This is a genomic window from Streptomyces sp. NPDC028419 (genome assembly GCF_055565515.1).
The window spans coordinates 1-57,015 of sequence record NZ_JBVHUE010000044.1 but is presented as its reverse complement, the minus strand read 5'-3'; the positions used below and the strand labels follow the sequence as shown (position 1 = coordinate 57,015).

Here is a 57,015-nt window from a genome sequence, read left to right as displayed (position 1 = left end):
GGGGAGACGAGAAAGAGGAAGAAAAGGAGGGAGGAAAAGACAAAAAAGGGAGAGAAAAACAAAGAGGCAGAACAACTAGGCAGGGGGGGGGGGGGGGGGGGGGGGGGCCGCCCCCCCCCCCCCCCCCCCCTTCCGTCTACCCGTGCGCACCCCGGCCCTGCCGGGACGGGCCGGGGCCCGCGGCGCCACTCCAACTTCAGCCCCGCCGGCGTTCGAGGCGCCGCCGGAGGCCACGCCTGCCGTCGGACGCCACCCGCCCCCGGCCACCACCTGCTCCGGAGGCGACGGCGGCTCGGGGAGGGCCCGCGCGTGCGCATCCCGCGCGCGCCCGGCCGTCCGGCCCGTAGAGGCGGTGGCCCGGTGTCAGCGGCGGGCCTGGAGGAGTTCCTCCAGCTGCTCCTCGCGGGCCTGGGCGGCGACGAAGAGGAGCTCGTCGCCGGATTCCAGGGTCTCCTCCGGGTGCGGGGTCAGCACCCGGTTGCCGCGGATGATGGTGACCAGCGAGGTGTCCTCGGGCCAGCTGATCTCGCCGATCTGGGTCCCGGCGAACGGGGACTCCGGCGGCAGGGTCAGCTCGACGAGGTTGGCGTCGCCGTGGCTGAAGCGCAGCAGCCGGACCAGGTCGCCGACGCTCACCGCCTCTTCGACCAGGGCCGACATGAGGCGCGGGGTGGAGACGGCGACGTCCACGCCCCAGGCCTCGTTGAAGAGCCACTCGTTCTTCGGGTTGTTGACGCGGGCCACCACGCGCGGCACCCCGTACTCGGTCTTCGCGAGCAGCGAGACGACGAGGTTCACCTTGTCGTCACCGGTGGCCGCGATGACCACGTTGCAGCGCTGGAGCGCGGCCTCGTCCAGCGAGGTGATCTCGCAGGCGTCGGCCAGCAGCCACTCGGCCTGCGGCACCCGCTCCACCGAGATGGCGGTCGGCGCCTTGTCGACGAGGAGGACCTCGTGCCCGTTCTCCAGCAGTTCGCCCGCGATGGAGCGGCCCACGGCGCCTGCGCCGGCGATCGCGACCCTCATGCGTGTGCCTCCTCGGGGCCCTCGGCGAAGGCCGCCTCGACCTTCTCGATCTCGTCCGTGCGCATCATCACGTGGACGAGGTCGCCTTCCTGGAGCACGGTCTGGGAAGTCGGCAGCATCGCCTCGCCCAGTCGGGTGAGGAACGCGACGCGCACGCCGGTCTCCTCCTGCAGGTTGCTCACCTTGTGGCCGATCCAGGCCGCGGAGGTGTGCACCTCGGCGAGCTGGACCCCGCCGCTCGGGTCGCGCCACAGCGGCTCGGCCCCGGACGGGAGCAGCCGGCGCAGCATCTGGTCGGCGGTCCACCGCACGGTCGCGACGGTGGGGATGCCGAGGCGCTGGTAGACCTCGGCGCGCTTGGGGTCGTAGATGCGGGCGGCGACGTTCTCGATGCCGAACATCTCCCGGGCCACCCGGGCGGCGATGATGTTGGAATTATCACCACTGCTGACCGCGGCGAACGCCCCCGCCTCCTCGATGCCGGCCTCGCGCAGGGTGTCCTGGTCGAAGCCGACGCCCGTGACGCGGCGGCCGCCGAAGGACGCCCCCAGCCGGCGGAACGCGGTGGGGTCCTGGTCGATCACGGCGACCGTGTGCCCCTGCTGCTCCAAGGTCTGCGCGAGGGCGGAGCCCACCCTTCCGCAGCCCATAATGACGATGTGCACGGCCGTCCTTCCGGCTGTCGGCGGCTGGCGGCCTGCCGTGGATCGCCTTTCGGGTTTCCGTCGGGTTTCCGTCGGGGGTTCCATCGGAGTTCCGTCCGGGTTCCTTCGGGGTTCCACGGGGGCCAGCCTTGTTACCTGCTCAGGCTTAACAGGGTCTCAGACCGTGGCCCAAGCTACACACGGGCGGTCACCAGTGTGACCCCAGTGTCGTCTGTTGGGGTCCCGTGGTCTGCAAATACGCCGACGTGGGGGTGGTGGTTGGCCAGCGGAATTTCCCAACGCTTACGATCCTCTGCGTGTCCAAACTGACCGACGTGCCCAAACGGATCCTGATCGGCCGGGCGCTACGCAGCGACCGCCTCGGAGAAACGCTCCTCCCCAAGCGGATCGCCCTACCCGTCTTCGCCTCCGACCCGCTCTCCTCAGTGGCATATGCCCCTGGCGAGGTACTGCTGGTCCTGTCGATCGCGGGCGTGTCGGCGTACCACTTCAGCCCGTGGATCGCGGTGGCGGTGGTCGTGCTGATGTTCACCGTCGTCGCCTCCTACCGGCAGAACGTCCACGCCTACCCGAGCGGTGGCGGCGACTACGAGGTCGCCAACACCAACCTCGGCCCCAAAGCGGGCCTCACCGTGGCCAGTGCCCTGCTGGTCGACTACGTCCTGACCGTCGCCGTCTCCATCTCCTCCGGCGTCGAGAACCTCGGCTCCGCCGTCGATTTCGTCATCGAGCACAAAGTGCTCTCCGCGATGATCATGATTCTGCTGCTCACGCTGATGAATCTGCGCGGAGTGAAGGAATCCGGGAATCTCTTCGCGATCCCGACCTATGTCTTCGTCGGCGCGGTATTCGTGATGATCGCCTGGGGCGCCTGGCGCGGCCTCGTCATGGGCGACACGATGGAGGCCCCGACGGCCCATCTGGAGATCAAGGCCGAGCACCAGGGTCTGGCGGGCTTCGCGCTCGTGTTCCTGCTGCTACGGGCCTTCTCGTCCGGCTGCGCCGCGCTCACGGGCGTCGAGGCGATCAGCAACGGCGTCCCCGCCTTCCGCAAGCCCAAGAGCAAGAACGCGGCGACCACCCTCGCCCTCATGGGCGGCCTGGCCGTGACCATGTTCTGCGGCATCATCGGCCTGGCCATGGCCACCGACGTGAAGATGGCCGAGACGCCGGCCAGCGACCTGCTCGACAAGGGCGTCCCGGTCGGCTCCGGATTCGTCCAGCACCCGGTGATCTCCCAGGTCGCCGAGGCCGTCTTCGGCAACGGCAGCTTCCTGTTCATCGTGCTCGCCGCGGCCACGGCGCTCGTCCTCTTCCTGGCCGCCAACACCGCGTACAACGGCTTCCCGCTGCTCGGCTCGATCCTCGCCCAGGACCGGTACCTGCCGCGTCAGCTGCACACCCGCGGTGACCGGCTCGCCTTCTCGAACGGCATCGTGCTGCTCGCCGGCGCCGCGATGCTGCTGGTGTGGGTCTACGACGCCGACTCGACGAAGCTCATCCAGCTCTACATCGTCGGCGTGTTCGTCTCCTTCACGCTGAGCCAGATCGGCATGGTCCGGCACTGGAACCGCCACCTGCGGACCGAGAAGGACACGGCGGCCCGCCGCCGGATGCACCGCTCCCGGGCGATCAACACCTTCGGCGCGATCTTCACCGGGCTGGTGCTGGTCGTCGTGCTCGCCACCAAGTTCACGCACGGAGCCTGGGTCGCCCTGCTCGGCATGGTGATCTTCTACGGCACGATGACCGCGATCCGCAAGCACTACGACCGGGTCTCCGCGGAGATCGCGGCGGCCGACGGTCCCTCCGAGGACAGCGTGCGGCCCTCCCGGGTCCACTCGATCGTCCTGGTCTCCAAGGTCCACAAGCCCACGCTGCGGGCCCTGGCCTTCGCCAAGCTGACCCGCTCGGACACCCTGGAGGCGCTCAGCATCAGCGTCGACCCGGTGGAGACGAAGGCGCTGCGCCAGGAGTGGGAGCGGCGCGGGATCAACGTTCCGCTCAAGATCCTCGACTCGCCGTACCGGGAGATCACCCGGCCGGTGGTGGAGTACGTGAAGGGGCTGCGCAGCGAGAACCCGCGCGACGCCGTCAGCGTCTACATCCCGGAGTACGTCGTCGGACGCTGGTACGAGCACCTGCTGCACAACCAGAGCGCGCTGCGGCTCAAGGGCCGACTGCTCTTCACCCCCGGCGTGATGGTCACCTCGGTGCCCTATCAGCTGGAGTCCTCCGAGCTGGCGAAGAAGCGGGCCAAGCGGCGGCAGGACTGGAACGCCCCGGGTGCGGTGCGCCGCGGACCCGTGGACACGCCGCGCCCGCCCCGGCCGCCGAAGTCGAAGGACAAGGACGCGGCGGCGAAGTAGGCCGTGAAGCAGAAGTGGGCCGTGAAGTAGACGCCGCCCCGTGGTGGTGAACGGCCGGACGAGATCCACGTAAACTGGTGGGTCGGTCGTCCGGCCGTTCCCGTGCGCCCCGCGATCCCCGCACCGCCCTGCACCGCCCGTGCAGATTTTCGCCCTTGAACCTTGGAGTTCCCCCACCATGACCGAGCAGCACGAGACGAAGAAGTCACTGGTCGGGGAAGAGTACGAGGTCGAGGTCGGCGCCGTTGCCCACGGCGGCCACTGCATCGCCCGCACCGCCGAGGGCCGGGTCCTGTTCGTCCGGCACACCCTGCCCGGCGAGAAGATCATCGCGAAGGTCACCGAGGGCGACGAGGACTCCCGCTTCCTGCGCGCCGACGCGGTGACCGTGCTCGAAGCCTCCAAGGACCGCATCGAGGCCCCGTGCCCCTACGCCGGCCCGGGCAAGTGCGGCGGCTGCGACTGGCAGCACGCCAAGCCCGGCGCCCAGCGCCGCCTCAAGGGCGAGGTGGTGGCCGAGCAGCTCCAGCGCCTCGCCGGGCTCACCCCCGAAGAGGCCGGCTGGGACGGCACGGTCCTGCCCGCCGAGGGCGACAAGCTGCCCGCCGGACAGGTCCCCGCCTGGCGCACCCGGGTGCAGTTCGCGATCGACGAGGACGGCCACGCGGGCCTGCGCAAGCACCGCTCGCACGACATCCAGCCCGTCGACCAGTGCCTGATCGCCTCCCCGGGCGTCACCGAGCTGGGCATCGAGAAGCGCGAGTGGCCCCAGCTGGCCGCCGTCGAGGCCATCGCGGCCTCCGGCTCCGGCGACCGCCAGGTCGTCCTCACCCCGCAGCCCGGCGGCCGCCTGCCGCTGGTCGAGCTGGACAAGCCCGTCTCGGTCCTGCGGGTCGAGGAGAAGGACGGCGGCGTCCACCGCGTCCACGGCCGCGCCTTCGTGCGCGAGCGCTCCGACGGCCGCACCTACCGCGTCGGCATGGGCGGCTTCTGGCAGATCCACCCGCAGGCCGCCGACACCCTGGTCAAGGCCGTCATGCAGGGCCTGATGCCGCGCAAGGGCGAGATGGCCCTCGACCTCTACTGCGGCGTCGGCATCTTCGCGGGCGCCCTGGCCGAGCGGCTCGGCGACACGGGCGCGGTGCTCGGCATCGAGTCGACGAAGCGCGCGGTCGAGGACGCCCGGCACAACCTCCAGGACATGGAGCGGGTCCGCATCGAGCACGGCAAGGTCGAGCAGGTCCTGCCGCGCACCAAGATCAGCGAGTGCGACCTGATCGTCCTGGACCCGCCCCGCGCGGGCGCCGGCAAGCAGACCGTCCGCCACCTGGCCGGCCTCTCCCCGCGCCGCATCGCCTACGTCGCCTGCGACCCGGCAGCCCTGGCCCGAGACCTGGCGTACTTCAAGGACAACGGCTACAAGGTCCGCACGATGCGCGTCTTCGACCTCTTCCCGATGACCCACCACGTGGAGTGCGTGGCGATCCTGGAGCCGGTGGCGAAGGGCGCCTGACCTGGGGGTTTTGCCCGTGCGCATGATGTGCTGTATGGGCGTTACGGACGATATCTTGACGCTGAAATGACGCTCGTGACGCTCATTTGACGCTCGTTCTGATGGAAAGCCAGTTGGTACTTCCTGCGGTGACGGTGGGCCGGGGTCCTCCTGCGGGAGGTGAGGGCACGAACGGTCCGCAGCTCCTATCCGGACACTGTCCAGTACGCGCTCAGGAGTAGTTGCTTGCCCAGAGGCGCTTCGGTGCCATGCCGGCGCATCTTCATCTCGCTGTAGTGGAAGTCCGCCGAGCCTGGTTCGTTTGGCCATGTTCCAACGCTTAGAGAAGTTCGGGTCTGGCAGCACGCGCAGGCTCCGGGGCCGATCGGCAAGAGCACGTCGAGGAGGTCCCAAAGCTGGACCATGGGACGGCGGCTGCCGTGTCTGGCAAAGTGGCGTCACTGCTAGACGATTCTCGTGAGGAACCTTGTGAGCACGCTCGGTAGCTTCATCTGGTCAATCGCTGACCAGCTTCGGGGCCCATATCGCCCCAACCAGTACGGGACGGTGATTCTCCCGTTCACGATCTTGAGACGGCTCGACTGCATCCTCGAGCCGGACCGCGCGGCGGTACGGGGGCTGGCTGCGAGATACGAGAACCCGAACCGGCTCAAGGTCGAGGTCAAGAAGGTCACGGGGCGGACGTTCTACAACACCTCCAACTACGAGTTCGCGAACCTACTGGCCGATGCGGACGGGCTGGCGGACAACCTCGCCGACTACATCGACCGGTTCTCCGCCGATGTGGACGTATTCGAGTACTTCGACTTCAAGAAGGAGATCCTGGCCCTGGAGAAGGCCGGGCTCCTGCGCGAGATTGTCAAGTCCTTCAGTGCTGTCGACCTGCATCCCGGTGTGGTGTCGAACTCCGACATGGGGGATGCGTTCGAGTACGTCATCCGCAAGTTCAACGAGGCCGCGAATGAGACCTCCGGAGACCACTACACGCCGCGTGATGCGATCCGGCTGCTGGTCGACCTGCTCTTCGCGGAGAAGGACGTCGACCTCACCGAGGGCGGCATCATCCGGTCGCTGTACGACCCCACCGCTGGCACCGGTGGCATGCTCTCGCTGGCAGAGGAACACTTGCTCGCCGAGAACCCCGAAGCGAAGCTGAGCCTGTACGGCCAGGAGTACAACCCGCAGTCGTACGCCATCTGTAAGTCCGACCTGCTCGCCAAGGGCCACGACGCGACCAACATCGCCTTCGGCAACACGCTCACCGACGATGCCTTCAAGGGCCGCCAGTTCGACTATTGCATGTCCAACCCCCCCTACGGGGTGGACTGGAAGCAGTACGCCAAGGCAGTCAAGGAGGAGCGCGACTCCGCCGGCCCCTACGGCCGCTTCGCCCCGGGACTCCCCGCGACCTCGGACGGCCAGATGCTCTTCCTGCTCCACTTGGCCCATAAGATGCGCGCACCCGAGGACGGCGGCGGCCGCGTCGGCATCGTCATGAACGGCTCGCCGCTGTTCAACGGTGCCGCCGATTCGGGCCCCTCCAACATCCGCAGGTGGCTGCTGGAGAACGACCTGGTCGAGGCGATCGTCGCGCTGCCGACCAACATGTTCTTCAACACCGGCATCGCCACCTACATCTGGATCCTCGACAACGCCAAGCACCCCGACCGCGAGGGCAAGGTCCAACTCATCGACGGCACGTCGTTCTGGACCAAGATGCGCAAGAACCTCGGGTCCAAGGGACGGGAGATCAGCGACGCTGACCGCGCCAAGGTCGTGCGGCTGTACGCCGACTTCAAGGACGCCGAACCCGAACTCTCCAAGGCGCTGCGCAACGACGAGTTCGGCTACTGGACCATCACACTCGAGCGTCCTCTTCTCGATGAGGACGGTAACCCTGTCGTCGACCGCAAGGGCAACCCGAAGCCTGACTCGAAGAAGCGTGACACCGAAAATGTGCCCTTCACCTACGGCAGCTCGACCGCCGGCCCGGCAGGGGAGCGCGAAGTCATCCAGGCGTACTTCGACGCGGAGGTGAAGCCGCACGTTCCTGACGCCTGGATCGACTGGGCGAAGACCAAGATCGGCTACGAGATCCCCTTCCCCCGCCATTTTTACAAGTACGTTCCGCCCCGCCCGCTAGCGGAGATCGACGCCGACCTGGAGAAGCAGGTCGCCAAGATCCTCGAGATGCTGCGAGAGGTGGAAGGATGACTCCCTTGCGCGCTGAACATTTGACGAGGATCGGATGGCTTCAAGGGCTTTCGATTCCGTCCGATTGGACCGAGTCGAAGGTCAAGTACGTTGCTCCGGGAATGCAGGCGGGAGAAGCAATCACGGCCGAATCCATCGAACCGACGGGGACTTACCCCGTGTACGGGGGCAACGGTCTCCGGGGCTACACGGAACAGAGGACCCACCACGGGACTCGCATCCTGATCGGGAGGCAGGGCGCGCTGTGCGGCAACGTGCACCTCGTGTCGGGAGAATTCTGGGCATCCGAGCATGCGATTGTTGCGCGTCCCGGCGACACCGTCGATGCACGATGGCTTGCCTATGTCCTTGAGGTCATGAACCTCGGGCAGTACTCCCAGACCGCTGCACAGCCCGGTATTGGCACCGGCCAGATCAATGCGCTATCCGTCCCGGTGCCACCTGCCCAAGAGCAGCGTGCCATCGCCGACTACCTCGACCGCGAGACGGCCTGCATCGACACGCTCATCGAGGAGCAGCAACACTTGGTTCAGATGCTGCATCTGCGCCGGCGTGCGGTTGTCGACGCGGTTCTCTCGCAGGGCCTGGAATCGGAGGCCGTGCTCTCCAAAACCGGCAGCCCGTGGCTCCCGGAGCTCCCCGATGGCTGGGAGGCAGTTCGCGCAAAGCGAGTGCTGTCGTTCGGCCCTGCGAACGGCGTGTCTCCTGCGGCTGGCGACACTGATGACCTGAAGTCGCTGTCCCTCGGAGCGATCAGGGATGGTCGGGTCATCATGGGCCCCGCGGTGACAAAGTTCGTCGACCGGTCCAGCGTCGCGAGCACGGAAGCGCTCAGGCTTCATCCTGGCGACATCTTGCTTGTTCGGGGCAACGGGAACGTGGACCTCGTGGCGCGCGCGGGCCTCGTCGGTCCTGAGTTCGCCGCCGAGGAATACATCTATCCTGACTTGCTCATCCGAATCCGCGTGAACTCGTCCATGCTCCCCGAGTTCTTCGTGTGGGCATGCAACGCGAGCCCCACGCGCGCGCAGGTGCGGGCCCAGGCTCGAACAGCAGTCGGCACCTTCAAGGTGGCGGGTGGAGACGTCCGCTCGCTGTTCCTACCCTTGCCCCCGTTGGACGAGCAGCGAGCCATCGTGGCGTACCTCGATAAGCAGACGTCGAAGATCCACACGCTCATCGCAGAGACGGAGCGATTCATCGAGCTCGCTCGGGAGCGCCGGTCGGCGTTGATCACGGCGGCGGTGACGGGGCAGATCGACGTACGAGAGGTGGCGTGATGGCCGACCACAACGAGGTGGTCTTCGAGACGGAGATCTGCGAGTACCTGCGGGATCACGGATGGCTGTACTCGAAGAATGACCGTGACGGTGGGGAGTACGACCGGGAGCGGGCCCTGTTCCCGGCGGATCTGTTCGCGTGGCTGGAGGCGACGCAGGGGCCAACGTACGAGAAGGCGTTGAAGGCGGCCGGGTCGCAGGCGAAGTTTCTCGACGTGCTAACAGCAGCGCTCGACCGACCGCTGGAACATGGCGGTGGGACGTTGAACATCCTGCGTAACGGCGTGCAGTACATCGGCGGTGGTCGGTTGAAGATGGCACAGTTTCGTCCGGAGACGTCGCTCAACGAGACCACCACGGCGCACTACGAGGCGATGCGGGTGCGAGCGGTGCGGCAGGTGCACTTCTCGACCGCCAACCAGCGCAATATCGATCTGGTGTTCTTCATCAATGGGCTCCCAGTGGCTACGGTGGAGCTGAAGACTGACTTCACCCAGTCGCTGGACGCGGCGGTCAACCAGTACAAGCAGGATCGCAATCCGTTGACGAACGGGCGGCCGGAGCCGTTGCTGTCGTTCGGTCACCGGGCTCTGGTGCACTTCGCGGTCTCGAACGGCCTGGCGGCGATGACCACGAGGCTGGAGGGGGATAAGACCCACTTCTTGCCGTTCAACGTCGGCTTCGACAGCGGTGCCGGCAACCCGCCCGGCGCGGACGGACGGTCGGCGACGGCGTACCTGTGGGAGCGGGTGTGGGAGAAGCATGCTTGGCTGAACATCATCGGGCGGTTGATGATCGTGCAGATCAAGGAAGATTGGGACGTCGCTACCGGCACCTCGGTGCGGCGAACGAGCATGCTCTTCCCACGGTTCCATCAGTGGGAGGCCGTCACGAACATCGTCGACGCGGTGAAAGAGGAGGGTGTCGGGCAGCGATACCTGATTGAGCACTCGGCCGGCTCGGGGAAGACGAACACCATTGCCTGGACGGCCCACCGGCTGGCGCGGCTGCATGTCGATGATCGGAAGGTCTTCGACTCGGTCATCGTGGTCGTGGACCGCACCGTGCTCGACTCCCAGCTGCAGGATGCGATCCGGCAGATTGACGGTACCGGAAAGATCGTCGCGACTATCAGCCCCGAGGACGTCCGTAAGGCTGGCGCGAAGTCGAAGTCGGGTCTGCTGGCACAGGCGTTGAAAAGCGGCGAGCTGATCATTGCGGTGACGGTGCAGACCTTCCCGTATGCGCTCGACGAGATCCGGACCGACGCTGGCCTGAAGGGCAAGCGGTTTGCCGTCATCGCTGATGAGGCGCACTCCTCCCAGTCGGGACAGATCTCCTCGAAGCTGAAGCAGGTGCTGACCGCTGAGGAGGTGAAGGAGATCGAGGAGGGTGGTGAGATAGATGTGGAGTCGGTGCTGGCCTCGGAGATGACCGAGCGTGCCGAGTCGGAGAACATCTCCTACTTCGCCTTCACCGCGACGCCGAAGAACAAGACGCTGGAGCTGTTCGGTCGCAAGGGACCCGACGGCAAGCCGCGAGAGTTCCACCTGTACTCGATGAAGCAGGCCATCGAGGAGGGCTACATCCTCGACGTCCTCAAGGGCTACCAGTCCTACGACACCGCGCTGAAGATCGCCGGCAAGGCCGCGAGCGGTGACGGGGGAGAGGTCGAGGAGGCCACCGCCCGCAAGGGCCTGATGCGGTGGGTGCAGCTGCACCCGACGAACATCAGCCAGAAGGCCCAGATCATCGTCGAGCACTTCCACGCCAACGTCGCCTACCTGCTCGAAGGTAAGGCGAAGGCGATGGTGGTGACCGACTGGCGCAAGTCCGCAGTGAAGTACAAGCTGGCCATCGACGCCTACATCGACAGGCGCCGCGCCGAGGACCCCGCGTACAACTACCGCACCCTGGTTGCCTTCTCCGCCGGGGTGACGATGGCCGAGGATGAAACTTGGCACAGCGGCTGGGGCCCGCAGCCGTCGCAGGATGACGAGTTCACCGAGGCGAACATGAACCCCGGTGCCGGAGCTGATCTGGCAGCCGCGTTCAAGGGCGAGACATACAAGATCATGCTAGTCGCCAACAAGTTCCAGACAGGCTTCGACCAGCCCCTGCTTTCGGCGATGTACGTCGACAAGAAGCTGCCGGGGGTGACCGCGGTGCAAACGCTCTCGAGGCTCAACCGCACCCACCGCACTGCTGGCGGAGAGCAGAAGCGCAAGACGTTCGTCATCGACTTCGCCAACAAGCCCGAGGACATCAAGGCAGCCTTCGAGCCGTACTTCAAGAACGCGACTCTAGAGACCGAGAGCGATCCGTACGTCGTCGTCCACCTGGCTGCCAAGCTCGCCCAGGCCGGAATCTACGCTGAGGACGACGTCCGCAAGGTCGCCGAGCTGTGGGTGACCCGGAAGGGCAACAATGCGCTCTCGGCGGCGATCAGCCCGGCGCAGCATGACTTCCGGCGCCGCTATGCGCGGGCGATTGAGGATGAGGACAAGGTCGCGCTCAACGCGCTCGACCTGTTCCGTAAGGATGTGTCCACCTACGTACGCCTCTATGACTTCATGTCTCAGATCGTCGACTACGGCGACCCCTACATGGAGATGCTTTCGATCTTCCTGCGCCTGCTGGAGAAGGTCATCGCCGAGTCTGCCTGGGCTGCTGAAGTAGACCTCTCCGACGTGGTGCTGGTCGGGGTCAAGCACAACAAGGCGATCCTGGTCGACATCTCGCTCGTGGGCGACGGGCAGCTGAAGGGTATCAGCGCTGCCGGCACGGGCACGAAGAAGGAGCCGAAGTACGTCGCGCTCCAGGTCGTCATAGACAAGATGAACGACCTCTTCGGCGCCGCAGCGTTCGCCGAGTCCCAGGTCAGGGAGTTCGTACAAGGGCTCGTCCAACGATTGCTGGCTGACCCGAACCTGATCAAGCAGACCAAGGTGAATTCCAAGAAGCAGTTCGTGGAGTCGCAGGACTTTCAAGCAGCCGTTACGGAGGCGGTTGCAGACAACCAGGACGCCCACAACACGATGGCTGACTACTTCTTCACCGACGGGCCGGCTATCAACTCCATCATTATCGCTCTCGCGGATGCCTTCTACGAAGCAGCGGTCGATCAGCAGGATTCCTAGGTACGACAGCACGCAGGCGGTCCCTGGCCTGCATCCCTAAAACCTAGATGCTAGGTGTTAGGCATTCTCCGGGGTGCATGTGGGATGGGCCGGCGTGCTCGGGGCGCCTCGTTTCTGGCTGTGCGCCGACCCGGCCGAAGGTGGTCAGCTTGCTGACCGGCGGAGGACGCCGCAGAAGCTAGTCCGTTCGATCGCTAACGGACTCGCTGAAGGGCCTCGCCGGGGCGGCAGCTCCTCCCCGGCGAGTTGGGGGTACGCCTGTCTTCCGAGGTATTGGGTGACGTGCTGGTGTCGCTCCACGTACGCTCCGTGCATGGTTTACGTCATCGCTCTTAGTGCCAAAGAGTTGGACCGTATCGATGAGGAGCTGCTGGTCAAGCAGTCCTTCACGAAAACGGTTGCTACAGCCTCTCTTCCTAGCGATCGAACGCCCCACATCGCTCTGCTCGTCACGCGATCTGCCGGCGAGGCCGGCCAGTGTCCGTTGCGCTGGCTGGGAGTCGTGCGGCAGCCTCGTGGGGACAAGGTGGCGGCCGTTGATTCCCGCATCACCGTCGAGTTGGTACGGGAGACTCCGGTGCCGGTCCTGATGCGGTCACTTAGTGACGAGACGTCGCTTCCTCTGCGGCGCACCCTGGAGAGTGCCTGGACAAGTGAAGTCACGGTGCTCGAAGCCGAGGACTCCGAGGTTCTGCTGGAGGGTCTGGCTCGGCAGGGTGACGTGCTGCGAAGGATGCTCGACTTCTTGGGTGAGGCGGCCGAGCCCGACCCGTTCGACCCTCGACGCCCTGAGGATCGTGCTTGGCAGGAGCAGTACGACATGACGCGCCTGGGTCTGGCCATCGCTAACATCCCTCCAGCGCGGCTCGCAGCTTGGCGGCGCCCGAGTGACCCGGATGCCCCTCACTTGGCCGGGCTCATCCCGGAGCCGTTTGAACAAGGCTTGATCGAAAACGATGCCCGTCACATCGATTTCGATTCGGACGTGTTCACCGAGGCGGGGTGGTCTTCCGGCAGTGGTGCCACCGGGGCGTCGTTCCGGTGTGACATCCATGTCTTCGAACATCTCGGCAACCGTATCGAGGTGGCGAACATCAATGCAACGCCGGTGGAATCTCGACTCGGGGCGGACCTGATCTATTACCACGAGGCCACCCAGAGTTTCATTCTTGTTCAAGTGAAGCGGCTCCCCTCTGAGGCGGGTGCTCGGTGGATGTATGCGGATAAGCAACTCCTTGGGCAGATGGATCGTTTGGACCGAGTGGCCGCGATGAGTAGGGCGCCATCGGCACCTCATGAATGGCGTCTGGGTTCGGACCCCTGTTTTGTCAAACTCGCCTACTGGTCACAAAAGGAAACTGTCGACCCAGGGCCGGCGCCGGGCATGTATCTCCCGGTGCCATATGTGCGAATGCTGTTGGATGACGATGTGACGAGCGGCCCGAACAAGGGGAGCCGCCTCGGATACGGGCATGTCGAACGGTACTTGGGGAACACTGAGTTCACTCAGCTCGTGAAGAACGGGCTGGTAGGCACAGTGGGCACCACACTCGATGATCTGAGGGCGCTCGGCAGGGAGCGGGCAGAGGAAGGAATGTCCGTATCCATCGTTGTGGACCGGGCCACCGCCCCGACAAGTGAGGTGGTTAAGGAACGGCACAAGCGAAACCACACGCGGGGATACGATAAGACCCTCGCCAAGAAGGTGCGCCGTAGGCAATCTCGTGATCCCGGCCCCGGCCAGCAGCCGATCTTCGGATCTTGAATCAGGTGACGGGTGATTGCCGTGTATCAAATTCCCCGGCCGGAAGAGACTGCTGTGCTCTATTGCCCAAGTCGTCTGGGTGCCGTCGGGTGGGGCAGCTGTGGCATTGGAACCCCCACGATCTCCGGAGCGCGTCCACCTGCGCCCCAGACGAGTCGCACTTCACCACTCTTGGGTCCATGCGACTCGATGAGCTACGGACGGATGGCCGCGATAGGGCAGAGCGAGAAACTGGCTGGTGCTACTGAACTTTGTATGTCCCGGCGAGGTTGTCCGTCGGCGAGGTGTGGCCGGTGCTGGATTTAGGCTAACTTCGCGGGTCTGGCCAACTGGTGTGCGCGGCGTCTCGGCGATTTTCCGGCCTCGTCCGCACCGCGGCTGCTTGCACCCGTGGAGAGTCTCCATCTTCCATGGTTCCGCGGCCTCATTGTCGCGCTCGATCGCCCGATGGGCCGGCTGCTGCCACGACCAGACGTGCCGACTCCGGGCCCTCTCCCCGCTCGTGAGGCGTTCCACGAACTGAAGTCGGATTCGCTCCCGCGCGGCCCTCTCGGCGTTGGTCAAACCGCTGCCTTGCGCGTACCTCGCAGCGTCAGGGCTACCGGAATGACAGGGGCAATGTCAGGCGAACAGCCTCGATATCACCCAATCAAGTTCAGTACAAAGCATGGCTCCTGCTTCTCGGCGGTATTGCTGGAAGGCGCTGTGATGGAGCGGGTGCTTAGAAGGCACCTGCTCCATGGTTGGAGAGTTGCCAGGGTGTGTCGTCCCGTTTGCGCCGCGTCCGCAATGCGCAGTTTGGGGCATCTGCCCACATTTCAGGCCCAGGTGATGTCGCAGATGGAAGCCCCTGCTATCACAGCCTTCGTGATTTCGATAATCCCGGATTCCCCGGATAATTAGTGATGTCCGCGTCGTTCAGTAACGGCGGTACTCGTCGCGTCGATCTGTGTGGCGGCTGACTTCATCCAGCATCGTCTGGGTGGGTTCGCCGACGGCAGGCCATCTCGGTGGGGAGCAGGCTGGAAGTGTTCGGGAAGCCATGTCAACCTTGGGTTCTCCGGCGAATAGCGGCCTCGGAAATTCTCGCTGAAATCTGCAACCACAAGGGGAGTCGGTCTGTGTCCACCGTCATTGTTGGTGACGAATGCCTAGTGTCGGCCCGGCGGCGGGACATGCTGCTGGAGGGTATCGGTCGAAGTCCTCATAACGGCCAAGTGCTGAGAGCCTTCTTTTCTACGGTGGCTTTCGCTGCGTTGCGCCCGTCGGAGGCACTTGCGTTGCGAGTCCGAGACATCCAGGCGACTGACGGGGGCTCTGGAGTGTTGATGGTGAACTCCAGAGGGCGTGGAATCGCGGCTGCCGAGGCTGTAGGCGGAGCGGCTCGACGGGTTCCCCTTGGCGCCCGTCTAGCTCGGGTCCTCAAGGAGGAGGTCGCCAGACGTGGCCTCGGATCGTGCGACACGGTGTTCGTGAGGGACGACGGCCGGCCGCTGACGGCGGCGATGTACCGCCGGGCGTGGGAGGGGGCCTGGGAAGCAGCTCGGCTAGAGAGTCGCGAGACTGGCTTGCGGCTTGACGGTGGCATCTCCGTGCTTCGTGATGCGTGCATTGCCGACTGGATGAAGGCGGGCCCACTGACCGCGGGACAGTTGGTGGCGATTGCCGAGATCGTTGGCGTCAGCGCCGCCTATCTCGCATCGCGATTTGCGTACTGCCTTCAGGTGTCGGCGGAAATTGATTTCAGCCACCTGGAGGCCGCCTTCGAGCTGCCCGACGTGACGTCGAGTGCAAGCTTGCGGTAAGAGTTCCCGGTTCGGGCTGATACCGCTCAAGCGGATCTGGATGTGCGCCTGCTCGCCGCCCCTTCGCTATGTCATATGTACCGATGCGAACCACGGAGACACTGCTGTTCACACGCTTGCTGTCCATTCCGGCGGTCGCTTCTGCCCTGGACGTCGACCGCCGTACGGTCTACCGCTTCATCGCCGCCGGCGAATTGCCCGTAGTCGACCTGAGAACCGGACCGGGCCGCTCTCGGGTCCGTGTACCTGAGGCAGGACTCTACGAGTTCATCAACCGCCGGGCTGTCGCTCCCGTTGCGGTCCGCCACTGACCTCGGGCCACCGTTTCTACTTCACCTTCAACGCAAGGAGCGGACCTGTACCTGCGTAAGCTGCAGACTGGCAACTGGCAGGCCACCGTCAGGAACCGTGCCGGTGACCGATTCAGCGAATCGTTTCCTCTCAAGACTCAGGCGCGGGCCTGGGGCATCGAATTGGAGACGCAGTTCGCCCGCGGAACCCTTCGTGACCCTCGTGCGGGCGAGATCACGTTCCGCGAATGGCACGATCGCTCGTGGAACGCCAGGATCGCCGAGCCTCACACTCTGCGTGGAGATGCCTCCAGCATCAAGAACCACGTGCTGCCGCACTGGGGAGACTGGGAGATGCGGGCCGTCACCCGCATGGACATCCAGAGCTGGATCCGCGCATTGGCCGAGAAGGGGACAGGCGCGTCCGCGATCAAGCGGGCCTACAACCTGACGTCTTCCATCATGCGAGCGGCCGTGGACGACGACGTGCTCGCCGTGAGCCCCTGCCGCAGCATCGATCTGCCGACGATCGCGGTCAAGCCGCCGCAATGGTTCACCCTCGACCAGGCACAGAGCATCCTGGACGAACTTCCCGCCCCATGGCGCACCATGTGCTTGCTCGGCCTCTACACCGGACTGCGATGGGGTGAGCTCTCCGGTCTGCACTGCCACCGCATCGACCGACGCCGAGCGCGCCTGTTCGTGGTTGAGGTCAACACCAAGAGCGGGATCAAGGAGTATCCCAAGAGCTCGAAGAGCCGCAGGGAAGTTCCGATCCCGGCCTACGCCCTGGAGGCCCTCGAACGCCACATCCAAGGGCTCGGCCGAGACGCGCTGGTCTTCACCACCGTCACCAAGGGCAGAGCGGGCCGTCGCCTCGACGACGGCAACTGGCGGCGGCAGACCTGGTGGCCGGCCCTCGCCAGCGCCTCCTACTTCGATTCAGACGGCGACCAGCGGCCCGTCCCGCACTATCCGCCGCACTCCATGCGGCACACCTGTGCCTCGTGGCTGGTACAGAAAGGGGTATCCCTCTACGAGGTCCAGCACCTTCTGGGCCACGAAAGCTTCCAGACCACCCAGCGCTACGCGCACCTGCAACCAGACGCCCACAAAGCCGTCCTGGCGGCGTGGGAGAGGCTGGATGCTCCGCTGACCATCGCTGGATGAACGCGCTTCGGCCCCTGTCCGCCTGCCACGGACAGGGGCCGAAGTGCTTTCGATCATTTTCGCTGAGGGTCCGGACCGGCCGCGGGGAGTGCCCAGCGGCCACGGCTGTCGAACGGCCAGGGATGGGCGTGAGGGGCGACCCTCAGCAGCCCGCGCAGGTCTTCGCGTCCTGCCGGCGGATCCTGCGGATGCCGCAAGGGCGCACTGAGAGGGTCGATCCGCGCCGCATACGCCTCGGCCCATTGCAGCCATTCCGCCTCGCCTTCCGGGACGGTATCGCCGGCTGTCCGCGCACGGGCGGCGAGGCAGAAGGCGCGGATCTCTTCGGCCCGGGACCACGACTCCGCCTGCTCGACGAGAACCTTCGCGCGATGCTGCTCGATCTGCAGCTCCCGCGCCCGAGCAACGGCCGCGTACCATTCGCGCTGCTGCTCGGCCTCGCGGAGTTCCGCTTCCTGCTTCCGGCGTTCGGACTCCGCCGCCCGGTGTTCAAGACCCTGCAGAAGGAGTCCGAGGCGCGACTCCAGCGTCCACCTCGCGCCGTCACTGTACGTATAGGAATGCTGATACCACGTTCCGGTGGGCGCCCCGATTTCGAGACGCCCGTTGAACTCGTGATCGTATTTCGCAAGACGCGTCCAGGGACTGCGCTCCTGCTGGCGCAGCTCCTGCGCGGTGGGCTCGTGGGGCACCTTCGTTGTCCGCTCCGTGATGGTGAGCGGGTAGGCGTGCCCGTTGATGACGATGACCAGCTGGTGCAGCGTTCGGCCTCGCTCCAGGTCGGTTCGCGTCTCGACCCCGTACCCGCGGCTTTCCGCCTCGGTCAGAAGCGCATGCATGATCCGCAGGGCCCGGTCGGCGAGCGGGCGGGACACGTGCAGGGGGATGGCGCCGGGCTTATCGCGGGTATCGATCGCGGCCTGAGACCTTCCGAGAGCCTTGCGCGTCGCGCGGACCAGGGCGTGAGGGCGGTCAAGGACGTCGGGCACGTCGATCGACGGGACCGGTGTTGGCCGAGCCGATTCCTCTGCCTTCTCGTTGATCAGCGTGAAGACGCTGTCACCTTGCTGTCGGCCGGTCCAGCGCAGCTTGTGTTCATCCGGTACGCGACGGTGGTGGAGCGCGTCGTAGTAGGCCGCACGCCACCTGCCCCGGGTCTGAGGGCCGGGGTTCGGGACCGTGATCCTTCCCGACGCTGAGCGCAACCGGGAGATCAGCTCGGTTCCGCCGGCGGGAGCGCGCGCTGCTTGTTCTGCGTCCCCCTCCAGCCGCTTCTTCTCCGCCTGCACTTCCCGAGGGTGCTTGCCGTGCTTGAGGTAGAAGCGGCCTTCCTCGGTGACGATCGCGTCTTGCCCGCTGCCGTGCCACGTCCTCTTGATCAGGCCCCGCTTCTCCAGCGCCCAGGTCGTGTGTGTGCTCGCGGGTGGGACAGGGGTAGGGGCCGTGCTGGCCGCGAGTTCCTGGAGCATGGCGGCCTGCTTCTCCGACAACGCGTACTTCACGGTTCCGGCCTCGACTCGACGAGCTGCGGGGGACAGCCACGATAGGCCGGGTCGAAGTACTGGAACGGGTGGGCTTCCCTCGTCTGGGTCCTCTTCACCGATACTGGTCGTTCCAAAGCGTGCTGCCGGTGTAGAAGCCCGGACTCGCGACGGGCGGTTGCTGACCCCCTGTTACTGCCGGCCGTGACGCTCATTTGACGCTCAGAGCCCCCAGCGACCCGCCTTCTGGGTCAAGAGACCCCCTCTGACCTGCTGTTTCCATAGGCCCCGCACTTTGTGTCCTCTTCCCGATGACGCACCACGTGGAGTGCGTGGCGATCCTGGAGCCGGTGGCGAAGGCGGGCTGAGCTGGCTGGTGCGCTCGGCACCGGCCGATGTCGAGCTGTGGAAGCGGTGGTGTGCGGGTCGGTGGCGGGTGTTCGTGTCAGGCGGGCTCGAGGGTGGCCGCGCCGAAGGAGACGTCGAAGCGGTCGCACCAGATGGTGACGCTGCTGTAGTCGGCGAGGTTCACGGCGGCCGGGATCTCGTAGTTCTGGTCGCCCTTGTTGCCCTTGAGCTTGCCGAGGCTGACGTACTTGCCGTCGTCGAAGACGGTCCAGCCGGCCGCGCCCTCCTTGACGGGGGCGTCGGTGAGCCAGACCCGCAGGTCCGGGCCGTTGCTGGTGTCCAGGTCCTCCAGGCGCAGGGTGTGCGAGCCGTCGGCGAGCCGGAGGAGCTTCACCCTGCCGGTGGTCGTGTGTTCGTGGCTGATCAGGGTGCCCTGGGCGAGGGTCCGTGGGCCGGCAGCGACGGTCGGCGGCGCGGGGCTCGGCGCTCCCGCGGCGGGCGCGGCGGACGGCAGTGCCTCGTGGACGGTGTCGTCCTGCCACAGCTTCCACGGCTGGAACCAGTACAGCCCGGTGCCCAGCACCACCGCTGCGATCACCGGACCGAGCACGATCCTGCCGCGCCGCCCTCTGCCTGCCTTCACCGAAGCCTCTTCCTCGCGAGTGTGTAGCCCGCATTCAAGCGCGGTGGACCGCACGGATGCCAGACCGGACCGGGTGACGAAACTCTTACGTCCCGTCGGCAGGCCCTGAGGTCAGCGGGGTCGGGCGGCCACCCGCACGGCGGGTCACCACTGGTCGAGGAGCGCGGGATCCTGCCACCGGCCAGTGTTCCCGCGATGCCCTGCATGCCCTGCATGCCGGTGAAGCCGGCCGAGGCGGCAGGACATCGGCAGCGGCAGGCCGTTCGCACCGTCGCGTCGGACGCCCGGTGGTGCCGTCGGCGTACAGCATCCGGCTCGCTTCGACGCCGGTGCGCTGCAGGACGGTGCTGCCCAGACGGTCGCAGGCCCGGCGCAGGTGGTCCCGGGCGCCGAGTTCGCCGCGGGCGACCAGCGTCACCGACAGGCCCGGCCGGGATTCGGCAGGGCCGAGGGGCGGGAGGCCGCGTCGAAGGTGGGCTCGGCCGGGCCGAGTTCGCCGCCGTCGTCACCGTGGCCGCCGAGCGCGTGGAGCGGCGTGGCGTAGCCGAGCTCCGCGTCGCCGCCGGCTTCGACCTGGTGCTCGGGGGCGACGGCGGTGCCACGGGGCTGCGGGGTCGTGGTCTCCTGACCGGCGGTGAGCTGGTGCAGCCGCAGCCGCTCCACGGCATCCGGCACGGCGTTGACGACGGTGGTCTCCGCATCCGCCGGGGACAGCCGGCGGGCCGGGTTGCCAGCCGGGTGGGGCCCGGCGCAGCCGGCGCCGAGGGCGACGGCGCGGGCTCGGTGACGTGAGCGGAACGGTGCGTCGATTCCCGACAGGAACCCGATGTGACAGCCGAGACGCCGGGGAGTTCCGCTCCCGGCCGCTGTTCACCGACCTCGGCCCACGCCCCGCCGCCAGGCGATCCGCACCTGCCTTGAGGCCGGCGAGGGCAACCGCGAACAGCTCACCCGCGGGCCCAGGGCGCCGGGCCTTCCCCGTCGGCACCGGGCGGATCGTCCGCCCGAGGCGCAGGCTTTGGCCGTATGCCTACGTCGAGGCTAGGGTTTGCCGCCGTACTCGGTGGATCGCTCCCCTGGGGGAAGGTGGGAATGGGGCTCATTGACGCAGACCACGTGGGGCTCGTCGTCGCGGCGCAGGCCGGTGACGATCGGGTGCGCGAGGAACTGATCGCCGCCTACCTGCCGTTGGTCTACAACATCGTCGGGCGCGCGCTGAGCGGGCATGCCGACGTCGACGACGTCGTCCAGGAGACCTTGCTGCGCGTGGTGCGCGACCTGCCCGCCCTGCGCGCCCCGGAGAGCTTCCGGTCCTGGCTGGTGTCGATCACGCTCCGCCAGATCAACTCCCACTGGCAACGCCAGCACGCCCTCGCCGACCGCACCACGGTCATCGACGAGGCACACCGGATACCCGACGTCGGCGCCGAGCCCGTGGACGCCGCGATCCTGCGGCTGCACGTGTCGGACGAGCGGCGCCGGGTCGTCGAAGCCGGCCGGTGGCTCGACCCGGACCACCGGCTGCTGCTGTCGCTGTGGTGGCAGGAATGCGCCGGCCTGCTCAGCCGGGAGGACCTGGCCGCCGCGACGGGTCTCACGGTCGCGCACGCCGGAGTGCGCCTGCAACGCATGCGCGAGCAGTTGGAACTGTGCCGGACGATCGTCGACGCGCTGGAGGCCGACCCGCGCTGTCCGCAGCTGGACGGGACCGTCGTCGGCTGGGACGGTGACCGCGCATCGGTGTGGCGCAAGCGGATCGCGCGGCACACCCGTGACTGCCCGCTCTGCACGGGGACGTCGACGGAACGGATTCCGGCCGAACTGCTGCCCCTCAGCCTCACGTCGCTGGCCGTCCCGGCCGCACTGATCGCCGCGCTGGCCGCCAAGGGCCTGCTGTCGGGTACGGCGACCAGCGCTGCCTGGCTGGCCGCGGCCCCGGTCGCCGTCGGCGCGGGGACGGCGACGGGGGGCGGCGGACTGCACGGCGTGCTGATCGGCAAACTCCAGGCGGTGACCGCTCATCAGCTGGTGAGCCTCGCGGCCGGCGCGGTGCTCATCGCCGGGGCCGCCACCTACGCGAGCTGGCCCGAATCGGCGCCCCACGTGCCCGGCGCCACCGCAGCCCCCGCGGTCGGCACGCCCACGCCCCTCCCCTCGCGCACCACCACCTCGGCCGGACCGTCACCGGCGAGCCCGCCCCCGGGCGGCCCGTCCGCGGCCGCGGGCACCGTCGCGCTGGGCGCACGGTCGCTGGAGTCCGCGGACAGTCCCGGCCTGTTCGTCACGTACACCGGCGACTTCGCGGCGCTCGGCGGCTTCGGCGCGTCCAGCAGCGCGCAGGATCGTCAGCGGGTCACCTTCACGGTCGTCGGGGGACTGGCCGACACACGGTGCGTCACCTTCCGCGCCGCGGACGGCCGGTACCTTCGCCACCACTACCTGCGGCTGCAACTGAGCGCCGACGACGGCAGCGCACTGTTCCGTGAGGACGCCACCTTCTGTCCCCGTCCCGGGGCGGTCGCCGGGTCCGTCGCCCTGCACGCGCACAACTATCCGGGATCGCTCCTCCGCCACCGCGACGGCGGTATCTGGCTCGACGGCTCCGACGGCACGCGGGCCTTCGCCGGCCAGGCCTCCTTCATCGTGCGCGGCCCCGGCGCCTGAGCACCGCTCCTCCGGATCCCCGCGTTTCCCGCGTCCCGCGCCCGGTGCCGTGCGCCGTGACCGGCGTTCGCCGCAGATGCGTGCGGCGCCCCTTCCCCGGGCGCGACCAGGTCACGGGGTCCGGCGTAACGCTTTCTGCCTGCGAGATCCGTCACGGGGCAATTCCGCGGGCAGCACGACTTTTCTGTTACGAGGCCGCGCGCTCGGAAGCCTCCACTTCAGGGGGGTCCTCCCCGCCGCACGTCATGACGTGCGGCGGGGCAGGTCCCGCTTCCCCCACTGACGTATCCCCTGAAGAAAGCCCCTCACATGACGCAACACACCCACGGACCCAGAGCGACCGGTACGCGGAACCCCGGAGGAGAATCATGAAGGGCCTGCACCGGCTCCGCCGGGGTCGCCGGACATGGGCGATCGGGCTGTCGGCCACCGCGCTGGTGGCCGGCGTCGTGACGCTCCTCCCCAGCTCCGCCGGAGCCGCGGGCCTGGGCACCCAGGCCGCCCCCTCGGGCCGGTACTTCGGCACGGCCGTGGCCGCCGGCAGGCTCGGTGACTCCGCGTACACCGCGCTCGCCGACCGGGAGTTCAACATGGTCACCCCGGAGAACGAGATGAAGTGGGACGCCGTCGAACCGTCCCGCGGCAATTTCAACTTCGGCCCCGCGGACCGGATCGTCGATCGCGCCCTGGCACACGGCCAGCGCCTGCGCGGCCACACCACGGTCTGGCACTCGCAGCTCCCCGCCTGGGTCGGCTCCATCCGCGACGCGAACACGCTGCGCAGCGTGATGAACCATCACATCACCACCGAGCTGACCCACTACAAGGGCAAGATCTACGCCTGGGACGTGGTCAACGAGGCGTTCGCCGACGGCGGCAGCGGTCGGCTCCGCGACTCGGTCTTCCAGAAGGTGCTGGGCGACGGCTTCATAGAAGAGGCGTTCCGCACCGCCCGTGCGGCCGATTCCTCGGCCAAGCTCTGCTACAACGACTACAACATCGAGAACTGGACGGACGCCAAGACCCAGGGCGTCTACCGCATGGTCAAGGACTTCACGTCCCGCGGCGTGCCGATCGACTGCGTCGGGTTCCAGAGCCACTTCGGGGCGGGCGGCCCGCCGGCGAGCTTCAAGACCACCCTGGCCGGCTTCGCCGCCCTGGGGGTCGACGTCCAGATCACCGAGCTGGACATCGCCCAGGCCGCGCCCGCCCACTACGAGAGCGCGGTCAACACCTGCCTGTCCGTGCTCCGTTGCACCGGCATCACGGTGTGGGGCGTGCGGGACAGCGACTCCTGGCGCGCCGGCGAGAACCCGTTGTTGTTCGACGGCGCCGGCAAGCCCAAGCCCGCCTACACCGCCGTCACGAGCGCTCTGCGTTCCGGCTCCGCCGTCACCCCGCCCAAGCCGACCGAGGGTACGGGGGAGATCAAGGGCGTCGGCTCCGGCCGTTGTCTCGACGTCCCGGGCTCCGCGCCCGCCAACGGCACCCGGGTCCGCTTGCAGGACTGCGCCGGACAGGGCGACCAGCGCTGGACCTACACCGCCGGCAAGCAGCTGAAGACGCGCGGCGACAAGTGTCTGGACGCCAAGGGCAGGGGCACCAGCAACGGCACCGCGGTGGTCGTCTGGGACTGCAACGGTGGCGCCAACCAGCAGTGGAACGTCAACGCCGACAGCTCGATCGCCGGCGTCCAGTCCGGGCTGTGCCTCGACGCCGTCGGCGCCGGCACCGCCAACGGCACCACGATCCAGCTGTACACCTGCGTGTCCGTCGGCAACCAGAAGTGGACCGGCCCCTCCTCGACGGGCGGCGGTGCGACCTGCACCCTTCCGGCGACGTACAAGTGGAGTTCGACGGGTCCCCTCGCACAGCCGTCGAACGGGTGGGCCGCGCTGAAGGACTTCACCCACGTGGTGGTGGGCGGCAAGCACCTGGTGTACGCGTCGAGCGCTTCGGCGACCGGCTACGGCTCGATGGCGTTCAGCCCCTTCACGAACTGGCCGGACATGGCGTCGGCCGGGCAGGTCCGGATGAGCGAGAAGGCGGTGGCGCCCACCCTGTTCTACTTCGCGCCCAAGAAGATCTGGGTGCTGGCGTACCAGTGGGGTGCCTCGCCCTTCAGCTACCGCACGTCGAGCGATCCGACCGACCCCAACGGCTGGTCCGCGCCGCAGCCGCTGTTCACCGGCAGCATCCCGCGCGCCGAATCCGGCACGGGACCGATCGACCAGACCCTGATCGCCGACGACAAGAACATGTACCTGTTCTTCGCCGGTGACAACGGCAAGATCTACCGGGCGAGCATGCCGATCGGGAACTTCCCGGGCAACTTCGGCTCGTCGTACACGACGGTCATGAGTGACACGGTGAAGGACCTGTTCGAGGCTCCGCAGGTCTACAAGGTCCAGGGCCAGAACCAGTACCTCATGATCGTCGAGGCCCGGGGCGCCAACGAGCGGCGCTACTTCCGCTCGTTCACCGCCACCAGCCTGAACGGTTCCTGGACCCCGCAGGCCGCCACCGAGGGCAACCCCTTCGCGGGCAAGGCCAACAGCGGCGCCACCTGGAGCGACGACATCAGCCACGGTGACCTGATCCGCACCAACCCGGACCAGACCATGACCATCGACCCCTGCAACCTGCAGCTCCTGTACCAGGGCAAGTCCCCTACCGCGAGCGAGCCCTACGACCTGCTGCCGTACCGGCCGGGCGTCCTCACCCTGCGGCGCTGACACCTACGGGCGCGTCCACAGAGGCGCGATCACTGACGGACTGCCGCCCTCGGGCCGAGGGGACACCTCGGCCGGGGGCGGCTTTCCGTGGTGGAGGGGTCGTGGGCGGCGGTCGCGGAGCGGTGGGGTGTCAGGTGGGCCGGGTGGTGATGGTGCACAGGCGTTTGGTGGCTCGGGTGAGGGCTACGTAGAGGTCTCTTTCGCCGGCGGGGCGGGAGGTGGTGATTTCTTCGGGGTTCATGACCACGACCCCGTCGAATTCCAGGCCGCGGGCTTCGGAGGCCGGGACGATGCGGGCGTGGTCCGCGATGCCGTGGGCCGTCAGCTCGCCGACCCTGGCGTCCGCGCAGATCACGCCCAGGAGCTCGCCCGGGTGTGCGGTGCGCTGGCTGTGGAGTTCCTCGGCGAGTGCCTGGAGCGAGCCGTGCGGGGGCGTGGTCACCGTGCGCGGGGGTTCGCCGCCGCGCAGGGAGCGGGTGGGCTGTTGGTCCGGGGCGATCCGGGTGAGCAGGTCCCGCACGCTCTCCAGGATCTGCTGGGTGGTGCGGTAACTGACCGTCAGGTTGTGGAGTTTGAAGCGCGGGCCGACGTGGGGGCCCAGTGCTTCCTTCCAGTCGCGCGCCGTCGCGACCGGGCCCGCCTGGGCGAAGTCGCCCACCAGCGTCATCGCCCGTGACGGGCAGCGGCGCAGGATCATCCGCCACTGCATGGCGGTCAGTTCCTGGGCCTCGTCGACGACGACGTGGCCGTACGTGCGCTCGGGCGGACCGGCGACCAAGCTCGCCGCCTCGTCCAGCAGGGGGAGGTCGGCATCGGTCCACGGGGCGTCCGGGGCGCGCAGCAGGAGGGACCGCTCCTCGGCGGTCAGGTGGGGCAGGTGCTCGGCGAGGGCGTCGGCCCGCGTCAGGAGCGCCTGCACGAGGTCGGCGGGTGCCAGCCGCGGCCACAGCGCTTCGACCGCCCGGTCGAAGCCGGGGTCGTCGAGGAGGTCGGCTCGGAGGGCATCCAGGTCCAGCTCGTGGACCGGACCCGGGGCGGCCGCGCCTTCGACACGGCGCTGGGCGGCCCCCGTGAACCGGTCCAGGTCCAAGCCGGTCATCTTGGCGGTGTCCGCGTCGATCTGGTCGAGGATGTCGCCCACGTCCCGTCGCATCGCGTCGGTGACGGCGTCGACCAAGAGTTCCGTGAACACCCGGCGCGCGGGGTCGTGCCCGGGTGCGGCCGCCAGGGCGGCGTCGCGCGCCGCGGCGACTTCCACGGCGGACAGGTGGACCGGTTCCTGTCCGACCCGCACGGTGAAGGCGCCCGCGGGGGCTTGGTGGCGGCGCAGCAGAGCGGACAGGGCTTCGGCGAGGTCGCAACCGCCCTTGAGGCGCGCCGCGTCGAAGGGGTCCGTGGCGTCCGGGGACACTCCGGCCAGTTCCCGACAGGTCGCCAGTACGACGTCGTTCTCTCCGAGCGAGGGGAGGACCTGGGAGATGTAGTCGAGGAACCGGGCGTTCGGGCCGACCACCAGGACGCCCTCTTCCGCGGCGCGCGGGAACGCGTACAGGACGTAGGCCGCCCGGTGCAGCGCGACCACCGTCTTGCCGGTGCCGGGTCCGCCCTGAACCACCGTCACCCCGCGGTGGGCGGAGCGCACGATCTCGTCCTGCTCGGCCTGCAGCGTCGCGACGGCCGCCTGCATCGTGCCCGTGCGCCGCGCCGAGAGGGCGTCGGTCAACGGGCCGTCCCCCACGACGTCTTCGTCGGTCGGGGCGGTGCCGTCGAGGAGCTCGTCGCTCACCGAGACGACCGTGCGCTCTTCGAGGCGCAGGTGTCGGCGGCGCCGCAGGTCCATCGGGTGGACCGGGGTCGCCTCGTAGAAGGGCCGCGCCGCCCTCGCGCGCCAGTCCACGAGCAGCGGCAGGTCGTCCTCCTCCGTGTGCAGTCCGATCCGCCCGATCCGCAGGGCGGTGCCGTCCGTCCCGTCGATGCGGCCGAACACCAACCCTCTTTCGGCGCCCTCCAGCCGCCCGATCTCCTTGGCCAGGCGCTCGGCGGCGACCTCCCTCTCGTACGCCGCGCCGGCGCCTTCCGCCGGGGCCCTCAGCACGCTCGCCCGGCTCGCCCGCGCCTCGGAGAGCCGCTCGCCGAGCAGCTCGTACAAGGAGGACACGTAATCCCGCTCCGATTCGACCGCACGCACCGCGGGGTCCTTCGTTTCCGACACCATGGGCTCCTTCGATTCGACCCACACCATAGGGACGAATTTCCGCGAAGGTAAGTCTTGACTTACCTGGCGATATGTATCCTCGGCGAATTTGCGCACCGAATGTTTTTGTGCCTCCGGTCGGATTTCCGGTAAGGGGTGTCAGGTGAGTGTTGTCAGGTGAGGGGGGCCGCCGGGCGGGCCGGTGTGGCATGGGTCCAGGTCGCCTCGAACTGGCGGAGGGCGGCGGTGTACAGGATGCCGGGAGCCCGGGCGTACAGGCACGGAGAATTCCGGCCGTGGGCGGACGCGCTGTAGAACGTGAGGTAGGCGGCGCGGTCGGTCGCTATCACGCGACAGTTGTTCGGCAGGTTGTATGTGCGCAATTCGATGTCGTCGCGCGACCGGGTGGCCCGGGTCAGGTATTCGATGTTCGTCCGGACCTGATCTCTGAGCAGGTCCCGCGTGAAGCCGGGGTCGAATCGGGACACCTCCTGAAAGCGCCGATCGAGCCACGAGTCCTCTCGGGGATCGGGGTTGGGCAACAGGATCTGCACGGATCGTGGGGACGGCGCCCCCGACCACAAGGGGGAGAACACCTCGCGGGTGAGCACGTTCCCGCGGCCGGCCAGGACTTTGACCCAACGCGCACGCCGCAGGTCGTGGGCGAGGTCCCGTTCGGCGGCGGACTGGTGCCGGTAAGCAGTCGTTGGACCCGAGCAACTTCCGTCGCAAGGTGCTGGGGACCGCGGGGTTCGTGGAGCCCACCGGCGAGCAGCGGATGCCGGTGACCGGGCGTCCGGCAGCGCTCTACCGCCGGGGGAGCGCGTGGGTGTTGAGCCCGCCGCTCCTGCGGCCCGGCGGGGCGGCCCCCTTGGGCTGACCGCGCAACGGTGGCTTCGGCCCGCCGGGTTGGCCGGATCTCGTGGGCATGAGGGGTCGGGGTGGGGGCGCTTGACCCCGTCGGGCGGGAGGTGGGTCAGGCCAAGGTGAGGGGGAGGGCGGTGAGGCCGCGGGTGAGGCGGGTTCGGCGCCAGGGCGGGGGGGTGGTGGGGGTGGTCAGGTGGGTGTTCGGGAAGCGGGTCAGGAGGGTGTGGAGGGCGATTTCGGCTTCGGCGCGGGCCAGGGGGGCGCCCGGGCAGCGGTGGATGCCGTGGCCGAAGGAGAGGTGGGCGGTGGCGTCGCGGTCGAGGTCGAGGCGGTCCGGGTCGGGGAACGCCGCCGGGTCGCGGTTCGCGGCGCCGGGGGCGATGAGCACCGGGTGGCCGGCCGGGATGTCGACCCCGCCGATCCGGAGGTCCCGCGTGCTGTGCCGGAAGGTGGCCACGCTCACCGGGGAGTCGTAGCGCAGCAGTTCGTCGAGGGCGCCGGGGATCAGCTCCGGGTCCCGGCGCAGGCGGTCGAACGCCTCGGGGTGGCGGAGCAGGGCCAGGACGGCGTTGCCGATGAGGTGGGTGGTGGTCTCGTGCCCGGCGACCAGCAGGAGGGCGGCCAGCGAGACGGTCTCGTCCCGGTCGAGGCCGCCCTCGGCGCAGTCGCGCACGAGCGAGGGGAGGGGGCCCTCGCCCGGGGTGGCGCGGGCCGCGTCGACGAGGTGGGTCAGGTAGTCGCCGATGTGGTGCGAGGCGGCGTCGACGCGGGCGGTGTCGGTCGCGTCGAAGAGGTCGTGGGAATGGGCGGCGAGGGTGGCGCGGTCGGCTTCGGGCACGCCCAGCAGTTCGCAGACGACGGTGACCGGGAGGGGCACCGCCAGCTCCGCCACCAGGTCGACCTCCGTGCCCGGCCGCCACGCGGCGGTCAGGTCGTCGACGACGCGGGTGATGAACGGGCGCAGTCGCCGGACGCGGCCCGTGGTGAACAGGGGCGTCGCCACCCGCCGGTGGCGGGTGTGCTCGGGGGGATCGCTCGCCAGCATGTTGCGGGCGAGCGCCGGGTGCAGGTCGCGCTGCGAGGGCTTGTCGGCGAAGAAGCGGACCGTGTCCTTGGACAGGCCCGGGTCGGTGAACGCCTCGCGGGCCTCGGCGTGGCCGGTGATCAGGTACGAGTGGTGTCCGCCGGAGCCGGTGGGGACCCGCTGGACGGGACAGCCCGCGCGCAGCCCGGCGTAGGTGGGGTAGGGGTCGGCGAAGAAGCGCGGGTCGCGCAGCGGGTCCTGCCGGGGGGCGCTCACGAGGCCGCGCCCGCGGTCTCGGGCTCCGGCTCCGGCCGCGCGGGGCGGGCCGCGTAGGCGCTCGCCACGAGCAGCAGCCACGCGGTCTCCGCCGGGAGGTCGCCCTTGCGCGAGCGGGTGCCGGCGGCGGGCGGTGCCTCGTCGCCGTCGAGGGGGAGGCCGGTGCGCTTGGCGTGGACGGCCGCGGCGATGACCGCGGCCTCCACCGCGGCGTCGCCCTCGGGAGTGTCGCTCGCGCCCCTGCGCGCGACCTCGGCGGCCGCGGCGTCCCGTACCGACGCCTGCCGGTAGCGGCGCAGGGCCAGGACGCAGTCGTTGATCTCGATGACCCGGCGGTGCAGGTGGAAGTCGAGGTCGTGGGTGTCGGCGTCGGCGTCGGTGTGGCCCGGGTCCAGCACGACCTCGGGGACCGCCGAGGTGACCTCGCGCCACAGGGGTTCCAGCGCGGTGAAGGAGGTGCGTTCCCAGCGCCGGCGCCGCAGTTGGCTGAGCGGCCACAGCAGGGCGGGGAGGGTGAGCCCGAGGGTGATGAGGAGCACGGCGACGGCGGGCGCGGTCACGCTGAACGTGCAGCGCAGCGGGGTCACCAGGGTCGAGCACCGGGCCTGGTCGGGTACGAGCCCCAGACCGAGGCCGATGGAGACCAGGGCGAAGAGCTTGTACGCCGCGTAGACGAGGGCGAAGCCGCAGCCGACCGAGGTCGTGCGCAGGCCCCAGCGCTGACTGCGGCGGGTCGAACGGGTGGACTGGGCCCACGTCTGGAGCAGGAAGTCCTTGGCCGTGTACCCCAGGTAGGAGATGTAGATGAGCACGTAGCACGCGTACAACGCCGGGTTGCGGACCGTCAGTTGCTCGGCGACGAAGAACACGGTCATACCGGCGACGCAGAGCCCGAGGGCGATGACGCGCAGCCGGATCTGCCGCCGGGCCCGCTCCCGGTCCAGGTTGAGCTGGAAGAGGAAGGCGAGCACCGAGGTGGCCGCCGTCAGGGTGAAGGAGTTGCTGAGGAGCCGGGCGACGTGGGGGACCACCGATTCGACCGCGCGCTCCACGGCCGGGGCGTACGAGGCGAAGGCGAGGGCGAAGGAGGTCAGCAGCGCGGCCATCGCCCAGCTGCCCGTGGGCCGGTGCCCGCCGCGTCCGCGCACCCAGTACGCGGCGAAGCACAGCAGCACGACGGCCGTGCCCGAGAAGAGGATGTCGATCATTTGCGGTGGCGCTTCTTCCTGTGTGGCTCGGCGAACAGTGCGTCCCAGCTCTCGGTGCCGCTGGCGGGCCGGCTCGACGGGGCCTCGCGCCCCCGGTACATGAGCTGTCGGATCACGCTGGCCATCACCTCGGCCTCGCGCTCGTCCTCGCTGGTGTAGCTGGTCCGGCCGGACATGCGCTGGACGAGGGTGGGGTTGAACCCGATCGCGCGCAGGGTGTCCGGGTCCAGTTCCAGGCTGCCGGGGTGGTCGCAGATGATGTGGCTGATCTCGTGGGCGAGGATGTGGTTCTGGTGGAGGGGGGAGGTGGCCTCCTCGTAGAACAGCAGGTCCGCGTCCGGGGTCTCCAGGCGGATGCCGCACGGAGCGTCCGCGGCGCCCAGGGTGCTCAAGGGGCGCAGGATGATGGGGCGTCCGCGTTGTTCGGCCACGGCGTCGCGCAGGTCGCGGGTGCTGAAGCGGTGCGGGAGCCCGAGGGCCTCGACGCGCGCCTCGCACGCGGCGCGAAGCTGCTCAAGGTCCATGTCCTCACTCTGGTGGCGCCGGTCGGGGGTGGTCGGCCGCGGCGGACCCCACCCCGGAAGTCCGCCCCGTGCGCCCCCATGCTGACATGTTCGCGACTCCACTCCGAGGTCGGGGGTCGCCGCGCACGCGCCCCCGCGGTTCAGTCGTCCAGGTCCAGGCCGAGGTCCTGGGCGGGGTCCTCGGCGGTGAGCCCTTCGAGCTTGCGGGCCTGCTCGATCACGGTGGACAGCATCTTCAGGCTGTCGACGCTCAGGCCGTTGGCCCGCAGGGCCACCTTGCGGACGTCCTGGTCGCGCATGGCGGCGAGCAGGTCGATCTCCGCCCGGGTGCGTTCGGCCGCCGCGCTGTCGACGAAGTAGCCCGCCGGTACGCCGAAGAAGTCGGCCAGGGCCTTGATGGTGTGGCGGGTCGGGTTCCGCTTGGCCCCCGTGCGCAGCTGTTGGATGGCGCTCGCCGTCACCCCGCGGCCCTCTCCGGTCGCGGCCCTGAGGATGCCCTCGGCGACCTCCGCGTAGGTGTAGGGCCCCCGGGAAGGGGGGTGCACCGTGCGGAAGAGGTGGTCCAGAAGCTGGGCGAAGGTGGGTGACTGGTCATCCTCCACGTACACGTCCTCCTTGGCGTGATGCCGAGCCTTTGCCCACCACAGTGTTGCTCGAAGCCCATCGGGCCGGCCCCGGCAGCACTTTGGTTGACGCCGGACAGTCACTCTGGTGTACGTTACCAATGCTTCGTCGCCACTGGAGTGTTGAGGGGAGTGGCGGCGACGCCGGGGCGCAGCTGAGCTTCACGGGGGTGAGCTCGGCCGACGGCCCGGCGCCCGGACCCGTCAGGGAGCAGGGGCCGCCACCACCGGGAGCGCCCGCAGGGCGTGGAACCTGAAGGTGGTGGTCCAGCGGAGGTCCCCGGCGGGGGAGGCGAGGCCGAGGTGGGGGAGTCGGTCGAGCAGGGTGTCGAGGGCCAGGGTGACCTGGAGCCGGGCCAGCGGCGCGCCGAGGCAGTGGTGGAGTCCGTGGCCCAGCGCGAGGTGCCCCTGGTCCGTCCGCGTGATGTCGAAGCGGTCCGGATCCCGGTAGCGCGCCGGATCCCGGTGCGCGGCGGCCAGCGAGAAGAGCACCGTGTCGCCGCGGGGGACGCGGATCCCGCCGATCTCGACGTCCTCGGTGGGGAAGCGGCGGATGGCCGTGTGGTTCGGGTGGGCGAAGCGGAACAGCTCCTCGACCGCCCCCGCGAGCAGCTCGGGGCGGGCCCGTAGGGCGGCCAGTTGAGCGGGGTGCTCCAGGAGCGCGAGCAGGCCGTTGCTGATGAGGTGCTGGACGTTCTCGCTGCCCGCCATGAGGAGGAGGAAGGCGAGCGAGACGAGTTCGTCCTCGCTGAGCCGGTCGTCCGCGTCGCGCGCGCGGATCAGGCCGGACAGGACGTCGTCGCCCGGCTCCTCGCGGCGCTCGGCCACCAGGGCGATGAGGAACCGGTGGATCTGGTCGATCGCGTCCGTCAGCTCCTCGCGCGTGGCCGGTGCCAGCATGGCGGAGATCCACCCCGAGAACCGCTCCCGGTCGGCCTCCGCGACGACGAGGAGGTCTCCGATGACCTTCAGGGGGAGGGGCCCCGCCAACTCGGCCACCACGTCGGCGCCGCCTTCGGCGTCGACGCGCTCCACGAGCCGGTCGACGAGGGCGTCCACGGCGCCCTGGACGTGGCCCCGCAGGCCCTCGGTGTGCCGGGGGGTGAACCCCTGCGCGACGAGGCGGCGCAGTCGGAGGTGGTCGACCGCGTCGACGTTGAGGAGGTTCGCGTCCAGGGCGGGGGGCAGCGAGAAGCCCTTGAAGCCCGTGCCGGAGTGCCGCTTGTTCACGGAGAGCCGGGGGTCGACGAGGCCGCGGCGGACGTCGGCCTCATGGGTCACCAGCCACACGGGCGAGCCGTCGGGCAGGGCGACGCGGTGTACGGACCCCCGCGCGCGCAGCCGTGCGTAGGCCGCGTGGGGGTCGGCCCGGAAGGCGTCCGTGAACGGCCGGGGGAGCTCCGGCGCCGCGGCGCCCGGGCTCACGGGGTCGTCCCGAGCGTCGCGCCCACCGGGGCGGTGCGGCCGACCGACCGCAGGGCGACGGGGGAGGTCATGGCCCGGGCCAGCCTCTGCTGGAAGGCGAGTTCGGCGGCGAGGTCGCCCGGTGCGATGACGACGGGCGTCTGCGGCGGCTGCTCGGGCGGCTGGTCGCGGCGCTTGGCCTCGATCGCGCCGAGGAGCTGGCTGGCCTCCACGACGGCCGCGAGCTCGTCGCCGCGCAGACCGGCGGCCTCGGCCTCGGCCCGGACGGCGCGGGCGATCTCGGGGTCCATCCAGGTGCGCAACTCCCATTGGGCGTCGCGGATCTCGATCAGCATGCGGTACAGCCGGGTCTGCAGGTCCAGGGCCGGGCCCATGGGGATGACCGGTTCCGGCACCTCGGCGGTGAGCGTGCGGTGGAGCGGGGTGAGGGCGCGGTAGGCCCGGCGGTTGCGCAGCCGGTCCCCGGCGGAGGTCACGTGCGGGCCCCAGTCCGGCAGGATCCACCCCACGGTCTGCACGATGACGGCGATCCCCACGCCGAGTTGGGCGAGGGACTCCCACGACCGGCCGGACCCGCCGAACTGCGCGGCGATGAGGTCGGCGGTGCGGCAGCCGGTGTAGACGAGCGCGAACGGCAGGGTGAAGGCCACCATGCGCAGCCCGCGGCGCAGCCAGGCGGACGGCGCGATCTTGGAGTACCGCCAGCCCATCACGCCGATCTCGACCTGGTTCGCGGTGAAGGCCGCGAGGTAGACGGCGAGGTAGGCCGGCATGTACCGGGCGTGCGTGACGGCGAAGTCGTCCGGTGTCTCCCCCTGCTTCGTCGCTCCGGCGAACAGCACGGTCATGGAGATCAGCACCGCGGCGAGCGCCAGGATGCGGGGCAGCGTCTTGCGCCGCGCGGCCTGCGGTCCGTGCGTCAGGTGGAGCAGCACGAGCTGCTGACACGCGGTCATGACGATGACGCAGCTCTGGGTCAGCAGACCGGAGAAGTTGACGATCCCGACGAAGTCGCTCGTGGCCGCCCATACCGAGGGGGTGGACACCGTGAAGATGATGAAGAGGAGGAGGAAGTTGGCCACCAGGGCCACTTGGGTGACGGAACGGTCGGTGCGCAGGACCCGCGACTTGTAGACCAGTGCAAGGAGGGCGACCGCCGAACACAGCGGGTACAGGAGGCTATTCATCGCACTTCTCGTGGGTCGGGGATTCCAGGGCGGCCAACCGCTCGACGATGGCCCGGGCTTCGGGAGGTACCGGCCAGGTGCGCTGGCCTCCCCACGCGTTGATGCGCTGGCCGATCAGCGAGCCGACCAGCTCGGCCTCGATCTCCGCCTCCGCGTCGGAGTGCTCGCGCCCCATGACACGGCGTACCAGACCGGGGTCGAGGGAGGGCATCAGGAGTCGGGACGCGTCGGTCGACATGACCGGCGACGCGTCGTGGTCGCACAGGACGTGGCCGATTTCGTGCAGGATCACCTGCTGCTGGTGGATCGGGACGAGACGCTCTTCGACGAAGATGTAGTCGTTCGCCTCGGTGGAGACCCATAGCCCGTGCGGACCGGCGGCCGGCAGCGGGAGGGCGGCCACCCGCACCGGTCGCCCGCGCAACTCACCCAGGTGTTCGCAGAGTTCCCCGATGGTCAGGTTCTCGTCGAGGCGCAGGCCGAGGCTGTGGACCCGCTCTTCGCACCGCTCTCCGAGCGTGCTCGCGGCACGCGCGCGGGGCTTTAATCGCCAGCGCACGACGATCACGAAGTTTCGGCGGTGGACGTCGCGTCGTCGCTGGTCACGGGCACTCCTGCTGGGTCGGCATGAGTGTTATCTGAACACAGCGTTCCACGCGCGTCCAGGGCAAAAACAAGACAGTTCGTCTTTTGGCAATAGCTAAGAGGGATTATTTTTTACCAAATTTCAGAACTGCCTTCCGGAGTCTGTCAGAAGCCCGCGCCCAGCCGGCGTCCAGCCGGCGACGAGCCCGTGCGGAGCTCGTGGAGAGTCCGTGGACGCTCCGTGCGGAGCCGGTCAGGGGCTCGGTTCCTCTGGTGGACTGACGGGGAGTCCCTCCAGCTCGCGGACGCGGTCGATCACTTCGGTGATCGAGCGCAGGGTCTTCTCCGACAGGCCGACCGACCGCAGGGCCACCCGCTGGACGTCCGCGTCCCGCAGGGCGGTGAGGAGGGCCAGTTCGGCATTGACCGTGTCGGTGACCTGGTTGTCGAAGAAGTAGGCGGGTGGGACCCCGAAAAAGGTGGCCAGCCCCTCGATGTGTCGCATGGTGGGGTTGTCGCGCTGCCCCTTGCGGAGCAGCCAGATGTAACTGCCCGAGATCGGCACGCCGGTGGCGGTGATCGCGCGGGCGACTTCCTCGGTGGTGTGGGGCGCCCGGCCGGCGGGGGCCGTGCTGGCGAACAGGTGGTTCAGCTTGTGAGCCAGGCTGTTCTCGGGCCCAATCTCCAGGTCGGTCATGCGCGTCCCGTCTCCATTGGTCGGGTCGCATCCTACCCGCCGACTGGTGTGTAAGTCGAAACTTGGCGAATCCAACCTCAGTTGACTCCGATGAGGCCGCAGGGTTAGCGTCGCCGAGCGGGTGTTCGACTGGCGTGCGACGACGTGGCCGCTCAGTTGAACACCAGTGGATAGTAAGGGGCGGTTCGACCTCACGCCCCGTTGTCAGACTTCGCACCTGGGGAGCGAATGGTCAGCGAGTCGATCCGTGCCATCACCACCGCGAGCGGTATGCCTCGCCAGATCGTCCGTACGCGGACGCTCGGCGAGCGCCTCCCCGTCGCGGAGAGATGTAGCCACCCCTACGGGGCTCCGCGCCCGTGATCTGGGACGTGGCCCCCGGGTGCTGAGCGACGCCGCGCCCGCGGCCCCGACGGCCCCGCGCGAGTGACCGACCGCTTCCTCCCTCTCCATCTCCTGGCCTCCCGACCGCCGTCGGCGGGCCCACCGCCCCTGCCCACCCTGCCCCGTCCGGGACCCGCTGTCCGCCCATCGGCGTGCCGCGGCTCCGTGCCCGGACGAAGGGCCCCGCGAGGACGTCGCGAGGGTGCCGCTCGGCATGCCGTCACGAGAATCCGACACGACTACCGGACGGGGTCGTATGGCCGTCATCACATTCCGAAGACATCCGCAGACATCCGCAGGCATCTGAAGACAGGCGAATGACGTTCGGCGCGACGTACACCGCGATGCGCAGGGCGAAGCAATAACGAGCACGGGGGATTCACATGCAGCAGACGATTGCCGCGCCGACACAGCCATTACAACGAACAGAGGCATCGCTTCCTTACCTTCACGGACGGCAGGACGGCGCCGCGAAGACGGACCTGCACATCACCTTCCAGGTCCTCGGCCCCCTGGAAGCCTGGGTCGGGCCCCGCCGGGTCGAGATCGGCGGGCCCAGACAGCGGATCGTGCTGGCGATGCTGCTGCTCGCGCCGGACCGGGTGCTGTCGATCGACCAGTTGGTGGAGGCGGTGTGGAACGGCCGGCCGCCCGCGACCTGCCGCACCCAGATCGCCATCTGCGTCGCCAGCCTGCGCAAGGCCTTCCAGGCCGCGGGGCACACCGAGGAAGTGATCGTCACCGCGGCGCCCGGGTACCTGTTGCGCTCCTACGGGCACCGGATCGACGCCGTGGAGTTCGCGTCCGGCGTGGAGGGTGCGCAGACGCTCGCGCAGCGCGGGGACACCAGCTCGGCGGCCGACGTGCTGGGCCGGGCGCTCGGCCTGTGGCGGGGGCCGGTCCTGGCGGACATGTCGAGCCCCGTCATCGAGACCGAGGCCGAACTCCTCGAACACCGGCGCCTGACGGCGTACGAGCAGTACGCGACCCTCCAGCTCCAGCTGGGCCGACACCGCGAGATCATCGCCGAGCTCACCGCCCTCGTGTCCGAACAGCCCTTGTGGGAGCAGGCGCGGGCCGCCCTCATGCTCGCCCACTACCGCTCGGGTCACCGCTCCGAGGCCCTGGCCCTCTTCCGGCAGGCGCAGCGGGTCTTCCGCGAGGAGATCGGGCTGGAACCCGGCCGGGTCCTGCAGGACCTGCACACGGCCATCCTCCAGGAAACCTCCGGGCTGATGCCGGTCACCGATGTGGCCGGGCCGCTCAGCGTCGGTTCCGCACTGCCCGAACTTCCGCCGGGTGCCGCGGTGTTCGTCGGCCGGGAGCGCGATCTGCACTCCCTCGACGGTCTGCTGCGCCGAGCCCGCGGGGGTGTCTCGGCCGTCGGCCTGGTCGTGGGACGCCCCGGCATCGGCAAGACCGCCCTCGCGCTGCACTGGGCGCGCAGGGCCGCCCACGCCTTCCCCGACGGGCAGATCCACGTCGACCTGGAACGGACCGGCACCGAGGACGCCCCCGCCGCCCTGCTGCGGGCCCTCGGCCTGTCCGACGCCCAGATCCCCGCGGAGTACCAGGACCGGCTCCGGGAGTTCCACCGGCGGGTCGAGGAGCGGCAGATCCTGGTCATCCTCGACGGCGTCCCCGACGACACCGTGGCCTACGACCTCGTGCCCAAGGCGGGCAAGTGCAGCGTCCTGCTGACCAGCCGCCGGGTACTGGCGACCCCGGCGCAGGTCCGGTTGACCCTGCAGGAGCTGGCGCCGGCGGACTCCGTCACGCTGCTCGGCTCCCTCGTGGGCGACGGGCGGGTCGAGGAGGACGCCGCCGCCGCGCACCGCCTCGCCTCCCTGTGCGACCACGCACCGCTCGCCCTGTCCGCCGCGGCGGCCCGGCTCATCGCCAAGCCGCACTGGCGCCTGTCGCACCTGCTCACCCGGCTCGGCGACCCCCGGCACCGGCTGGAGGAACTCTGCACGGGCGCGCCCATGCTGCGCCGGTCCCTGGACGGGGTGTACCGGTCGCTCTCGCGCGAGGCCGCGGCCCTGTACGTCCGGCTCGGCCTCGTCAGCGGCGAGCGGATCGGCGTCTGGGTGGCCCAGGCGCTCCTCGACACCGATCCCATGGACGCCCAGGGGCTGCTGGAGGAGCTGGTGGACGCCACCTTGATCGAGGTCTCCGACACGGGGTCGGACGGCTGGTTCCGCTACCGCCTGCCCGGTCTGCTCTCCCTCCACGCGGAGGAGACCGCCCACCAGGAGATGACCGCGACCGCCCGCACGGCGGCGTACGACCGGATGGTGGACGCCGAGGCCGCGCACACGAGCGATAGCACGTCGATACCGGCGCTTCGTAGGGTCAGCTGACGGCACCCCGAACGGCTCCGGGACTCGCTCCCGGACCGGCGATCGGGGGAGGGGTGCCGTCCGCGGTGACGGCTCGCCGCGGTCCTCGGGCCGCGGCGGGCCGCCGCGGTCCCCGGGCCGCGGCGCCGGTCGCCGTGGCCCGCGGGGCGCGCCCGCGCGCGCGTCACGGCCCCCGCCCGAACGCACCCACGAAAGGCGCATCATGACTGCCGTTCAGCAGGCCAGCACCTGGTTGAGGAGGTACCGGCCCGTCGAGCGGCCACGGGTCCGCCTCGTCTGCTTCCCGCACGCGGGCGGGGGCCCGAGCGCATTCCGCACCTGGCCGGCCGCGCTGCCGTCCGACGTCGAGGTCTTCGCGGTGCGCTACCCGGGACGACAGGACCGGGTGACCGAGCCCTGCGTGGACAGGATGGAGCCGATGGCCGAGGCCGTCACGCAGGCGCTGACATCGCTGCTCGACCGGCCGCTCGTCCTCTTCGGCCACAGCATGGGCGCGTGGATCGCCTACGAGGTCGCGCGGCGGACGCCGGTGCGCGCCCTGCTGGTCTCGGGCCAGGTCCCGCCCGCGCGAAGGGAGTCGACCCATGACGGCAAGCCCCGCGGCGGGGCCGGCCCGCTGACCGACGACCAACTGGTCGACGAGGTCAAGCGGCTGGGCGGGTACGACGCCCAGCTCTTCGAGGACCCGGAGCTGCGCGACCTCGTCCTGCCGCCGATCCGGTCCGACTTCGAGCTCGTACGGACCTACCGTCCCGGCCCGGTGGAGCCCCTCGACTGCCCGGTGCACGCCTACTACGGCGAGGACGACCTCGACGCCCGGGCGGACGACGTCGAGGCCTGGGCCGAGACCACCACGGGCCGCTTCAGCGCGCACCGCTTCCCCGGCGGCCACTTCTACCTGACCGACCACGAGTCCGCCCTGCTGGCCGCACTCTCCTCCCTCCCGGTGGTGTCCCTTGTTTGACCCGACCGAAGCGAGCCTGGCCCACCTGCGGGAGGCGCTCGCCGACGGGCGGATCACCGCCCTCGCGCTGACCCGCTGGTACCTGGAGCGGATCGAGCGCCACAACGAGGAACTGCGCGCGGTCATCGAGGTGAACCCGGACGCCGAGGCGGAGGCGGCGCGGCTGGACGAGGGCCCGGTCCGGGGGCCGCTGCACGGGATTCCGGTGCTCCTCAAGGACAACCTCGACACCGCCGACCGGATGCACACCACGAGCGGTTCCACGGTCATGCTCGGCTCCCGGCCCGAACGCGACGCCACGGTCGTCGCCCGGCTGCGCGCCGCGGGAGCCGTCCTGCTCGGCAAGGCGAACAAGACCTCGTGGATCCTGGGCACCGCGGGCTGGAGCGCCCGCGGCGGCCAGACGCGCAACCCGTACGACACGGACCGTTCGCCGCACGGTTCCAGCTCGGGATCCGCGGTGGGCGTCTCGGCGAACCTGTGCGCGGTGGCGCTCGGCACCGAGACCATCGGATCGATCCTGGGCCCGGCCGCCGCGAACTGCCTCGTCGGGGTGAAGCCGACCACCGGACTCACCAGCCGGGCGGGAATGATCCCGGGCATCCCGAGCTTCGACTCGATCGGTCCCCTCGCCCGTACGGTCGCCGACGCGGCGGACGTGCTCTCGGTGATCGCGGGACCCGACCCGCTGGACGGGGCGACCGAGGGCGCGCCCACCCTCGACTACCGGACGTTCCTCGACGGGGAGGGCCTGCGCGGGATGCGCATCGGCGTCCCCCGCACGTTCTTCTACGGCTACAGCGAGGCGGCCGACGAGATCGCCGACGCCGCCCTGGAGACCATGCGGCGCGCCGGCGCGGTCATCGTCGAGGGCGCGGACATCGCCACCGCGGACCAGTTCGCCGGTCCCGCGCTGGGCGCCGTCGCGATGCACGAGACCGCGCACGCGCTGGGCCAGTACCTCGCCCGCACGCCCGGGGAGCATCCGCGCACCATCGCCGCGCTGGTCGAGGCGAACCGGGAGAACGCGGCGGTCGAACTGGAGTACTTCGACCAGGACATCCTGGAGATGCTGGCCGGCGTCGACCCCGACGCGGACGACCCGGCGTACCGCGAGGCGCTGGCCACCGTACGGCGGCTGGCCGGCGCGGAGGGCATCGACGCCGTCATGGACGAGCACCGGCTGGACGCGCTGGTCATGCCCACCTGCCCGCCGCCGTGGCCGATCGACATGGTCGAGGGCGACCCCGATCCGCACGGCGCCGCACTGGCGCCCGGACTGGCCGGCTACCCCGCCATCAGCGTGCCCGCGGGCTGGACCGAGGGGCTGCCCGTCGGGATCACCTTCACCGGACGGGCCTTCAGCGAGCCGGTGTTGTTCCGGCTCGCCCACGGCTTCGAGCGGGCGTGGCCGTCCCGCCGCCCGCCCGCCCGGTGAACCTCCCGGGGCCGAAGGCCCCGCTCACAGCGCCCCGAGGCTCCACTCCAGCACCGCGGCGGCGCTGTGCATCTTCGCCTCGGCCTGGGTGAACGCGATCGAACGCGGCCCGTCCAGCACCGCGGCGGTGACTTCGTCGCCGCGGTGCGCGGGCAGGTCGTGCATGAAGACCGCGTCCGGGCTGGACCGCATGACGGCCTCGTCGACCCGGAAGGGGACGAAGTCCTCGCGCCAGTCGGCGTCGGCCTTCGACGTGCCGGTCGTCTGCCAGCGCGTGGTGTACACGACGTCGACGCCCTCGGGCAGGTCGAAGGTGTCGTGCCGCTCGGTGACGGTCGAACCGTGCGCCGCGGCGAACTCCTTGGCCCGCACCATGATCTCGGGATCGACGCCGTAGCCCGCCGGGGTCCGCAGGTGCAGCTCCGTGCCCGGGTAGCGCGGCAGCGCCAGCGCCAGCGCGGCGGCCGTGTTGTTGCCCTCGCCCAGGTAGAGCACCTTGCGCCCGGCCGGATCGCCGAAGTGCCCGGCCATCGCGGTCAGGTCGGTCAGGGCCTGGGTGGGGTGCTCCTGCGCGCCCATCGCGTTCACCACCGCCATCCCGTCCTGCGCGGCCAGCGCGCGCAGCTCCTCGACGCTGCCGGCCGTACGGGCGACCAGGGCGTCCAGCATGCCGCCCAGGACCCGTCCGGTGTCCTGCGTGGTCTCGCCCGTGTTGAGCTGGAGGTCGTGCGGGCCGTAGGTGATCAGGCGCGCGCCCAGGCGCAGGGCCGCGGACGAGAACGCCGTGCGCGTGCGCGTGGACGTCGCCTTGAAGTAGATGCCGACGACCGCGCCGGCGAGCGTCTCCTGCGACCACTCCCCGGAAGCGAATTGCTTTCCCCTTTCCACGATCCGGTAGAGATCGACATCGGGGATATCGGCCAACGAGATGACGTGTTTGCGGACCATTGCGCGACTCCTGTGCTCAGCGGGCTTCGCAATGTAGAGGCGCCGCATATCAGGCCGGTATCGACCTGCGAAGCAGACCGGATGGGGTCTCGATAACACGCTGAAAATGCCGCTCCGTACGGTCTGGAAACGTGTCGGACGTATGCACGTTCCGGCCGCTTCCGAGTTCTCGTCGAAGTACAGGAGTCAGCAGCGTGGACCGTCGTGCGACGCGCAATCCGATCGGGTCGGACCTGGACGGCGATGTGGCGACGATGCCGCTGCCCGCTCTGGTCGAGGCACGGGTACGACGTACCCCCGATCACCCCGCCGTGATCTTCGGCGCGACCGTTCTCAGCTACGCCGAGCTCGACCGCCGGGCCAACCGGCTGGCGCACCGGCTCGTCGACCTCGGCGCGGGACCGGAACGGGTCGTCGCCCTGGCGCTGCCGCGCTCCGCCGACGCGGTGGTCGCGATGCTGGCCGTGCTGAAGACCGGCGCGGCCTACCTGCCGGTCGACCCGCGCTACCCCGCCCGGCGGATCGCGCACATGCTGTCCGACGGCCGCCCCTCGGCCCTGGTCACCGACACCGCCACGCGCGGTGCGCTGCCCGAGGTCGGGGCCCCCGTCGTGCTCCTCGACGAGATCGACCTGACCTCCGGCGCGGACACCGCGCCCGAGGTCGCCCTCGACACCGCGAACGCCGCCTACGTCATCTACACCTCCGGCTCGACGGGTCTGCCCAAGGGCGTCGTCGTACCGCACCGGGGCGTCGCCAACCACATGCTGTGGCAGGCCGCCGAGTGGCGGATCGACGCCGACGACGTGGTGCTCGCCCGCACCGCCTTCAGCTTCGACGCGGCGGGCTCCGAGATCTGGCTGCCGCTGATCGCCGGCGCGACGATCTGCGTGGCCCCCGACGACGTGCTCGGCCTGCCGCACCTGCTGCTCGCCTACGCCGCCGAACACGGCGTCACCGTCGCCCAGTTCGTCCCCTCGCTGCTGTCCGTCGCGCTCCCCGCGCTCCGCGACACCCCCGGCCTCGCCCTGCGGCTGCTCTTCGTCGCGGGCGAGGTGCTGCCGCCGTCCCTGGCCGACGAGGTCGTCACCAAGCTGGGTCTGCGGCTCGGCCACCACTACGGCCCGACCGAAGCCTCGATCGACGTCACGGCCTACGAGGTGCGGCCCGGGGACTCCCACCGGTCCGTCCCCATCGGCACCCCGGTCGCCGGCACCGAGGTCCACATCCTCGACGCCGCGCTGCGCCCCGTGGAGCCGGGAGCGGAGGGCGAGCTGTACGTGGCGGGCGTCCAGCTGGCCCGCGGCTACCTGGGCCGACCGGAGCTGACGGCCCAGCGGTTCGTCGCCTCCCCGTTCGCCGAGGGCGAGCGCATGTACCGCACCGGTGACCTCGCCCGCTGGAACGCCGACGGCCTCGTCGAGTTCGCCGGCCGCGCCGACGACCAGGTCAAGGTCCGCGGTTTCCGCATCGAGCTGGGCGAGATCGAAGCGGCGCTCACCGAGCTGGCCGAGGTGGCCCAGGCCGCCGTGACCGTGCGCGAGGACCGGCCCGGACAGCAGCGCCTCGTCGCCTACCTCGTCGGCGCGGTGGACACCGCCACCGTGCACGACCGGCTGGCCGCCCGGCTGCCCGAACACATGGTGCCGTCCGCCTACGTGCTCCTGGACGCGCTGCCGCTCGCCCCGAACGGCAAGCTGGACCGCGCCGCGCTGCCCGCGCCCGAGGTCACCGTCGGCGCCGGCGCGGGCCGTGCTCCGCGCACGCCCGCCGAGGAGATCCTCGGCGGCCTCTTCGCCGACGTCCTGGGCATCGACCGGATCGGCGTGGACGACGGCTTCTTCGACCTCGGCGGCGACTCCCTGCTCGCCGCCCGGCTGATCAGCCGCATCCGCACCGCGCTCGACCGCGAGGTGTCCCTGCGCGCCCTCTTCGAGGCCCCGACGGTGGCCGGCCTGGCCGCCCGCCTCGACGAGGCCGGGGCCGCCCGGCCGGCGCTGGTCCGCGGCGAACGCCCGGACCCGATGCCGCTCTCGCACGCCCAGCGCGGCCTGTGGTTCCTGCACCGGCTGGAGGGCGCGAGCGCGACCTACAACATCCCCCTGGTGCTGCGGCTGACCGGCGAGCTGGACGCGCAGGCGCTGCGCGCCGCCGTCCGCGACGTCGCCGAACGGCACGAGACCCTGCGGACCGTCTTCCCGGAGACCGACGGCGTCGCCCGTCAGGTCGTCCTCGACACCCCCGCCGAGCTCACCGTCGTCACCACCGCGGACGTCGAGGCCGCCGTCGCCGAAGCGGCGCGCCACCCCTTCGACCTGCACGCCGAAGTCCCCCTGCGGGCCACCCTGTTCTCCCGGACCGGGACGGACGAGCACACCCTGCTGCTGCTGATGCACCACATCGCGGCCGACGGCTGGTCCGAGCGACCGCTGATCGAGGACCTGTCCCTGGCCTACGCGGCCCGCCGCGCCGGACACGCGCCGCAGTGGACCGAACTGCCCGTGACCTACGCCGACTACACCCTGTGGCAGGGCGCGGCCGAGGCCGAGGGCATCGACTACTGGCGGACCGCGCTCGCCGGTCTGCCCCAGCTCGTCGGCCTGCCCACCGACCGCCCCCGCCCCCCGGCCGCCAGCTTCCGCGGCGACGAACTGCGCACCCGCCTCGACGCCGCGCTGCACCGGGACGTCACCGCGCTCGCCCGCGCCACCGGCCGGACCGTCTTCATGGTGGTGCAGGCCGCGCTCGCCGCGCTCATGACCCGGCTCGGCGCCGGCACCGACATCGCCCTCGGCACCCCGTCCGCGGGACGCTCCGACGAGCAGCTCGACGGACTCGTCGGCTACTTCGTCAACACCCTGGTGCTGCGCACGGACACCTCGGGCGACCCGAGCTTCCAGGAGCTCCTGGACCGCGTGCACGGCGCCGCCGTGGCCGCCTACCCGCACCAGGACGTGCCCTTCGACCGACTGGTCGAGGCGCTCAACCCAGCCCGCTCGCTCGCGCACCACCCGCTGTTCCAGGTGATGCTGACCTTCGAGAACCTGGGCCTGGCCGGCCCCGCGCTGCCCGGCCTCACCGTCGAGGTGGACGAGGCCGCCACCGGGGTCGCCAAGTTCGACCTCGACCTGCGCCTCCAGGAGCGCTTCGCGGCCGACGGCACGCCCGCCGGCGTGGACGTGGTCGCCGAATACTCCACCGACCTCTTCGACGGTTCCACCGTCGACGCCCTGGTCGGCCGACTGGCCCGACTGCTGCGCGCCGCGGTCGCCGACCCCGCGCGCCGGATCGCCGAGATCGACCTGCTCACCGGCGACGAGCGCGCGGCGCTCACCGGCCGCCCCGCCCACGTCGTCGACGCGTCCGGCGCCCTGGTGCCCGACGGCGTCACCGGCACGCTCGACGGCGCCCCGGCCCGGTACACCGTCGACGGCCGCCTCGAACGCCTCGGTGCGCCGGTCCTCGTGGGCGGCGCCCCGCTCGACGTCACCCGTACCGTCGCCGCGCTGCTCGCCCACCCCGCGCTCGTCGAGGCGGCCGTGGCGGACGGCCTCGTCGCCTACGTCGTGCCCACCCCCGGCCTCTCGGTGCGCGCCGTCGACCTGCGCGAGCACCTCGCCCGCACGCTGCCCGACTACCTGGTCCCGGACACCTACGTCACCCTCGCCGAGCTGCCGCGCACCGCGGACGGCCGTCTCGACACCGGCGCGCTGCCCGCCCCCGCGGCCGAGGGCCCCGCCGCCGCGGGCACGCCCGAGGAGGAACTGCTCGCCGCGCTCTTCGCCGAGGTCCTCGGCCTGCCGGAAGTCGGCCTGCACGAGGGCTTCTTCGACCTCGGCGGCGACAGCATCGTCTCCATCAAGCTGGTCAGCCGCGCCCGCAAGGCGGGGCTGCACATCACCCCGCGGCACGTCTTCGAGCACAAGACCGTCGCCCGCCTCGCGGTGGCCGCCCGCACGGCGGCGCCCGCCGCCCCGGCCGTCCGGGACGTCGCGACCGGCGGCCTGCTGCCCACCCCGGTCATGGCCGAGCTGCTCGAACTCGGCGGCCCCCTCGCCGGGTACCACCAGTCGATGCTGCTCGTGGTGCCCGCCGACCTGGGCGCCGACCGGCTCACCGGCGCGCTCCAGGCGGTCCTCGACCGGCACGACGCGCTGCGCCTGACGCTCGACGAGGAGCAGCAGTTCTCCGTCCCCGCGCCGGGCACGCGCGCCGCCGCCGTGCGCCGCGTGGACGTCGCCGCGTCCGTGGCCGACGCCGAGGCGCTGAGCCGCGTGATCGAGGAGCACCACCGCCGCGCCCAGGCCGAGTTGGACCCGTACCAGGGCGACCTCGTGCGCGCGGTGTGGTTCGACGCCGGAACCGCCCCCGGGCGACTGCTGCTGCTCGTGCACCACCTCGCCGTGGACGGCGTGTCCTGGCAGCCGCTCCTCGGTGACCTGCGGGCCGCCTGGGAGGGCGAGGCCCTCGAACCCGTCGGCACCTCGCTGCGGCGCTGGAGCGCCCTCCTCGACGAGGAGGCGGACCGCCGCGCCGGTGAACTGCCGCTGTGGCGCTCGATCATGGAGACGCCCGACCCGCTGCTCGGCGGCCGCCCCCTCGACCCGACCCTCGACACCCGGGCCGCGGCCGGCACCCTCACCCTCACCCTGCCCGCCGGCGCCACCGCCCCGCTGCTCGGCGCGGTCCCCGCCGCCGTCCGCGCCGGCGTGCGGGACGTGCTGGTCACCGGTCTCGCGCTGGCGGTCGCCGACTGGCGCGGCCGCCGCGGCGTCGACGCCGCGGCGCTGCTCCTTGAACTGGAGGGCCACGGCCGCGAGGACATCGCGGACGGGGTCGACCTCACCCGTACCGTCGGCTGGTTCACCAGCGCGTACCCCGTCCGGGTCGACGCGGGCGGCGTGGACGGCGTCCGCGCCCTCAAGCTCGTCAAGGAGCAGCTGCTCGCGGTCCCGGACAACGGCATCGGCTACGGCATGCTGCGCCACCGCAACCCGCGGACCGTCGCGGCGCTCGCCGACTACGCCCGCCCCCAGCTGGGCTTCAACTACCTGGGCCGCTACGCGGCCCCCGAACTGGCCGACTGGGCCCCGGCGCCGGAGGCCCCGGCCCTCGGCGCGGGCTTCGACGACGCCGCCCCGCTCGGCCTCGGCATCGAGCTGGACGCCGTCACCGTCGACCACGCCGACGGGCCGCGCCTGGTCGCGACCTGGACCTGGGCCGAGGGCCTGCTGAGCGAGGACGAGGTCCGCGACCTCGCCGAGGGCTGGTTCGCCGCGCTGACCGCCCTCGCCACCGTCGACGCCGGTGGCCTGACCCCCTCCGACCTGCCGCTCGTGGACCTCTCGCAGGGCGACATCGAGGAGTTGGAGGGCGCCCTGCCCGGCATCGTCGAGGTGCTGCCGCTCGCCCCGCTCCAGGAGGGCCTGCTCTTCCACGCCCTCTACGACTCCGACGGCGCCGACGTCTACTCCGTCCAGGAGGTCTTCGCGCTGAGCGGCCCGCTGGACGCCGGCGCCCTGCGCGCCGCCGCGGCGGGCGTCCTGGAGCGCTACCCGAACCTGCGGGCGGGCTTCCACCACGCGGGCCTGCCCCAGCCCGTGCAGGTCGTCGTCGACGGCCTCGAACTGCCGTGGCGCGACGTCGACCTCGCCGACCTCCCCGCGGCCGAGCGCGAGGGCGCCCTGGCCCGGGTCGTGGCCGAGGCGCGCGCCGAGCGCTTCGACCTGAGCCGGCCGCCGCTGCTGCGGTTCACCCTGGTCCGGCTCGCCGAGGACGAGCACCGCCTCGTCCTCGTCAACCACCACATCCTCTTCGACGGCTGGTCCATGCAGCTGCTGCTGGACGAGCTGTTCGCGCTCTACCGCGGCGAGACCCTGCCCGAGCCCGCCGCCTTCCGCGACCACCTCGCCTGGCTGGCCCAACAGGACCGCACGGCCGCCCACGACGTCTGGCGCGAAGCGCTGGCCGGGCTCGCCGCGCCGACCCTGCTCGCCGAGCCCTCCTCGGCGGCGCCCGCCCGTCCCGTGCAGGTCTACTGCGACCTGCCCGACACGGTGTCGGGGCGGCTCCAGGACCGCCTGCGCGAATACGGCATCACCCTCAACACCGCCGTCCAGGGCCTGTGGAGCCTGCTGCTCGGTGCCCGCACCGGGCGCGAGGACGTGGTGTTCGGCACCACGTACTCCGGCCGCGCCGCGGAACTCGCCGGCAGCGAGGCGATGGTCGGCATGTTCATCAACACGCTGCCCGTCCGGGTCCGCCTCGACGGGGCGGAGTCCCTGCGCCAGCTGATGGAACGCGTCCAGGACGAGCAGTCCCGGCTGATCGCGCACCAGTACCTCGGGCTGAACGACGTACAGCGCCTGGGCGGGCTGGGCGAACTCTTCGACACGCTGACCGTCGTCGAGAACTACCCGCACGATGACGACGACGTGTGGGAGCCCGCACCCGGCCTGCGCGCCGGCGTGCTGGAGGACCACGACGCCACCCACTACCCGCTGACCCTGTCGGTGCTGCCCGGCGCGCAGCTCAAGCTGCGCCTGGAGTACCGCCCGGACCTGCTGGACGCGGCCCAGATCGGCGCGCTCGCCGCCGACCTCGTCCGCCTGCTCACCGCCTTCGTCGACGACGCCGGCGCTCGCGTCGGCGAGCTGGTCACCACGGGAGCGGCCACCGCCGTCGCACCGACGGCCACCGAGGTCGCCGTACCGACGGCCCCGGACGGCGCCGCCGTCGCCCTCTCCTTCCGCGCACCGCGCACCCCGGAGCAGGAGATCCTCTGCGGTCTCTTCGCCGCCGTCCTCGGCGTGCCGGTCGTCGGCATCGACGACAGCTTCTTCGAGCTCGGCGGGCACTCGCTCACCGCGATCCGGCTGCTCAGCCGCATCCGCTCGATGTTCAGCGTCGAACTGGCCATCCGGCACCTCTTCGAGGCCCCCACCGTCGCCGAACTCGCCGAACGGCTGGGGGGCGCCGAGCAGTCCCGCCTCGCCCTCGCCCCGATGCCGCGGCCGGAGCACGTCCCCGTCTCGGCGGCGCAGTGGCGCCTGTGGTTCCTGTACCGGCTCGAAGGCCGCAGCGCGACCTACACCGTCCCGCTGCTGCTGCGCATGTCGGGAGCCCTCGACCGCGAAGCGCTCGAAGCCGCCTTCGGTGACATCGTGGCGCGGCACGAGAGCCTGCGCACCCGCTTCCCCGAGGTCGACGGGCAGCCCTACCAGCTGATCACCGAGGCGGAGCAGCCCGAGGTCACCCTGGTCGAGACCGACGAGCAGGGCCTCGCCGAGCAGCTGGCCGTCGCCACCCGCTACGGCTTCGACCTCGCCACCGAACTCCCGCTGCGCATCACGCTGTTCCGGCTCTCGGAGACCGAGCACGTCCTGCTCTTCCTGCTGCACCACATCGCGAGCGACGGCTGGTCCGACGCCCCCTTCGCACGGGACCTCTCCGTCGCCTACGGCGCCCGGACCGAGGGCCGCGCACCGGCCTGGGCCCCGCTGCCCGTCCAGTACGCCGACTACACGCTCTGGCAGCGGGAACTGCTCGGCTCCGAGGACGACCCGCAGAGCCTGCTGTCGCGCCAGCTCGCCTACTGGCAGCAGAACCTCGGCGGGCTCCCGGAGCAGCTGGAACTGCCGACCGACCGGCCCCGCCCGGCCGCGGCCTCCTTCCGCGGCGACGAGGTCCGCTTCGAACTCGACGCCGAACTGCACGGCCGCCTGCTCGAACTCGCCCGCCACACCAACACCACGCTCTTCATGGTGTTCCAGGCGGCGGTGGCCGGACTGCTGACCCGGCTCGGCGCCGGCGACGACATCCCGCTCGGCGGCGTCATCGCCGGACGCACCGACGAGGCGCTCGACGAGCTGATCGGATTCTTCGTCAACACCCTGGTGCTGCGCACCGACACCTCGGGGAACCCGACCTTCCGGGAACTGCTGGCCCGGGTCCGCGAGACCGACCTGGCCGCCTACGCGCACCAGGAGGTGCCGTTCGAGCGCCTGGTCGAGGTGCTCAACCCGACCCGCTCGCTCGCGCACCACCCGCTGTTCCAGGTCATGATCCTCTTCCAGAACAACGCCGAGGCGGACCTGGGCCTGCCCGGTCTGCGGGCCGGCCTGGAGGACGTCGGCTCCGGCGTCGCCAAGTTCGACCTCGACTTCGACATGCAGGAGAACCACGGCCCCGACGGCGAGCCCGCGGGCCTGTCGGGCCTGGTCGAATACGCCACCGACCTGTTCGACCGGTCCACCGTGGAGCAGATCGTCGACCGGCTGGCCCGGCTCCTGCGGGCGGTCGTGGCCGACCCGGACCAGGGGCTGTGGCAGACGGACATCCTGGCCCCGACCGAGCGCCGGGAACTGCTGGAGCAGTGGACCGCGGCGGCCCCCGAGCCGTCCGAACGGACCACCGTGCCCGCGCTGTTCGAGGCCGCCGTCGCCGCGCACCCCGGGGCGACCGCACTCGTCGCCGGCGCGGAGCGACTGACCTACGAGCAGCTCAACGCCCGGGCCAACCGGCTCGCCCACACCCTCCTCGCGCAGGGCGTCGGACCCGAGACCGTGGTCGCGCTCGCCCTGCCGCGCGGCGCGGACCTCGTGGTGGGCGTCCTCGGCGTCCTCAAGGCCGGCGCCGTCTACCTGCCGCTCGACCCGAACTACCCGGCCGAGCGCATCGCCTACGTCCTGGCGGACGCCCGGCCGGCCGCCGTCGTGACCGGCGCCGGCACCGACGTGGCGCTGCCCGAGGGCATCACCCGCGTCGTCATCGACGAACTGCCCGCCGACGGCCCCGTCACCGACCCGGCGCGCCCCGCGCTGCGCCCGGACAACGGCGCCTACATCATCTACACCTCCGGCTCCACCGGACAGCCCAAGGGCGTGGTCGTCCCGCACCAGAACGTCGTGCGGCTCTTCACCCAGACCGACCAGTGGTTCGGCTTCGACGAGTCCGACGTGTGGACCCTGTTCCACTCCTACGCCTTCGACTTCTCCGTCTGGGAGCTGTGGGGTCCGCTGCTGCGCGGCGGCAAGCTCGTCGTGGTGCCACAGGACGTCAGCCGCTCCCCGCTCGACTTCCTGCGGATGCTGAGCGACGAGCGCGTCACGGTCCTGAACCAGACCCCGTCCGCCTTCTACCAGCTCATGCGGGCCGACGAGGAGGAGCCGGGCACGGACCTGGCCCTGCGGTACGTGATCTTCGGCGGTGAGGCGCTCGACCCGGGACGGCTCGCCTCCTGGTACGACCGGCACGCCGACGACGCCCCCGTACTGGTCAACATGTACGGCATCACCGAGACCACGGTGCACGTCACCCACCAGGCCTTCGACCGGGTCACCGCGGCCGCCACCGCCGCCAGCGTCGTCGGCGTCGGCATCCCCGACCTGCGCGTGTACGTCCTCGACCAGGGGCTCCAGCCCGTCCCGGCCGGGACCACCGGCGAGCTGTACGTCGCCGGAGCGGGCCTGGCCCGCGGCTACCTCGGCCGCCCCGGACTCAGCGCGACCCGGTTCGTCGCCGACCCCTACGGCGCCCCCGGCACCCGGATGTACCGCACCGGAGACCTGGCCCGCCGGGCCGCCGACGGCACGCTGTCCTACTTCGGCCGGGCCGACGACCAGGTGAAGATCCGCGGCTTCCGGATCGAGCTCGGCGAGATCGAGTCCGCCGTCCTCGGGGCGCCGGACGTCACCCAGGCCGCCGTCGTGGTCCGCGAGGACCAGCCCGGCGACCTGCGGCTCACCGCCTACCTCGTCGGCGGCGACACCGACCGCGCCCGCGACCACGTCGCGGCCGTGCTGCCCGCGCACATGGTCCCCGCCGCCTTCGTCACGCTGGAGAAGCTGCCGCTCACCCCGAACGGCAAGCTCGACCGCAAGGCCCTGCCCGCCCCGGCCCTGACCGGCGCCGCGGAGGGCCGACGGCCGCGCAATCCGCGCGAGGAACTCCTCGCGGTCCTCTTCGCCGACGTGCTGAGCGTGGACCGGGTCGGGATCGACGACAACTTCTTCGCGCTGGGCGGCCACTCGCTCCTCGCCACCCGACTGATCAGCCGCATCCGGTCCGCGCTGGGCGTGGAGGTGCCCGTCCGGGCCCTGTTCGAGACGCCGACCGTCGCCGGGCTCGCGGGCTGGACCGACCAGGCCGGCCAGGCCAGGCCCGCCCTGGTGCCCATGGAGCGCCCCGAACGGGTGCCGCTCTCCTTCGGGCAGCGCGGACTGTGGTTCCTCAACCGGCTCGAAGGCCCCAGCTCGACCTACAACGTGCCGCTCGTCATGCGGTTCTCCGGACCGCTCGACGTGCCGGCACTGCACACCGCCCTGCACGACGTGGTCGCCCGCCACGAGGGGCTGCGCACCCTCTTCCGCGAGGCCGACGGCACCCCGTACCAGCACATCGTGCCCGCGGACGAAGCGGTGGTGGAGCTGACCCTCGTCGACGTCGACGACGAGCGGCACCTGGAATCGGCCCTGGCCGAGGCCGCCCGCCACCACTTCGACCTGGTCGATGAACTGCCCATCCGCGGCACCCTGTTCCGGCTCGCCGAGGACGAGCACGCCCTGCTGCCGCTCATGCACCACATCGCCAGCGACGGCTGGTCGGAGACCCTGCTCGGTGACGACCTGTCCCTCGCCTACACGGCGCGGGCCGCGGGCCGCGCCCCCGACTGGGCGCCGCTGTCCGTGCAGTACGCCGACTACACCCTCTGGCAGCGCGAGCTGCTCGGACGCGAGGACGACCCCGACAGCGCGATCTCCCGGCAGCTCGCCTACTGGACCGAGACCCTGCGCGGCCTGCCCGAGCTCGTGGACCTGCCCACCGACCGGCCCCGCCCGCCGGTGGCCACCTACGGCGGCGCCGAGGCACCGCTGCGCCTGGACGCCGCGCTGCACGAGGCCCTGCTGCGGCTCGCCCGCACGGCCAACACCACGCTGTTCATGACCATCCAGGCCGGTCTGGTCGCCCTGCTGAGCCGGCTCGGCGGCGGCACCGACATCGCCATCGGCACCCCCGTCGCGGGGCGCACCGACGAGGCGCTGGAAGACCTCTTCGGCTACTTCGTCAACACGCTCGTGCTGCGCACGGACGTCTCCGGCGACCCCACCTTCCCCGAGCTGCTCGACCGGGTCCGGGAGACCGACCTGGCCGCCTTCGCGCACCAGGACGTGCCCTTCGAGCGGCTCGTCGAGGTGGTCAACCCCGTCAGGTCGCTCGCCCGACACCCGCTCTACCAGGTCATGTTGACCTTCGAGAACTTCGACGAGGTCACGCTGGCCGTCCCCGGCCTGGAGACCCGGCTCGAGGACGTGGTCGGCGACGCCTCCAAGTTCGACATGGACGTCCGCCTGCAGGAGCGCTACGGCCCGGACGGCGAGCCGGCCGGCATCGTCGGCGAGATCGAGTACGCCACCGACCTGTTCGACCGGGCGACGATGGACGCCTTCGGTGACCGCCTCATCCGGCTGCTCACCGCGGCCGCCGCAGACCCGACGGCGCCCGTCTCGGCCATCGACCTGCTCGCCGAGGACGAGCGCGCCACGGCGCTCGTCGACGCCGAAGGACGGCCCGTGCCCCCCGGCGTGGTCGCCACGCTCCCCTCCGGCGAGCTGGCGCGCCGCGCCCCGGACGGCGCCACCGAAGCGCTCGGACGCCCCGAGGACGTCCGCGTGGTGCGCGGCTTCCGCGTCATCCCCGCGGAGGTCGCGGCCCGGCTGCGCGAGGTCTTCGCGGACGCCGCCGTCGTGGCCGGCTCCGCCCGGGTCGTCGCGTACGTCGTCCACGACGGCGACGCGACCTCCGCCCGGCGCCTCGCCGAGACCGTCCTGCCCGACTACCTGATGCCCGCCGCCTTCGTCGTCGGCGCACGGATCCCCGACGAACTCCCGGCCGAGGACCTCGCCGCCGCCGTCGTGCGGCGCGCCCCGCGCACCCTCGCCGAGGAGATCATCGCCGGCATCTTCGCCGAGACCCTGGGCGTCTCCGCCGTCGGCATCGACGACAACTTCTTCGACCTGGGCGGCCACTCGCTGTCCGCGATCCGGCTGCTCAGCCGGATCAGGTCCCAGCTCGGGGCGGAACTGACCGTCCGCTCGCTGTTCGCCGAGCCGACGGTGGCCGGACTCGCCACCCGGATCGACGGCGCCGCCCCCGACCGGCCCGCCCTGGTCCGCAAGGAGCGCCCCGCGCGCGTGCCCCTCTCCTTCGCCCAGCAGCGCCTGTGGTTCCTGCACCGGCTCGAGGGCCCGAGCACGACCTACAACGTGCCGCTGCTGATCCGGCTCACCGGAGCGCTCGACGTCCCCGCCCTCGAAGCGGCGCTGGGCGACGTCGTGGCCCGGCACGAGACGCTGCGCACGGTGTTCCCGTCCGACGCCGACGGCACCCCGTACCAGCGGGTGCTCGGGGTCGACGAGGCCCGGCCCGTACTGATCACCGGTGTCGCGGATCCCGCCGAGGCGGCCCGGCACACCTTCGACCTCGACCGCGAACCCCCGCTGCGCGCCACCCTGTTCAGCGACGGTCCGGACGAGCACCGGCTGCTCCTGCTGGTCCACCACATCGCCAGTGACGGCTGGTCGACCGGGGCGCTCGCCCGTGACCTGTCGGCCGCCTACGCCGCCCGCCGGGCCGACCGCGCCCCGCGCTGGCCCGGGCTGCCGGTCCAGTACGCCGACTACACGCTGTGGCAGTCCGAACTGCTCGGGTCCGAGGACGACCCGGACAGCGTCGTCAGCGGCCAGCTGTCGTGGTGGAAGGACGCCCTCGACGGCATTCCCGAGCTGCTGCCCCTGCCGACGGACCGACTGCGGCCCGCCGAGGCCACCCACCGCGGCGCCGAGGTCGCCATCCGCATCCCCGCCGCGCTGCACGGCCGCCTCCAGGCGGTGGCGCGGGAGACGAACACGACCCTGTTCATGGTGGTGCAGTCCGCCCTCGCCCTGCTGCTGTCCAAGCTGGGCGCCGGATCCGACGTCCCGATCGGCACCCCGATCGCGGGCCGGACGGACGACGCCCTCCAGGACCTCGTCGGCTTCTTCGTCAACACCCTCGTGCTGCGCACCGACGTGTCCGGCTCCCCGTCCTTCCGCGACCTGCTGGGCCGGGTCCGCGAGGCGGACCTGGCGGCCTTCGCGCACCAGGACGTGCCCTTCGAGCGACTGGTGGACGTGGTCCGCCCCGGGCGTTCGCTGGGGCACCACCCGCTCTTCCAGGTGATGCTCGTCTTCGAGAACGACGACGAGGGCGACTTCGCGCTCGCCGGTCTGGACGCCTCCTTCGACGAGGACGTCGAGATGGGCGCGGCCCGCTTCGACCTGACCCTGCACGTGCAGGAGAAGGTCGGCGCGGACGGGTCCGCCGAGGGCATCGGCATCGACCTGGAGTACGCCGAGGACCTCTTCGACGCGAGCACGGCGCGGCGGATGGCCGCGCAGTTCGCGCACCTGCTGGAGACGGTCGCCGCCGACGCGGACGTCGTCGTGGACCGGATCGCCCTGCCGCACGCCGTGACCGGCCGCGACGGCGGCGCCCCGGTGGCCGCGCCGACCCTGCTCGAACTGATCGGCGCGCACCCGGCGGACGCCGTCGCGCTCGTCGACGGGGACGTCGAAACGACCTACGGGCAGCTGCTGGCGCAGCCGCCCGCCGGAATCCTGGCGGCCGTCGTCGCCGGCGAACCCCTCACCCTGCGCACCCGCACCGGTACCTCCGTCGTCGTACCGCAGGACGTCGTCGCGGCCCGGATCGCGGCCCGCCAGGCCGTCCACGGCCTGGACGCCACCGACCGGGTCCGGTCGGCCGCCGAGCCGGGGACCGCGGGCGAGATCGACGAGCTGCTCTGGCCGCTCACCGCCGGCGCGACCGTCGTGCGCGGCGAGCGCACGGCCCCCCTGGCCCCGGCCTCCCCGCGGGGCGCCACCACGCTGCACGTCACGCCCTCCGAGCTCGCCGTGCTGCTCGCCGACCCGGCGCTGGCGCAGGCCGGCCTGCGGCGCGTGCTCTGCTCCGGCGAGGCCCTGGCCGAGCCGCTCCAGCGGGCCTGGTTCGACGCCGTGGACGTCCCGCTGTGGTACGGCTATTCGCTGACCGAGGCCGCCGGCACCGTCACCGAACGCGCCTGCGACCCGGACGACTGGGACACCGTGGTGCCGCTCGGCGCCCCGCTGCCCGGCACCGCCCTGTACGTGCTCGACGCCGGCCTGTGCCCGGTCCCGCCGGGCGTCGTCGGCGAGCTCTACGTCGGCGGGCCGCTGCTCGGCTCCGCGCCCACGGTGGTCGACGACCCCTTCGGCCCGGACGGCGCGCGGATGGTCCGTACCGCGGACCTGGTGCGCTGGACCGCCGAGGGCGAGCTGGAGTTCGTCGGGGCGCCGCTGCCGCTGCCGGGCTTCACCGTCCGGCCGACGCGGCTGGAGGCCGTCCTGGCCGAGCACGACGACGTCGCCCAGGCCGCCGTGGCGGTGCGCGACGGGTCCCTCGTCGCGTACCTGGTCGCGGCCCCCGGCGCCACCGTCGCGCCCGGCGCCGTCACGGCCTTCGCCCGGGCCACCCTGCCCGACCACCTGGTCCCGGCCACCGTGGTGGTCCTCGACCGGCTGCCGCTCACCGCGAGCGGTCGGGTGGACCGCGACGCGCTGCCGGTGCCCGGCCGCGCGGACACCGCGGCGGACCGCGGCCCCGGCAGCCCGGCGGAGCAGATCCTCCAGGGGCTCTTCGCCGAGGTGCTCGGCGTCGACCGGGTCGGCGTCGACGACGGCTTCTTCGAACTCGGCGGGCACTCGCTGCGCGCCACCCGGCTGATCAGCCGCATCCGTACGGCCTTCGGCGTCGAACTCCCCGTGCGCGCGGTGTTCGAGTCGCCGACGGTGGCGGGGTTGGCGTTGCGCGTGGTGGGTGCGGAGGTGGCGCGTCGGGGGTTGTCGGCGGGTGTGCGTCCGGCGCGGGTGCCGTTGTCGGCGGCGCAGCGTCGGTTGTGGTTCCTGCACGCGTTGGAGGGTCCGTCCGCGACGTACAACGTTCCGTTGGTGTTGCGGTTGGAGGGTGAGTTGGACGCGGGTGCGTTGGAGCTCGCGGTGGGTGATGTGGTGGGTCGGCACGAGAGTCTGCGGACGGTGTTCGCGGCGGTGGATGGTGTGCCGTATCAGCGGGTGGTGCCGGTGGCGGACGCGGCTGTGGTGTGGGAGGTGGTGGAGGTCTCG

32 protein-coding genes are annotated in these 57,015 nt (G+C 70.7%); 16 read left to right on the top strand and 16 right to left on the bottom strand.

Annotation, left to right across the window (positions count from 1 at the left end; genetic code table 11):
• Positions 1-363: 363 nt before the first annotated feature.
• Both ACZ4UB_RS35085 and ACZ4UB_RS35080 read right to left on the bottom strand, forming a co-directional pair.
• The gene (locus ACZ4UB_RS35085; protein ID WP_351044370.1) at positions 364-1,026 is read right to left on the bottom strand and encodes a potassium channel family protein; all 663 of its coding nucleotides are present in this window, start codon (positions 1,024-1,026) and stop codon (positions 364-366) included.
• Positions 1,023-1,691 (bottom strand): potassium channel family protein, encoded by a 669-nt coding sequence (locus ACZ4UB_RS35080; RefSeq protein ID WP_354379042.1) that lies wholly within the window; start codon positions 1,689-1,691, stop codon positions 1,023-1,025. The genes ACZ4UB_RS35085 and ACZ4UB_RS35080 overlap by 4 nt, the downstream gene beginning before the upstream one ends.
• A gap of 296 nt (positions 1,692-1,987) precedes the next feature.
• Between ACZ4UB_RS35080 and ACZ4UB_RS35075 the strand changes: the two genes are divergently transcribed.
• The 9 genes from ACZ4UB_RS35075 to ACZ4UB_RS35035 all read left to right on the top strand — a co-directional run bounded on the left by ACZ4UB_RS35075 (position 1,988) and on the right by ACZ4UB_RS35035 (position 17,237).
• Positions 1,988-4,060, top strand: a complete 2,073-nt coding sequence (locus ACZ4UB_RS35075) for an APC family permease (protein WP_468076640.1) — start codon at positions 1,988-1,990, stop codon at positions 4,058-4,060.
• Between the two features lie 178 nt (positions 4,061-4,238).
• The gene (locus ACZ4UB_RS35070; RefSeq protein ID WP_468076638.1) at positions 4,239-5,573 is read left to right on the top strand and encodes a class I SAM-dependent RNA methyltransferase; all 1,335 of its coding nucleotides are present in this window, start codon (positions 4,239-4,241) and stop codon (positions 5,571-5,573) included.
• Between the two features lie 468 nt (positions 5,574-6,041).
• Complete coding sequence (locus tag ACZ4UB_RS35065) at positions 6,042-7,787, top strand: N-6 DNA methylase (protein ID WP_468076636.1); 1,746 nt, start codon at positions 6,042-6,044, stop codon at positions 7,785-7,787.
• A 5-nt stretch (positions 7,788-7,792) separates the two neighbouring features.
• Positions 7,793-9,067: a restriction endonuclease subunit S gene (locus tag ACZ4UB_RS35060; protein ID WP_468076634.1), complete on the top strand. Its 1,275-nt coding sequence runs from the start codon at positions 7,793-7,795 to the stop codon at positions 9,065-9,067.
• On the top strand, positions 9,067-12,207 hold the full coding sequence (locus ACZ4UB_RS35055) for a type I restriction endonuclease subunit R (RefSeq protein ID WP_468076632.1): 3,141 nt from the start codon (positions 9,067-9,069) through the stop codon (positions 12,205-12,207). The genes ACZ4UB_RS35060 and ACZ4UB_RS35055 overlap by 1 nt, the downstream gene beginning before the upstream one ends.
• Positions 12,208-12,520: 313 nt before the next feature.
• Positions 12,521-13,972, top strand: a complete 1,452-nt coding sequence (locus tag ACZ4UB_RS35050) for a hypothetical protein (protein ID WP_468076630.1) — start codon at positions 12,521-12,523, stop codon at positions 13,970-13,972.
• A gap of 1,175 nt (positions 13,973-15,147) precedes the next feature.
• Positions 15,148-15,777 carry a tyrosine-type recombinase/integrase gene (locus ACZ4UB_RS35045; protein ID WP_468076647.1) on the top strand — a complete coding sequence of 210 codons (630 nt, stop codon included), beginning with the start codon at positions 15,148-15,150 and terminating at the stop codon, positions 15,775-15,777.
• A gap of 68 nt (positions 15,778-15,845) precedes the next feature.
• Positions 15,846-16,088, top strand: a complete 243-nt coding sequence (locus tag ACZ4UB_RS35040; protein WP_468076628.1) for a helix-turn-helix domain-containing protein — start codon at positions 15,846-15,848, stop codon at positions 16,086-16,088.
• A gap of 162 nt (positions 16,089-16,250) precedes the next feature.
• Positions 16,251-17,237, top strand: coding sequence for a tyrosine-type recombinase/integrase (locus ACZ4UB_RS35035; protein ID WP_468076626.1), 987 nt, complete (start codon positions 16,251-16,253; stop codon positions 17,235-17,237).
• Between the two features lie 53 nt (positions 17,238-17,290).
• Here ACZ4UB_RS35035 and ACZ4UB_RS35030 read toward each other — a convergent pair whose 3' ends face one another.
• From ACZ4UB_RS35030 to ACZ4UB_RS35020, 3 genes are all read right to left on the bottom strand, one after another.
• On the bottom strand, positions 17,291-18,739 hold the full coding sequence (locus ACZ4UB_RS35030; RefSeq protein ID WP_468076624.1) for a hypothetical protein: 1,449 nt from the start codon (positions 18,737-18,739) through the stop codon (positions 17,291-17,293).
• 424 nt (positions 18,740-19,163) lie between these two features.
• On the bottom strand, positions 19,164-19,709 hold the full coding sequence (locus ACZ4UB_RS35025; RefSeq protein WP_468076622.1) for a DM13 domain-containing protein: 546 nt from the start codon (positions 19,707-19,709) through the stop codon (positions 19,164-19,166).
• A 414-nt stretch (positions 19,710-20,123) separates the two neighbouring features.
• Positions 20,124-20,384 carry a hypothetical protein gene (locus ACZ4UB_RS35020; RefSeq protein WP_468076620.1) on the bottom strand — a complete coding sequence of 87 codons (261 nt, stop codon included), beginning with the start codon at positions 20,382-20,384 and terminating at the stop codon, positions 20,124-20,126.
• Positions 20,385-20,801: 417 nt separating this feature from the next.
• Between ACZ4UB_RS35020 and ACZ4UB_RS35015 the strand changes: the two genes are divergently transcribed.
• A complete protein-coding gene (locus ACZ4UB_RS35015) occupies positions 20,802-22,373 on the top strand; it encodes a sigma-70 family RNA polymerase sigma factor (protein ID WP_468076618.1) in 1,572 nt (523 codons plus the stop codon).
• A gap of 368 nt (positions 22,374-22,741) precedes the next feature.
• On the top strand, positions 22,742-25,108 hold the full coding sequence (locus tag ACZ4UB_RS35010; protein WP_468076616.1) for a non-reducing end alpha-L-arabinofuranosidase family hydrolase: 2,367 nt from the start codon (positions 22,742-22,744) through the stop codon (positions 25,106-25,108).
• A gap of 130 nt (positions 25,109-25,238) precedes the next feature.
• On the opposite strand, the gene ACZ4UB_RS35005 is transcribed toward ACZ4UB_RS35010, so the two are convergent.
• Both ACZ4UB_RS35005 and ACZ4UB_RS35000 read right to left on the bottom strand, forming a co-directional pair.
• Positions 25,239-27,323: a HelD family protein gene (locus tag ACZ4UB_RS35005; RefSeq protein WP_468076614.1), complete on the bottom strand. Its 2,085-nt coding sequence runs from the start codon at positions 27,321-27,323 to the stop codon at positions 25,239-25,241.
• A gap of 152 nt (positions 27,324-27,475) precedes the next feature.
• Positions 27,476-27,856: a hypothetical protein gene (locus ACZ4UB_RS35000; RefSeq protein ID WP_468076612.1), complete on the bottom strand. Its 381-nt coding sequence runs from the start codon at positions 27,854-27,856 to the stop codon at positions 27,476-27,478.
• Between the two features lie 179 nt (positions 27,857-28,035).
• Here ACZ4UB_RS35000 and ACZ4UB_RS34995 point away from each other — a divergent pair, with 179 nt between their 5' ends.
• Positions 28,036-28,182 carry a hypothetical protein gene (locus ACZ4UB_RS34995; RefSeq protein WP_468076645.1) on the top strand — a complete coding sequence of 49 codons (147 nt, stop codon included), beginning with the start codon at positions 28,036-28,038 and terminating at the stop codon, positions 28,180-28,182.
• A 96-nt stretch (positions 28,183-28,278) separates the two neighbouring features.
• Here the strand turns inward: ACZ4UB_RS34995 and ACZ4UB_RS34990 are convergent, their stop codons facing one another.
• The 8 genes from ACZ4UB_RS34990 to ACZ4UB_RS34955 all read right to left on the bottom strand — a co-directional run bounded on the left by ACZ4UB_RS34990 (position 28,279) and on the right by ACZ4UB_RS34955 (position 35,718).
• Positions 28,279-29,469 carry a cytochrome P450 family protein gene (locus tag ACZ4UB_RS34990; protein WP_468076610.1) on the bottom strand — a complete coding sequence of 397 codons (1,191 nt, stop codon included), beginning with the start codon at positions 29,467-29,469 and terminating at the stop codon, positions 28,279-28,281.
• Positions 29,466-30,677 carry an MAB_1171c family putative transporter gene (locus tag ACZ4UB_RS34985; RefSeq protein WP_468076608.1) on the bottom strand — a complete coding sequence of 404 codons (1,212 nt, stop codon included), beginning with the start codon at positions 30,675-30,677 and terminating at the stop codon, positions 29,466-29,468. Before ACZ4UB_RS34985 ends, ACZ4UB_RS34990 begins: the two co-directional genes overlap by 4 nt.
• The gene (locus ACZ4UB_RS34980) at positions 30,674-31,201 is read right to left on the bottom strand and encodes a M48 family metalloprotease (RefSeq protein ID WP_354379069.1); all 528 of its coding nucleotides are present in this window, start codon (positions 31,199-31,201) and stop codon (positions 30,674-30,676) included. The genes ACZ4UB_RS34985 and ACZ4UB_RS34980 overlap by 4 nt, the downstream gene beginning before the upstream one ends.
• A 140-nt stretch (positions 31,202-31,341) precedes the next feature.
• Positions 31,342-31,803, bottom strand: a complete 462-nt coding sequence (locus ACZ4UB_RS34975; RefSeq protein ID WP_468076606.1) for a helix-turn-helix domain-containing protein — start codon at positions 31,801-31,803, stop codon at positions 31,342-31,344.
• A gap of 225 nt (positions 31,804-32,028) precedes the next feature.
• Positions 32,029-33,249 carry a cytochrome P450 family protein gene (locus ACZ4UB_RS34970; RefSeq protein ID WP_468076604.1) on the bottom strand — a complete coding sequence of 407 codons (1,221 nt, stop codon included), beginning with the start codon at positions 33,247-33,249 and terminating at the stop codon, positions 32,029-32,031.
• The gene (locus ACZ4UB_RS34965; protein ID WP_468076602.1) at positions 33,246-34,436 is read right to left on the bottom strand and encodes an MAB_1171c family putative transporter; all 1,191 of its coding nucleotides are present in this window, start codon (positions 34,434-34,436) and stop codon (positions 33,246-33,248) included. Before ACZ4UB_RS34965 ends, ACZ4UB_RS34970 begins: the two co-directional genes overlap by 4 nt.
• A complete protein-coding gene (locus tag ACZ4UB_RS34960) occupies positions 34,429-35,004 on the bottom strand; it encodes an ImmA/IrrE family metallo-endopeptidase (protein WP_468076600.1) in 576 nt (191 codons plus the stop codon). The genes ACZ4UB_RS34965 and ACZ4UB_RS34960 overlap by 8 nt, the downstream gene beginning before the upstream one ends.
• Before the next feature lie 270 nt (positions 35,005-35,274).
• Positions 35,275-35,718, bottom strand: a complete 444-nt coding sequence (locus ACZ4UB_RS34955; RefSeq protein WP_468076598.1) for an XRE family transcriptional regulator — start codon at positions 35,716-35,718, stop codon at positions 35,275-35,277.
• Between the two features lie 767 nt (positions 35,719-36,485).
• On the opposite strand from ACZ4UB_RS34955, the gene ACZ4UB_RS34950 reads away from it, so the two are divergent.
• From ACZ4UB_RS34950 to ACZ4UB_RS34940, 3 genes are all read left to right on the top strand, one after another.
• Positions 36,486-38,465 (top strand): AfsR/SARP family transcriptional regulator, encoded by a 1,980-nt coding sequence (locus ACZ4UB_RS34950; protein ID WP_468076596.1) that lies wholly within the window; start codon positions 36,486-36,488, stop codon positions 38,463-38,465.
• 202 nt (positions 38,466-38,667) lie between these two features.
• The gene (locus tag ACZ4UB_RS34945; protein ID WP_468076594.1) at positions 38,668-39,429 is read left to right on the top strand and encodes a thioesterase II family protein; all 762 of its coding nucleotides are present in this window, start codon (positions 38,668-38,670) and stop codon (positions 39,427-39,429) included.
• Positions 39,422-40,867, top strand: a complete 1,446-nt coding sequence (locus ACZ4UB_RS34940) for an amidase family protein (RefSeq protein WP_468076592.1) — start codon at positions 39,422-39,424, stop codon at positions 40,865-40,867. Before ACZ4UB_RS34945 ends, ACZ4UB_RS34940 begins: the two co-directional genes overlap by 8 nt.
• Positions 40,868-40,891: 24 nt before the next feature.
• Here ACZ4UB_RS34940 and ACZ4UB_RS34935 read toward each other — a convergent pair whose 3' ends face one another.
• Positions 40,892-41,815, bottom strand: a complete 924-nt coding sequence (locus ACZ4UB_RS34935; protein ID WP_468076590.1) for an ornithine carbamoyltransferase — start codon at positions 41,813-41,815, stop codon at positions 40,892-40,894.
• 194 nt (positions 41,816-42,009) lie between these two features.
• On the opposite strand from ACZ4UB_RS34935, the gene ACZ4UB_RS34930 reads away from it, so the two are divergent.
• Positions 42,010-57,015, top strand: a 15,006-nt coding sequence (locus ACZ4UB_RS34930) for an amino acid adenylation domain-containing protein (protein ID WP_468076588.1), incomplete at its 3' end; no start/stop codon positions are given.

What these genes read in the sequence shown, in the direction of transcription:
- ACZ4UB_RS35085 (WP_351044370.1), bottom strand. Translation starts at nt 1,026, where the DNA reads ATGAGGGTCGCGATCGCCGGCGCAGGCGCCGTGGGCCGCTCCATCGCG.
- ACZ4UB_RS35070 (WP_468076638.1), top strand. Translation starts at nt 4,239, where the DNA reads ATGACCGAGCAGCACGAGACGAAGAAGTCACTGGTCGGGGAAGAGTAC.
- ACZ4UB_RS35055 (WP_468076632.1), top strand. Translation starts at nt 9,067, where the DNA reads ATGGCCGACCACAACGAGGTGGTCTTCGAGACGGAGATCTGCGAGTAC.
- ACZ4UB_RS35050 (WP_468076630.1), top strand. Translation starts at nt 12,521, where the DNA reads ATGGTTTACGTCATCGCTCTTAGTGCCAAAGAGTTGGACCGTATCGAT.
- ACZ4UB_RS35045 (WP_468076647.1), top strand. Translation starts at nt 15,148, where the DNA reads ATGCTGCTGGAGGGTATCGGTCGAAGTCCTCATAACGGCCAAGTGCTG.
- ACZ4UB_RS35040 (WP_468076628.1), top strand. Translation starts at nt 15,846, where the DNA reads ATGTCATATGTACCGATGCGAACCACGGAGACACTGCTGTTCACACGC.
- ACZ4UB_RS35015 (WP_468076618.1), top strand. Translation starts at nt 20,802, where the DNA reads ATGGGGCTCATTGACGCAGACCACGTGGGGCTCGTCGTCGCGGCGCAG.
- ACZ4UB_RS35010 (WP_468076616.1), top strand. Translation starts at nt 22,742, where the DNA reads ATGAAGGGCCTGCACCGGCTCCGCCGGGGTCGCCGGACATGGGCGATC.
- ACZ4UB_RS35005 (WP_468076614.1), bottom strand. Translation starts at nt 27,323, where the DNA reads ATGGTGTCGGAAACGAAGGACCCCGCGGTGCGTGCGGTCGAATCGGAG.
- ACZ4UB_RS34985 (WP_468076608.1), bottom strand. Translation starts at nt 30,677, where the DNA reads ATGATCGACATCCTCTTCTCGGGCACGGCCGTCGTGCTGCTGTGCTTC.
- ACZ4UB_RS34980 (WP_354379069.1), bottom strand. Translation starts at nt 31,201, where the DNA reads ATGGACCTTGAGCAGCTTCGCGCCGCGTGCGAGGCGCGCGTCGAGGCC.
- ACZ4UB_RS34965 (WP_468076602.1), bottom strand. Translation starts at nt 34,436, where the DNA reads ATGAATAGCCTCCTGTACCCGCTGTGTTCGGCGGTCGCCCTCCTTGCA.
- ACZ4UB_RS34955 (WP_468076598.1), bottom strand. Translation starts at nt 35,718, where the DNA reads ATGACCGACCTGGAGATTGGGCCCGAGAACAGCCTGGCTCACAAGCTG.
- ACZ4UB_RS34950 (WP_468076596.1), top strand. Translation starts at nt 36,486, where the DNA reads ATGCAGCAGACGATTGCCGCGCCGACACAGCCATTACAACGAACAGAG.
- ACZ4UB_RS34945 (WP_468076594.1), top strand. Translation starts at nt 38,668, where the DNA reads ATGACTGCCGTTCAGCAGGCCAGCACCTGGTTGAGGAGGTACCGGCCC.
- ACZ4UB_RS34935 (WP_468076590.1), bottom strand. Translation starts at nt 41,815, where the DNA reads ATGGTCCGCAAACACGTCATCTCGTTGGCCGATATCCCCGATGTCGAT.